Annotated in this window: 52 protein-coding genes (1 of these 52 only partly in view); 35 read left to right on the top strand and 17 right to left on the bottom strand. The window is 73.4% G+C overall.

Features of this window, described 5'->3' with window-relative positions:
- Positions 1-132: 132 nt before the first annotated feature.
- Together C4U44_RS02350 and C4U44_RS02345 are read left to right on the top strand one after the other, a co-directional pair.
- Positions 133-348, top strand: coding sequence for a hypothetical protein (locus tag C4U44_RS02350; RefSeq protein WP_103883852.1), 216 nt, complete (start codon positions 133-135; stop codon positions 346-348).
- Positions 349-456: 108 nt separating this feature from the next.
- Positions 457-1,989 (top strand): hypothetical protein, encoded by a 1,533-nt coding sequence (locus C4U44_RS02345; RefSeq protein WP_103883851.1) that lies wholly within the window; start codon positions 457-459, stop codon positions 1,987-1,989.
- Between the two features lie 157 nt (positions 1,990-2,146).
- Here C4U44_RS02345 and C4U44_RS02340 read toward each other — a convergent pair whose 3' ends face one another.
- Positions 2,147-2,500: a HesB/IscA family protein gene (locus tag C4U44_RS02340; protein WP_103883850.1), complete on the bottom strand. Its 354-nt coding sequence runs from the start codon at positions 2,498-2,500 to the stop codon at positions 2,147-2,149.
- Between the two features lie 250 nt (positions 2,501-2,750).
- On the opposite strand from C4U44_RS02340, the gene nadA reads away from it, so the two are divergent.
- Complete coding sequence (nadA, locus tag C4U44_RS02335; protein WP_103883849.1) at positions 2,751-3,944, top strand: quinolinate synthase NadA; 1,194 nt, start codon at positions 2,751-2,753, stop codon at positions 3,942-3,944.
- Between the two features lie 41 nt (positions 3,945-3,985).
- On the top strand, positions 3,986-4,858 hold the full coding sequence (locus tag C4U44_RS02330) for a GNAT family N-acetyltransferase (RefSeq protein ID WP_103883848.1): 873 nt from the start codon (positions 3,986-3,988) through the stop codon (positions 4,856-4,858).
- Positions 4,859-5,123: 265 nt separating this feature from the next.
- Here C4U44_RS02330 and C4U44_RS02325 read toward each other — a convergent pair whose 3' ends face one another.
- A complete protein-coding gene (locus C4U44_RS02325; protein WP_407642769.1) occupies positions 5,124-6,143 on the bottom strand; it encodes a nicotinate-nucleotide--dimethylbenzimidazole phosphoribosyltransferase in 1,020 nt (339 codons plus the stop codon).
- A gap of 242 nt (positions 6,144-6,385) precedes the next feature.
- Positions 6,386-7,609, bottom strand: coding sequence for a bifunctional adenosylcobinamide kinase/adenosylcobinamide-phosphate guanylyltransferase (locus C4U44_RS02320; RefSeq protein ID WP_103883846.1), 1,224 nt, complete (start codon positions 7,607-7,609; stop codon positions 6,386-6,388).
- Positions 7,610-7,859: 250 nt separating this feature from the next.
- Here C4U44_RS02320 and C4U44_RS02315 point away from each other — a divergent pair, with 250 nt between their 5' ends.
- On the top strand, positions 7,860-8,090 hold the full coding sequence (locus C4U44_RS02315; RefSeq protein ID WP_103883845.1) for a hypothetical protein: 231 nt from the start codon (positions 7,860-7,862) through the stop codon (positions 8,088-8,090).
- Between the two features lie 100 nt (positions 8,091-8,190).
- Here C4U44_RS02315 and C4U44_RS02310 read toward each other — a convergent pair whose 3' ends face one another.
- The 3 genes from C4U44_RS02310 to C4U44_RS02300 form a co-directional block, all read right to left on the bottom strand.
- Entirely contained in the window at positions 8,191-9,297 is a 1,107-nt protein-coding gene (locus C4U44_RS02310) for a S1C family serine protease (protein ID WP_103883844.1), read from the bottom strand.
- Between the two features lie 167 nt (positions 9,298-9,464).
- On the bottom strand, positions 9,465-10,238 hold the full coding sequence (locus C4U44_RS02305; RefSeq protein ID WP_200823130.1) for a class I SAM-dependent methyltransferase: 774 nt from the start codon (positions 10,236-10,238) through the stop codon (positions 9,465-9,467).
- Between the two features lie 122 nt (positions 10,239-10,360).
- Positions 10,361-10,951, bottom strand: a complete 591-nt coding sequence (locus tag C4U44_RS02300; protein ID WP_103883843.1) for a DUF3043 domain-containing protein — start codon at positions 10,949-10,951, stop codon at positions 10,361-10,363.
- 195 nt (positions 10,952-11,146) lie between these two features.
- Between C4U44_RS02300 and C4U44_RS02295 the strand changes: the two genes are divergently transcribed.
- The 18 genes from C4U44_RS02295 to C4U44_RS02210 all read left to right on the top strand — a co-directional run bounded on the left by C4U44_RS02295 (position 11,147) and on the right by C4U44_RS02210 (position 32,755).
- The gene (locus C4U44_RS02295; protein WP_103883842.1) at positions 11,147-11,953 is read left to right on the top strand and encodes a PspA/IM30 family protein; all 807 of its coding nucleotides are present in this window, start codon (positions 11,147-11,149) and stop codon (positions 11,951-11,953) included.
- 39 nt (positions 11,954-11,992) lie between these two features.
- Positions 11,993-12,271, top strand: coding sequence for a PspA-associated protein PspAA (pspAA, locus tag C4U44_RS02290; protein ID WP_103883841.1), 279 nt, complete (start codon positions 11,993-11,995; stop codon positions 12,269-12,271).
- A gap of 124 nt (positions 12,272-12,395) precedes the next feature.
- Positions 12,396-13,883: a sensor histidine kinase gene (locus tag C4U44_RS02285; protein WP_235031744.1), complete on the top strand. Its 1,488-nt coding sequence runs from the start codon at positions 12,396-12,398 to the stop codon at positions 13,881-13,883.
- 10 nt (positions 13,884-13,893) lie between these two features.
- Positions 13,894-14,610, top strand: coding sequence for a response regulator transcription factor (locus C4U44_RS02280; protein WP_103883840.1), 717 nt, complete (start codon positions 13,894-13,896; stop codon positions 14,608-14,610).
- Between the two features lie 245 nt (positions 14,611-14,855).
- On the top strand, positions 14,856-16,346 hold the full coding sequence (locus C4U44_RS02275; protein WP_235031743.1) for an arabinofuranosidase catalytic domain-containing protein: 1,491 nt from the start codon (positions 14,856-14,858) through the stop codon (positions 16,344-16,346).
- A 96-nt stretch (positions 16,347-16,442) separates the two neighbouring features.
- Positions 16,443-16,814, top strand: coding sequence for a hypothetical protein (locus C4U44_RS02270; protein WP_103883839.1), 372 nt, complete (start codon positions 16,443-16,445; stop codon positions 16,812-16,814).
- Between the two features lie 104 nt (positions 16,815-16,918).
- The gene (locus C4U44_RS02265) at positions 16,919-17,551 is read left to right on the top strand and encodes a DUF1707 SHOCT-like domain-containing protein (protein WP_103883838.1); all 633 of its coding nucleotides are present in this window, start codon (positions 16,919-16,921) and stop codon (positions 17,549-17,551) included.
- A 63-nt stretch (positions 17,552-17,614) separates the two neighbouring features.
- Positions 17,615-18,205: a 3'-5' exonuclease gene (locus C4U44_RS02260; protein ID WP_103883837.1), complete on the top strand. Its 591-nt coding sequence runs from the start codon at positions 17,615-17,617 to the stop codon at positions 18,203-18,205.
- A 44-nt stretch (positions 18,206-18,249) separates the two neighbouring features.
- Positions 18,250-19,050, top strand: coding sequence for an adenosylcobinamide-GDP ribazoletransferase (locus C4U44_RS02255; RefSeq protein WP_103883836.1), 801 nt, complete (start codon positions 18,250-18,252; stop codon positions 19,048-19,050).
- Between the two features lie 159 nt (positions 19,051-19,209).
- Positions 19,210-20,724, top strand: coding sequence for a leucyl aminopeptidase (locus C4U44_RS02250; protein WP_103883835.1), 1,515 nt, complete (start codon positions 19,210-19,212; stop codon positions 20,722-20,724).
- 417 nt (positions 20,725-21,141) lie between these two features.
- Positions 21,142-22,530 carry a dihydrolipoyl dehydrogenase gene (lpdA, locus tag C4U44_RS02245; protein ID WP_103883834.1) on the top strand — a complete coding sequence of 463 codons (1,389 nt, stop codon included), beginning with the start codon at positions 21,142-21,144 and terminating at the stop codon, positions 22,528-22,530.
- 51 nt (positions 22,531-22,581) lie between these two features.
- Positions 22,582-24,363, top strand: a complete 1,782-nt coding sequence (sucB, locus tag C4U44_RS02240) for a 2-oxoglutarate dehydrogenase, E2 component, dihydrolipoamide succinyltransferase (RefSeq protein ID WP_103883833.1) — start codon at positions 22,582-22,584, stop codon at positions 24,361-24,363.
- A gap of 161 nt (positions 24,364-24,524) precedes the next feature.
- The gene (locus C4U44_RS02235) at positions 24,525-25,163 is read left to right on the top strand and encodes a GntR family transcriptional regulator (RefSeq protein ID WP_103883832.1); all 639 of its coding nucleotides are present in this window, start codon (positions 24,525-24,527) and stop codon (positions 25,161-25,163) included.
- Positions 25,164-25,384: 221 nt separating this feature from the next.
- Positions 25,385-28,069, top strand: a complete 2,685-nt coding sequence (aceE, locus tag C4U44_RS02230) for a pyruvate dehydrogenase (acetyl-transferring), homodimeric type (RefSeq protein ID WP_103883831.1) — start codon at positions 25,385-25,387, stop codon at positions 28,067-28,069.
- Between the two features lie 121 nt (positions 28,070-28,190).
- Positions 28,191-29,204 (top strand): GNAT family N-acetyltransferase, encoded by a 1,014-nt coding sequence (locus C4U44_RS43180; RefSeq protein WP_103883830.1) that lies wholly within the window; start codon positions 28,191-28,193, stop codon positions 29,202-29,204.
- Between the two features lie 559 nt (positions 29,205-29,763).
- Entirely contained in the window at positions 29,764-30,276 is a 513-nt protein-coding gene (locus C4U44_RS02220; protein ID WP_103883829.1) for a DUF4240 domain-containing protein, read from the top strand.
- A gap of 31 nt (positions 30,277-30,307) precedes the next feature.
- On the top strand, positions 30,308-31,213 hold the full coding sequence (locus C4U44_RS02215; protein ID WP_103884166.1) for a TIGR01777 family oxidoreductase: 906 nt from the start codon (positions 30,308-30,310) through the stop codon (positions 31,211-31,213).
- Between the two features lie 303 nt (positions 31,214-31,516).
- Positions 31,517-32,755 (top strand): NAD(P)/FAD-dependent oxidoreductase, encoded by a 1,239-nt coding sequence (locus tag C4U44_RS02210; RefSeq protein ID WP_103883828.1) that lies wholly within the window; start codon positions 31,517-31,519, stop codon positions 32,753-32,755.
- A gap of 106 nt (positions 32,756-32,861) precedes the next feature.
- On the opposite strand, the gene C4U44_RS02205 is transcribed toward C4U44_RS02210, so the two are convergent.
- Positions 32,862-34,499 carry a regulator gene (locus C4U44_RS02205; protein ID WP_235031742.1) on the bottom strand — a complete coding sequence of 546 codons (1,638 nt, stop codon included), beginning with the start codon at positions 34,497-34,499 and terminating at the stop codon, positions 32,862-32,864.
- Between the two features lie 339 nt (positions 34,500-34,838).
- Here C4U44_RS02205 and lipB point away from each other — a divergent pair, with 339 nt between their 5' ends.
- The 4 genes from lipB (at position 34,839) to C4U44_RS02185 (ending at position 38,129) form a co-directional block, all read left to right on the top strand.
- The gene (gene lipB, locus C4U44_RS02200; RefSeq protein WP_103883827.1) at positions 34,839-35,639 is read left to right on the top strand and encodes a lipoyl(octanoyl) transferase LipB; all 801 of its coding nucleotides are present in this window, start codon (positions 34,839-34,841) and stop codon (positions 35,637-35,639) included.
- A 140-nt stretch (positions 35,640-35,779) separates the two neighbouring features.
- Positions 35,780-36,793: a lipoyl synthase gene (gene lipA / locus C4U44_RS02195; RefSeq protein ID WP_235031741.1), complete on the top strand. Its 1,014-nt coding sequence runs from the start codon at positions 35,780-35,782 to the stop codon at positions 36,791-36,793.
- A gap of 358 nt (positions 36,794-37,151) precedes the next feature.
- The gene (locus C4U44_RS02190; RefSeq protein WP_235031740.1) at positions 37,152-37,415 is read left to right on the top strand and encodes a hypothetical protein; all 264 of its coding nucleotides are present in this window, start codon (positions 37,152-37,154) and stop codon (positions 37,413-37,415) included.
- A 33-nt stretch (positions 37,416-37,448) separates the two neighbouring features.
- Complete coding sequence (locus C4U44_RS02185; RefSeq protein WP_103883826.1) at positions 37,449-38,129, top strand: DUF4191 domain-containing protein; 681 nt, start codon at positions 37,449-37,451, stop codon at positions 38,127-38,129.
- 126 nt (positions 38,130-38,255) lie between these two features.
- On the opposite strand, the gene C4U44_RS02180 is transcribed toward C4U44_RS02185, so the two are convergent.
- Positions 38,256-38,723: an RDD family protein gene (locus C4U44_RS02180; protein WP_103883825.1), complete on the bottom strand. Its 468-nt coding sequence runs from the start codon at positions 38,721-38,723 to the stop codon at positions 38,256-38,258.
- 252 nt (positions 38,724-38,975) lie between these two features.
- On the opposite strand from C4U44_RS02180, the gene glnA reads away from it, so the two are divergent.
- The gene (glnA, locus tag C4U44_RS02175) at positions 38,976-40,385 is read left to right on the top strand and encodes a type I glutamate--ammonia ligase (RefSeq protein ID WP_103883824.1); all 1,410 of its coding nucleotides are present in this window, start codon (positions 38,976-38,978) and stop codon (positions 40,383-40,385) included.
- Positions 40,386-40,496: 111 nt separating this feature from the next.
- Here the strand turns inward: glnA and C4U44_RS02170 are convergent, their stop codons facing one another.
- Entirely contained in the window at positions 40,497-40,961 is a 465-nt protein-coding gene (locus C4U44_RS02170) for a PaaI family thioesterase (RefSeq protein ID WP_103883823.1), read from the bottom strand.
- Between the two features lie 291 nt (positions 40,962-41,252).
- Here C4U44_RS02170 and C4U44_RS02165 point away from each other — a divergent pair, with 291 nt between their 5' ends.
- Entirely contained in the window at positions 41,253-42,116 is an 864-nt protein-coding gene (locus C4U44_RS02165; protein ID WP_103883822.1) for a PhzF family phenazine biosynthesis protein, read from the top strand.
- Here the strand turns inward: C4U44_RS02165 and C4U44_RS02160 are convergent.
- Both C4U44_RS02160 and C4U44_RS02155 read right to left on the bottom strand, forming a co-directional pair.
- Complete coding sequence (locus C4U44_RS02160; RefSeq protein WP_235031739.1) at positions 42,091-42,546, bottom strand: VOC family protein; 456 nt, start codon at positions 42,544-42,546, stop codon at positions 42,091-42,093. The two genes, C4U44_RS02165 and C4U44_RS02160, sit on opposite strands and share 26 nt — an antisense overlap.
- A gap of 175 nt (positions 42,547-42,721) precedes the next feature.
- Positions 42,722-43,294: a CGNR zinc finger domain-containing protein gene (locus C4U44_RS02155; protein ID WP_235031738.1), complete on the bottom strand. Its 573-nt coding sequence runs from the start codon at positions 43,292-43,294 to the stop codon at positions 42,722-42,724.
- A 74-nt stretch (positions 43,295-43,368) separates the two neighbouring features.
- On the opposite strand from C4U44_RS02155, the gene C4U44_RS02150 reads away from it, so the two are divergent.
- Both C4U44_RS02150 and C4U44_RS02145 read left to right on the top strand, forming a co-directional pair.
- Positions 43,369-44,691: an MFS transporter gene (locus C4U44_RS02150; protein WP_235031737.1), complete on the top strand. Its 1,323-nt coding sequence runs from the start codon at positions 43,369-43,371 to the stop codon at positions 44,689-44,691.
- Positions 44,598-45,464 (top strand): Fpg/Nei family DNA glycosylase, encoded by an 867-nt coding sequence (locus C4U44_RS02145; protein ID WP_103883820.1) that lies wholly within the window; start codon positions 44,598-44,600, stop codon positions 45,462-45,464. Before C4U44_RS02150 ends, C4U44_RS02145 begins: the two co-directional genes overlap by 94 nt.
- 96 nt (positions 45,465-45,560) lie before the next feature.
- On the opposite strand, the gene C4U44_RS02140 is transcribed toward C4U44_RS02145, so the two are convergent.
- The 4 genes from C4U44_RS02140 to C4U44_RS02125 form a co-directional block, all read right to left on the bottom strand.
- Positions 45,561-46,418, bottom strand: coding sequence for an NAD-dependent epimerase/dehydratase family protein (locus C4U44_RS02140; protein WP_103883819.1), 858 nt, complete (start codon positions 46,416-46,418; stop codon positions 45,561-45,563).
- 82 nt (positions 46,419-46,500) lie between these two features.
- Positions 46,501-49,188 carry a hypothetical protein gene (locus C4U44_RS02135; protein WP_146088185.1) on the bottom strand — a complete coding sequence of 896 codons (2,688 nt, stop codon included), beginning with the start codon at positions 49,186-49,188 and terminating at the stop codon, positions 46,501-46,503.
- 153 nt (positions 49,189-49,341) lie between these two features.
- A complete protein-coding gene (locus C4U44_RS02130; RefSeq protein WP_103883817.1) occupies positions 49,342-50,016 on the bottom strand; it encodes a response regulator in 675 nt (224 codons plus the stop codon).
- Positions 50,013-51,446 carry a sensor histidine kinase gene (locus tag C4U44_RS02125; RefSeq protein ID WP_103884161.1) on the bottom strand — a complete coding sequence of 478 codons (1,434 nt, stop codon included), beginning with the start codon at positions 51,444-51,446 and terminating at the stop codon, positions 50,013-50,015. Before C4U44_RS02125 ends, C4U44_RS02130 begins: the two co-directional genes overlap by 4 nt.
- 133 nt (positions 51,447-51,579) lie before the next feature.
- Between C4U44_RS02125 and C4U44_RS02120 the strand changes: the two genes are divergently transcribed.
- Both C4U44_RS02120 and C4U44_RS02115 read left to right on the top strand, forming a co-directional pair.
- Positions 51,580-52,506 carry an ABC transporter ATP-binding protein gene (locus C4U44_RS02120; protein WP_103883816.1) on the top strand — a complete coding sequence of 309 codons (927 nt, stop codon included), beginning with the start codon at positions 51,580-51,582 and terminating at the stop codon, positions 52,504-52,506.
- Positions 52,503-53,369, top strand: coding sequence for an ABC transporter permease (locus C4U44_RS02115; protein WP_103883815.1), 867 nt, complete (start codon positions 52,503-52,505; stop codon positions 53,367-53,369). The genes C4U44_RS02120 and C4U44_RS02115 overlap by 4 nt, the downstream gene beginning before the upstream one ends.
- 74 nt (positions 53,370-53,443) lie before the next feature.
- Here the strand turns inward: C4U44_RS02115 and C4U44_RS02110 are convergent, their stop codons facing one another.
- Both C4U44_RS02110 and rpmG read right to left on the bottom strand, forming a co-directional pair.
- Positions 53,444-53,704 carry a type B 50S ribosomal protein L31 gene (locus tag C4U44_RS02110; RefSeq protein ID WP_103883814.1) on the bottom strand — a complete coding sequence of 87 codons (261 nt, stop codon included), beginning with the start codon at positions 53,702-53,704 and terminating at the stop codon, positions 53,444-53,446.
- A 2-nt stretch (positions 53,705-53,706) separates the two neighbouring features.
- Positions 53,707-53,871: a 50S ribosomal protein L33 gene (rpmG, locus tag C4U44_RS02105; protein WP_103883813.1), complete on the bottom strand. Its 165-nt coding sequence runs from the start codon at positions 53,869-53,871 to the stop codon at positions 53,707-53,709.
- Positions 53,872-54,029: 158 nt separating this feature from the next.
- Between rpmG and C4U44_RS02100 the strand changes: the two genes are divergently transcribed.
- Both C4U44_RS02100 and C4U44_RS02095 read left to right on the top strand, forming a co-directional pair.
- The gene (locus tag C4U44_RS02100; RefSeq protein ID WP_103883812.1) at positions 54,030-55,952 is read left to right on the top strand and encodes an ATP-binding cassette domain-containing protein; all 1,923 of its coding nucleotides are present in this window, start codon (positions 54,030-54,032) and stop codon (positions 55,950-55,952) included.
- Positions 55,949-57,106, top strand: partial view of an ABC transporter ATP-binding protein gene (locus tag C4U44_RS02095; RefSeq protein ID WP_103883811.1) — the 5' portion only. It continues 651 nt past the right edge of the window; 1,158 of the gene's 1,809 nt are visible here — the first part of the coding sequence; the start codon lies at positions 55,949-55,951; the stop codon falls past the right edge of the window. The genes C4U44_RS02100 and C4U44_RS02095 overlap by 4 nt, the downstream gene beginning before the upstream one ends.

Here is a 57,106-nt window from a genome sequence, read left to right as displayed (position 1 = left end):
GCCCTGCGCGCCGCCTGGTTACCGCCCGGTGGGTGACGGCCCGGAACGCCTCGGCGTCCGGGACGACATACGGCAGAAATTACCGGTTGGTAGCCCTTTGTCCCGCGTGCCGTCCCTGCCTAGGGTCGAGGTATGAGCACTCCTCGCACCGCCCCGTACACGGAGAACCCGGAGAGCATGGCAGAGCTGCTCGGCGACTGCCATCGGATGGCCGCACACTGGAAGCACGCGGGCACGGCGAAGCAGCAGGGGCAGCCCGACGCCCCCGCCGCGCCGCGTACCCATGGCATCCACGTCCCCCCGAAATCCGCGGCCGCGGTCCGCGACATGACGGAGTACGGCGCCTGACCGCTCCCCCGCGCCGCCCGGCTGCTGCTCACCCGTTCGGTGGAACCACTTCGCGCGTCGCCGCGTCACAGGTGCACCTGACGGTCGACACAGCCGAAGGAGCACGCGGTGAGCAAGGAACGCGACGACGGCGTCGATGAAGGCGGTACCCGCAGCGCCCACGACGCGGAGCACACGGACCACACGCAGCACCCCGAAGGCGGTGAGCGCCCCGCCGGCAGGCCGCGGTGGGCGATCGCGGCGGTCGTGGCCGCCGTGCTGGTGGCGGGGGGCGGTGGCGCCTGGTGGGCGTCCGCGACGGGCGGCAGCAGCGGATCGGCGGGCAGCGGTGACGACGCCGGCCCTCCGCTGCGAATGGACGGCCCCGCGCCGGTGGCCGGCACGTCGAGCCCGACCGACGGCGGCGGCTCCGCCTTCCACCTGACCGGCTCGCTGCCCAAGGGCCCGGAGAAGGCCGCGGTGTACGCCGCCGCAGGCGCGGTGTCGGCGTCGGACGTCCGGCACCTGGCGACCCTGCTGGGCATGCCCGGCAGCGTGCGCACGGAGGACGGATCCTGGCGGGTCGGCGCCGAAGCGGGCTCCTCGGGCCCGTCGCTCCTGGTGAGCAAGGCCGCGCCCGGCACCTGGTCGTACTCCGCCGACGGGACGCCGGCGACGGGTGCGCGCGGCGGCGGTGCCGGTACGGCCCCGGTCTCCCCCGCGGCGGCGGAGTCGGTGGCCGCGCCGCTGATCAAGGGCCTCGGGCTGTCCGGCGCGAAGGTGGACGCCTCGGTCGCCGCCGGCTCGGTCCGCACGGTGAGCGTGGATCCGCGGATCGGCGGGATGCCCACGCACGGCTGGACCCTGTCGCTGCAGATCGGGGCGGACGGCCGGACCAGCACCGGCTACGGCCGGCTGTCGGACCTCGCCAAGGGCGCGACGTACCCGGTGGTGAGCGCGGCCACCGCGCTGAAGGAGCTGAACTCCACCCCGGTGATGCACCCGGGCGAGGGAGTCGTGTCCTGCCTGAAGCCGGTGCCGAGCCCGTCGCTGCGCACGTCGCAGGGGGTCGGCCCGAAGGACATCGCGCCGCCCTGCGTGCCGGGCAGCGGGACCCGGCAGCCGACCGAGGTGCGCGGTGCCACGTTCGGGCTGGCGATGGAGTACGTCGCGGGCGTCCAGACGCTGGTGCCCGCCTGGCTGTTCGAGACGGCGCAGCCCGGGACGGCGCGGACGTCGGTGGTCGCCGAGACCGCGGTCGACCCGCACTACATCACGAGTGGCTCCGGCAGCGTGCCGCCCACCACGTCGACCGCGCCGCCGCCCTCGGTGAACCCCGGCGGGCCGATCCGGCCGAGCGCGCCGGCGAGCCCGCCGAGCGGGCAGACGACGCGCCGCGTGCCCGTCGACTCGTACACCGCGTCGGGCAGCACGCTGACCCTCGCCTACGAGGGCGGGGCGTGCGACACCTACCAGGCGTCGGCGAGCGCGAGCGGCAGCCAGGTGACGGTGTCCGTGGTGGCGACGCCGAAGCCGAAGGGGACGGTCTGCCCGATGATCATCCGCACGCTCACCCAGAAGGTGACGCTGGCGGCGCCGCTCGGCGACCGCAAGGTGGTCGACGCGTCGAACGGCCGGCCGGTCGCGGGCACCGAGCGCTGAGCGGCGCGCCGTCGTAGCCCCGCAAGGGGTCACGGAGCCGGTGGAGTTCGGGGAGCGGAGGAGCGGAAGAGCTGGGCGGTGCGGGTGCGCGGCGGCGCATGCACCGGGCACGACGAAGCGGCGGCACCCGTGGGGGGTGCCGCCGCTTCACCCGGACTCAGTGGAAGGAGTCGCCGCAGGCGCAGGAACCCGTCGCGTTCGGGTTGTCGATCGTGAAGCCCTGCTTCTCGATGGTGTCGACGAAGTCGACGGAGGCGCCGCCCAGGTACGGGGCGCTCATCCGGTCGGTGACGACCTTGACGCCGCCGAAGTCCTTGACCACGTCGCCGTCGAGCGAGCGCTCGTCGAAGAAGAGCTGGTAGCGCAGGCCCGAGCAACCGCCGGGCTGGACGGCGACCCGCAGCGCAAGGTCCTCGCGGCCTTCCTGCTCGAGCAGGCTCTTCACCTTGGCGGCGGCAGCGTCGGACAGGAGGATGCCGTCCGTCGTGGTGGTCTCGTCCTGAACCGTCATGTGCTTCACTCCCGGGTTGTACGGACTTCTGGCTATCGATGGGCAACCGATGCCTCTTCGGATTCATTCCGGGTCCGTGGCGACTTATTCCTCACTCGTGCCTCCCATGTTCGCACACGCCCCGGAGGCGCTCAGCGGTATGCGTCACACTGACGAAACCCCCATCGTCAATCTGACACGAACGGGTTATGATAGATAGCGTCAAGTAGACGAGAAGGTCTGCGCGCTGCGAAGAAAGGGCTACGGGCCCGTGACCACCACACAAACGCCGACTGACCCGACGGAGCCGCTGGACGTCCGGCCCACGCCGCTGGCCCTGCTGCTCCTCGGCCGCGAGTCCGACCCGCGCAGCGAGCGCGGCGTGGACTGCCCTGGCGACCTGCCCGCGCCGTCCGACCCCGATCTCGTCGCGCGGGCCCGGGCCGCCAAGGCCCGGCTCGGCGAGAAGGTCTTCATCCTCGGCCACCACTACCAGCGGGACGAGGTGATCGAGTTCGCGGACGTCACCGGCGACTCCTTCAAGCTGGCCCGCGACGCCGCGGCGCGGCCCGACGCCGAGTACATCGTCTTCTGCGGCGTGCACTTCATGGCCGAGTCGGCGGACATCCTCACCTCCGATGCCCAGCAGGTGATCCTCCCCGACCTCGCCGCCGGCTGCTCGATGGCCGACATGGCGAGCGCCGAGCAGGTCGCCGAGTGCTGGGACGTCCTCACCGACGCCGGCGTCGCCGGCGTCACGGTCCCGGTGTCGTACATGAACTCCTCGGCGGACATCAAGGCGTTCACCGGCCGGCACGGCGGCACCATCTGCACCTCGTCCAACGCCCGGCGCGCCCTGGAGTGGGCCTTCGAGCAGGGCGAGAAGGTGCTCTTCCTGCCCGACCAGCACCTCGGCCGCAACACCGCGGTCCGCGAGATGGGTCTGTCGCTCGACGACTGCGTGGTCTACAACCCGCACAAGCCCGGCGGCGGCCTCACCGCCGAGCAGCTGCGCGACGCGAAGATGATCCTGTGGCGCGGGCACTGCTCGGTGCACGGCCGCTTCTCGCTGGAGTCGGTCGAGGACGTCCGCGCCCGCATCCCCGGCATCAACGTCCTGGTGCACCCGGAGTGCAAGCACGAGGTCGTCAGCGCCGCCGACCACGTCGGCTCCACCGAGCACATCATCAAGATGCTCGACGAGGCCCCCGCGGGCTCCGCCTGGGCGCTCGGCACCGAGCTCAACCTCGTCCGCCGCCTGGCCAAGGCGCACCCCGACAAGCAGATCGTCTTCCTCGACAAGACCGTCTGCTTCTGCTCCACCATGAACCGGATCGACCTGCCCCACCTGGTCTGGACGCTGGAGAACCTGGCCGACGGCAAGTCCGTCAACCGCATCCAGGTCGACGCCGACACCGAGCACTTCGCCAAGCTCGCCCTGGAACAGATGCTCGCGCTGCCGTAGTCGGCACCACCGGCGCCCGCCCGCCGTCGCATCATGGAACGGTGATTCTTCGCCCCGTACGCGACGACGAGCGGGACGCCGAGGTCGTACGGGAGATCGCGGCGGCCGCGTTCGGCGCGCCGCGGTCCCTGGACGGCGGGCACCCCACGGCCGGCACGGCGTGGGCCGCTCGGCAGGACAGCCGGACCCGGCACCTGGCCAGAACCGACCCCGGCGGGTGCTGGATCGTCGAGGACGAGACCGCCGGGCCGGTCGGGGCGGTGCTGTCCGCCCGGCGGGAGGGCACCTGGTCGCTGTCGCTGCTGGCGGTCGTACCGGGTGCGCAGGGCAAGGAGGTCGGCAAGGCGCTGCTGGCCCGCGCGCTGCACTACGGACGCGCCTGCCTGCGCGGGATCGCCTGCGCGCCCGGCGATCCGGTGGCCGCCAGGACGCTGCGCCGTGCGGGCCTGACCCTGCATCCGACCATCCGGCTGTCCGGGCCGGTGGACACCACCGGGCTCGACCCGCTGGACGGCGCGGTCCACCAGGGCACGTCCCGGCACCAGGACCTGATGGACTCCGTGGACCGACGCACCCGGGGCGGCGCCCACGGCCCGGACCACGAGGAACTCCTGCGGCACCACGCCCTGTTCGTGGTGGACGACCTCGCGGGCAGCGGGTACTGCTACGCCCGTGAGGGCCACATCGAGGCGCTCGCGGCGACCTCCCGCCGCCTCGCCACCCGCCTGCTCACCGCCGCTCTCGTCGCCACCCCGCCCGGCCGCTCCGCCCGCGTCACCCACGTCTGCGCGGAGTCCCAATGGGCCCTCGACGTCGCCGTCGCGGCCGGGCTCTCCCTCACCAACGACGGTTTCCTCTGCCTACGGGGACTTCGTCCCCCCGAGCTGGCGATCTACTCCCGTACGGTGCCCTGACCCAACGGGGTGCCCCTGACCCAACGGGGCGCCCCGTCCTGCGAGTTGAGGGACCACCTGCCGGTGGTGGGTTGGGGGTACCTCCCAGGCGGAGCTCTGGGGGAGCGCAGTTCCCCGCGCCCCTGGTTGGTGCGGGTCCCTCCGCGAAAAGAGGGTCACCGCCAAGGGGCGCGGGGAACTGCTCCCCCAGAGCTCCGCTGGGGGGACCCCACACCACGTCCGGACCGCAAGGTCCCGTGTCAACAGGACGGGGCAGCCGGGTGGGTCAGGCGAGCCCGGCGGAAAGCGCGGCCGCTGCCTGGAGCAAGGGCAACGCGAGAACCGCTCCGGCGCCGCCGCCGACGGCGACGCCGCGGTCGACGAGTGGCTCCAGGGAGACCCGGTCGAGCGCCTTGGCCTGCCCCGCCTCGCCGGTGGCGACCCCGGCCACCCACCAGTCGGGCGCGCGGAAGGCGACGCGCTGGGCGACCAGCGCGCAGGCCGCGCTGACCACTCCGTCGAGGACGACGGGCAGCTTCCGTACCGCGGCCTGGAGCAGGAACCCGGTGATCGCGGCGAAGTCGGCCCCGCCGACCGCGCCGAGCAGCGCCAGCTGATCGCCGAGGACGGGACGCGCCCGGCGCAACCCGTCCCGGATCGCCGCGCACTTCCGCATCCAGGCGAGGTCGTCGATGCCGGAGCCGCGCCCGGTCACGACGGAGGCGTCGGTGCCGCACAGCGCGGCGATGAGGACGCCCGCGACCGTGGTGCCGCCGACGCTGAGGTCGCCCAGGAGCACCAGGTCCGTGCCGGAGTCGGCTTCCTCGTCGGCCAGCGCCAGCCCGCTGCGGAAGGCCTTCTCGGTCTCCTCGGGGCTCAGCGCGTCCTCGATGTCGAGGCGGCCGCTGCCGCGGCGCACCCGGTGCGCGGTGACGGGTGCGGGGAGTTCGGCCGGGTCGCAGTCGACCGCCATGTCCACAAGGCGGAGTTCCGCGCCGTACTGCTGGGCCAGGATCGCGGCGGGCGCGGTGCCGTCGAGGGCGGCGCGCACCAAGTCCAGCGTCGTGCCCGCGGGGCGGGCCGACACGTCGAGGGCCGCCACTCCGTGGTCCGCGGCGAACACCAGCACGCGCGGCCTCGCGATCGGCCGCGCGACCACCTGGCCCTGCACCGCGGCGAGCCAGTCCGCGAGTTCCGCGACCCGTCCCAACCCGCCGGAAGGCCGCACCAACTCGCCCCAGCGCTCCTGGGAGTCCCGGCGCACACCCGCGTCCGGCCGCTCCACCAGCGCTCCGAAGTCGTCCATCTCGATCCCACTCACCCGCCGAACAGTACCGGTCCGCTGCGCGGGCTTGCGCGGACCCTCCACGGTGCCCCGTCCTGCCGTCACGGGACCTTGCGGTCGCGCCCCTTGGTGGTTGCCCCCTTTTCGCGGAAGCACCCGCACAAACCCAGGGGCGCGGGGAACTGCGCGGCGAACCCCCACCGGCAGGTGGTCCCTCAACCGGCAGGACGGGGCACCCCGGGGGGTCAGGGGCACCCCAGGGATCAGCGGAGGCGGACGGGGAGGCCCGCCGTCATGAGGAGAACCTCTTCCGACTGTTCGGCGAGGGTCGCGTTGAGGTGGCCGAGCACATCACGGAACCGCCGCCCGGAGGACGTCGCGGGGACGACGCCGGAGCCGACCTCGTTCGAGACGGCGACGACAGTGCGCCGGGTGCCCCGCCAAGCGGAGCGCAACGCGTCGATGTCGGCCCGGACCGTCGCGGACCCACTGCGGTGCCAGGTCGCATCGTCCCAGGCGCCGGCCTCGTCCATCGCGTGGGTGAGCCACAGCGAGAGGCAGTCGATCAGCAGCGGCGGCCCGTCGGCATCGGCGAGCAGCGGCAGCAGGTCGCAGGTCTCGGCGGTGCGCCAGGAGGCGGGACGCCGTTCGCGGTGGGCGGTGACGCGCTCGGCCCACTCGGCATCTCCGTCGCGGGTGCCGCCGGTCGCGACGTAGAGGACGTCGGGGAAGGCGGCGAGCCGACGTTCGGCCTCCGCGGACTTGCCGGAGCGGGCCCCGCCGAGGACCAGGGTGCGGCGGGGGACGTCGGGCACCTCCTGGTAGTCGCCGGCGGCCAGCGTCGTGCCGTCGGGCACCGCGCGGGCGCCCAACGCGGCGAGCCGGCGGGCGAGTTCGGGCCCGGGCGGCGCGTCATGGCCGACGTGCACCGCCACCACGTCGGTCGTCCCCGCGACGGCTCCGGCCGCGCGCAGCCGGGCGAGCGCGTCGGGCCGGCCGACCACGTCGAGCAGCACGAGGTCGTACGGCGCCGGGACCGCCTCCGTGGGAGGCCCGCCGTTGGGCGCGATTCCGGCGGGCGCGCCGCCCGGCGGCAGGTACAGCACGCGCAGCCCGTCGGGCGACTCGACCTCGTACCCGGTACCGGGGGCGTCGACCGCGACGGCGCGGACGCGGTGCCCGCCCAGCACGGACAGCGACTGCCCGTCCGGCACCCGGGCCGGCGCGGGCAGCCCGGCGGGGATCTCCACCGGCGGGCCGTCGTGCGGATGGGAGAGCAGGACCAGGCGCAGCCCGCCGAGGGTCTGGCCCGCCCGGGCCGCCGCGAGGGCGATGCCGGGGGTCAGATCGAGCAGCACGACACCGTCGACGAGCACCGAGGTGGCGCCGCGTGCCGCCTCCCCGGTGGCGAGGGCGCAGACGGCACACGGGCAGTCGGGCACCGGCAGGCCTTCGGGGGCGCCGGTACCGAGGAGAGTCAGTTCCACGCCACGATCGTCTCGCGTCGGACGGGTCGGTGCGCGCGGGCGGGGCCGCCCGTCTGCGGGGGACGGCCACGGCGACATGCCGCGCGGCGAGTGCTCGGCGACGGTGCGCAGACTGGGCGGAGACTTCGGGGTGCCCTCTCGACGGCTCCGGGACGCGCTGGAAGGATCATCGATGCCCCGGCGAATCGTGGTTATACGCTTCCCGGGCACGGTCATCCATTCCCGGCATTCCCGGACCGAGGAGAAGCACATGGCGTGGACGTGGCGGTTCGAGACGGCTGACGGCACCGAGGTGGAGCCGTCGGTGCAGCCGGAGGAGTTCCCCACCCAGGGCGACGCCGAGTCCTGGGTCGGCGAGGTCTGGAAGGACCTGGCCGCCGGCGGCACCGACCAGGTCACCCTCTTCGACGGCGACACCCGCATCTACGGCCCCATGAGCCTCGCCGCCGCCGACCCCGAGCCGGCCCCCGAGGAGTCGTAGGCATCCGTCCGCGGCCGCGCGCCGTCACTTCGGCATGCTCCCGCCGGTCGCCGGTGGGGAGCATGCCGCACGGGGACCCGTACGCCGGAACCGGCCCGGCTCAGAGGGACCCGAGGGTGACCTCGGCGGACTTGGTGGCGGTGCCGCGCACGTAGGTGACCTTCACCTTGGCCCCGGGCGCCAGTGCGGCCAGCGCCTCGGTGAGCGACTGCACCGTGGTGATCGGCGTCGAGCCGATCTTGGTGATGACGTCCCCGGCCTTCAGGCCCGCCTTCGCGGCGGCGCCGCCCTTCGTCACGCTGACGATCGCCACACCGGCCGGCTGGAAGTCCGACCCGACCACCCCGCGCACGGTGATGTCGAGCGCGGCCCGGCCGGAGTCGTTGACCTTGCCGTTCTTGATGATCTGGTCGGCGATGCGCGTGACCGTCGAGGAGGGGATGGCGAACCCGATGCCGGGTGCGGATCCGCTGCCGAACTGAGGGTCGGTGGCGGCGAGGGTGGGAATGCCGATGACCTGGTTGTCGAGGTCGACGAGCGCGCCGCCGCTGTTGCCGGGGTTGATGGCGGCGGAGGTCTGCACCATGTCGGCGATGGTGGCGCCGGTGCCGCCGCCGGAGGCGCTCTCGCTGACGGTGCGCCCGGTCGCCGAGACGATGCCCTCCGTGACGCTGCTGGACAGGCCGAGCGGGTTGCCCATGGCGAGCACGATCTGCCCGACGGCCGCCGTGCCCGCGGGTGCCAGGGAGGCGGGCCTGAGCCCCTTGGGCACCGAGTCGAGCCGGATCACCGCGAGGTCGCCGGCGGGGAAGGCGGCCACGAGTCTGGCGGCCAGCGGGCTGCCGCCGGTGGCCAGCGACACCTGGAAGGACGTGGCGTTGCCGACCACGTGCGCGTTGGTGACGATGTCGCCCTTGCTGTCGTAGACCACACCCGAGCCGAGGTCCTGCTTCGTGGTGATCTGGACGACCGAGGGCAGCACGTTCTTGACGGTGCTCTGGTAGGCGCTCTGGAGGGCGTCCGCGGAGGTGGCCTCCGGGACCGCGGCCTTGGCGGGGGCGACGGCGCCGGCAGCGCCGGGGCCGGAGTCGGAGCCGGTGCCGGACGTGGGGCTGCACCCGGAGGCGAGCAGCACAGCGGTGCACGCCACGGCGGTGCCGGTGGCGGGCAGCAGGGAGCGGTGGCGGGCGTTGCGCGATCGACTCATGCCCGAATTGTCGCTTTCGCGATGTCGCGCGGCGATGCCCGGGCCGCCAATCGGGTCGCCGTCCCGCGGCCCGCCGCACGGCCCGGCCGCACGCCGTCCGCGGCGCGACAGCGCGCCGGGGACCTACCGGCGCGCGTCCCCCGCCCTGCCGCGGCGACGTAGGCCGTTCAGCCCCGTACCCCGCACAGGTGGAGCAGCGCCGCCACCGCGCGGTACGGGTCGAGCCGGCCGGCCTGCTCCTCGGCCGCCAGCAGCCCCTCCAGCTCGTGCGGGTCGGCCGGGGCAGGGGTGCCGTCCCGGGCGGTGTCGGTGAAGACGCGGACGCCGTACCAGGAGCGCAGCGGCACCCCGATGCCCTCCAGCACCGCGGTCAGCGTCGCGCGGTGATCGGCGCGGGTGGAGAGGCCCAGCCGGTTGGTGTAGGCGTCGGTGCCGAAGGCGCCGAGCGCGGCCGCCCAGTCGCCGAGCAGGCCGGCCCGCATGGCGAGCGCGTCGCCGTTGCGTACCAGCAGGGACAGCAGGCCGCCAGGGGTGAGCACCCGGGCCAGCGCCGCGAGCAGCGGCTCGGGATCGGGCACGTACATCAGCACGCCGTGGCAGAGCACCACGTCGAAGCAGGCCGGGCCGAAATGCCGGCCGGTCTCGCGGCCGTCGCCGCGCAGCACCACGAACCGCTCGCGCACGTCGGGCGGCTCGGCCGCCACCGCCTGGCGCAGCGCGACCAGCATCACCGGGTCGGACTCCAGACCGGTGACGAGGTGGCCGAGCCGGGCCAGCCGCAGCGACTGGGTGCCCTGGCCCGGACCGATGTCCAGGACGCGCAGCCGGCGCCGCGCGTGCGCGCCCGCGGACTGCGGGAAGCAGGCGTCGAGCTGCTCGTCGAGCTGGCGGGCGACGAGTTCCTGGCGGACGGTGTTCCGCAGTCCACCGAGACCGGCCAGCCAGGTGCCGGCGCCGCCGGTGAAACCGCCTCCGCCCGGCCCGCCCGGCACCGCGGGCAGGTGCCCGGAGCCGGTGCCCTCGTGGTCGAACGCGTATCCCGCTGGGCCCCCGTGCCCCCCGGTCAGAGTTTGGTGCCGCGGCTGACCTGCGGCTTCGGCAGCCGCAGCCGCCGCATCTGGAGCGTACGCATCAGGGCGTAGGCCGTCGCACCCTTGAGGTCCTTGCCCTCGAAGCGCTGCCGCAGCTGGCGCTTGAGCAGGATGGTGGTCACCACGGAGTCGATCACGATCGCCACGATGACGACCAGCCACAGCAGCAGCGACAGGTCCTGCAGCGAGCCGGCGATGCTCAGCACCAGGATGACGACCGCCAGCGGCAGGAAGAACTCGGCGACGCGGTAGCGGGAGTCGACGTAGTCCCGCACGTACTTGCGCACCGGGCCCTTGTCGCGCGGCGGCAGATAGCGCTCGTCACCGCCGGCCAGCGCCTCGCGCTGCTTGGCCATGTCGACCCGGCGGGCATCCCTGGCCGACTTGGCGGCGGACTTGCGGTCCTTCGGGGTGCTCACCGCCTTGCGGCGCTGGCTCTGCGCATCGCTGCGCTTGGGCGTGGGGCGACCCTTGGGAGCCTGCGGGTCGCGCGGCTGGTCCTCCAGCAGCACCGAGTTACTGGCGCTCTGGGCCTGCTCATCTTGGGAACGACGTCGGAACACATCTCCCAGGTTACGTGCTTCCGGCCCCGCACCCCAGCCCCTCACCTACTCCTTGGGCCCTAGGTCACCGAACCGTGATCGTCCCTACGGATGACCGTATCCGCTCCCGAACAGTGCGGTAATGGAACCAGGGCCCGTAGGCTGGGGTCTGTAGAGGTGCTGGAGCAGTTGCCGAGAAGGGGGCGCGCGAGGCCCATGAGCGGTGTCATGAAGCGGATGGGAATGATCTTCCGCGCGAAGGCCAACAAGGCCCTGGACCGGGCCGAGGACCCGCGCGAGACCCTCGACTACTCGTACCAGAAGCAGCTGGAGCTGCTGCAGAAGGTGCGACGAGGGGTGGCCGACGTGGCCACGTCCCGCAAGCGGCTGGAACTGCAGCTCAACGAGCTGCAGAAGAAGTCATCGACCTACGAGGACCAGGGCCGCAAGGCGCTCGCGCTCGGCCGGGAGGACCTGGCCCGCGAGGCGCTGTCCCGCCGGGCCGCGCTCCAGCAGCAGGTGACCGACCTGGAGACGCAGCACACGCAGCTCCAGGGCGAGGAGGAGAAGCTCACGCTCGCCTCCCAGCGGCTGCAGGCCAAGGTGGACGCCTTCCGCACGAAGAAGGAGACCATCAAGGCCACCTACACCGCGGCGCAGGCGCAGACGCAGATCGGCGAGGCGTTCTCCGGCATCTCCGAGGAGATGGGCGACGTCGGCATGGCGATCCAGCGTGCCGAGGACAAGACCGAGCAGCTGCGCGCGCGGGCCGGCGCCCTCGACGAGCTGATGGCCTCCGGCGCCCTGGACGACCCGAGCGGGCTCGCCAAGGACGACCTCCAGGCGGAGCTGGACCGGCTCTCCGGCGGCAGCGACGTCGAGCTGGAGCTGCAGCGGATGAAGGCGGAGCTGGCCGGTGGCAGCAGTGGCAGCACCCCGGCGATCGAAGGCGGCCAGTCCGGCCAGAGCGGCCAGGGCGCACAGGGGCAGCCGCAGGACCGGCCCCGGTTCGACAAGCAGTGAGCTGACCTGACCTTACGCATCCTTACCGAGGAGGCCGTCATGATCGTACGGATCATGGGGGAGGGCCAGGTGCAGGTGGACGACTCCCACCTGGCCGAGCTCAACGCGCACGACACCGAGCTGCTGCACGCCGTCGAGTCGGGTGACGAGGCCGCTTTCCGGCGGACCCTCGGCGCCCTGCTCGACGCCGTCCGCGGCTTCGGGGAACCGCTCGCGGAGGACGCTCTCGCGCCGTCCCAGCTCATCCTGCCCTCCCCGGACGCCACCCTCGAGGAGGTCCGGGAGATGCTCAACGACGACGGGTTGATCCCGGGCTAGTCCGCTGCGTGGCGCCGGGGGCACCTCCCGGCGCCTCTGCACGGCCCGCTCACCCCGCCTGCCCGCCCGGGTGCCCCGTCCGCGGGGGTGGGGTCCGGCCCCGAATGTCGTTTACCGTTCTACCGTGCAGTACCCACCGGGAATCCTCGGGCCGTGGCAGTGGCTGCGGGCCCACCAGAGCACCGCCGACGCCGGGCTGGCGTCGGCCGTGTTCGTGCTGATCCTGCTGGGTACCGTGCTGGGCTCCGACACCTACCGGCTGACCGGGATGGACCTGGCCCTGACCGCCCTGGCGTGCGCGTCGCTGTCCGTGCGCCGCCGCATCCCGTGGGCGGTGCTCGCCTTCACCTGCGCGCTGTCCGCGGCGTTCATCGCGCTGCGCCCGGTCGACGGCCGCGTCCCGGTGATCCTGGCGGCCGCGATGGCCCTCTACACGGTCGCGGCCCGCACCGACCGGCACACCACCTGGCTGACCGGCCTGGCGGTCTGCGTCGGCCTCACCGCGCTCGCCATGTGCTTCGGCAAGGGCCCCTGGTACGGCCAGGCGAACTTCGCCGTCTTCGCCTGGACCGGGATGGCGGCCGCCGCCGGTGACGCGGTCCGCAGCCGCCGCGCCTACATCACCGCGATCGAGGAACGCGCCGAGCGGGCGGAGCGCAGCCGCGAGCAGGAGGCGAGGCGCCGCGTCGCCGAGGAGCGGATGCGGATCGCCCGCGAGCTGCACGACGTCGTCGCCCACCACATCGCGCTGGTCAACGTCCAGGCGGGAGTGGCCGCGCACGTCATGGACGCCCGCCCCGACCAGGCCAAGCAGGCCCTCGCGCACGTCCGCGAGGCGAGCCGGTCCGCGCTTGCCGAGCTGCGCACCACGGTCGGGCTGCTGCGGCAGTCCGGGGAGCCCGAGGCTCCGATGGAGCCCGCGCCCGGGCTGGCCGTGCTGGACCAGCTGCTGGACGGGTTCCGCCGGGCCGGGCTGCGGGTCACCGTCGAGTGCGACGGGGAGGGCTGCGGGTGCGACGAGGAGCACCCCGGCGGGCCCGCGCTGCCCGCCTCCGTGGACCTGACCGCGTACCGGGTGATCCAGGAGTCGCTGACCAACGTGCAGAAGCACGCCGGGCCGCAGGCGGACGCGGTGGTGCGGATCAGCCGGGCCGGCGGGGAGCTGCGGGTGGTGGTGGACGACGACGGGGCGGCGGGGTTCGCCGCGGAGGTGGGCCGCGTGCCCGAGGGGGCCGGCGTGGCCGGCAGGACCGACGGGGTCACGGCGCCGCTGTTCTCCCGGCCCGCGCCGGCGGCGTCCGAGGGATCGGCATCCAAGCGTCCGGCGCCGGAACGTACGGACCCGGCCGCCACGGCGGAGGAGCACCACAACCGGGCCACCGCCGAGCACGCGACCGGCGCGCGCGACGCCGACCCGGGCGTGCTCTCCGGCGAGCCGGCCGGCGCCGCGGCGGGGACCGGTGGCGGCCACGGCCTGCTCGGCATGCACGAACGCGCCTCCGCGCTCGGCGGTGTGTGCCGCACCGGCGCCCGCCCCGGCGGCGGCTTCCGTGTCTCGGTCCGCCTCCCGCTGCAGGTGCCCCCGCACGGCGCGGCCGCACCGTCCCCGTAACCTGGCCCGTATGGCGACGACCCCTGGCAACGGTGAGCTCTCCCCCGGCGGCGTCGTGAAGGTCCTGCTGGCCGACGACCAGGCGTTGTTGCGCGGGGCGTTGCGGGTCCTGGTGGAGTCCGAGCCGGACATGGCGGTGGTGGGCGAGGCGGCGGACGGCGCCGAGGCGGTCCGGCTGGCGCGGGAGCTGCGGCCGGACGTGGTGCTGATGGACATCCGGATGCCCGGGACGGACGGGATCGAGGCGACCCGGGAGATCGTCGCGGATCCCGGACTGGCCGGAACCGCCATCCTGGTGCTGACCACCTTCGAGGCGGACGAGTACGTGGTGCGGGCGATCCTCGCCGGGGCCTCCGGGTTCCTCGGGAAGGGCGCCGAGCCGGACGAACTGCTCTGCGCGATCAGGACCGTGGCGGGTGGCGAGGCGCTGCTGTCCCCCGCCGCCACCAAGAGCCTGATCTCGCGTTTCGTCGCCCAGCAGCACGGCGCCGACGACACCCCGCGCACCGTCCCAGGCGTGGACACCCTCACCACCCGCGAGCGCGAGGTGCTCGTCGAGGTCGCGGGCGGACTGTCCAACGACGCGATCGCCGCGCGCCTCGGGGTCAGCCCGCTCACCGTGAAGACGCACATCAACCACACGATGGCGAAGCTCGCGGCCCACGACCGCGCCCAACTCGTGGTGGCCGCCTACGAGTCCGGCCTGGTCCGTCCCCAACGGCCCTGAACCGTACGGGTTCCCACCCACCCCGGTGTGCGCGCCGCCGCCGCGCCATCTCGTCATGGGCGACAAAAAAACCACAGATTCGGACAGGTGAGCGCGCTCTCAGAAAAAAGAAAGCAACAAATATTGACGCGACCCACCATCACGCATACCTTCCCAGCGATACGCGGGATGGTCGAGCGGCGCGTGAACCCGGCCCTCCTGGCGTCATGTTGAAGCTCCCTCACCCCCCACCACAGGAGCGCACCATGGACACTGACACAGCCGTCGCCATGACACGGGGACCGGCGGACCGACTCCGCAGAGCCCTGCTGTCGGCCGTCGCGGCACTCGGGCTCGTACTGGGCGTCCTGCTCAGCCTGCCCAGCACCGAGGCGCACGCCGCGTCCTCGCTGCCGTGCGACATCTACGCCTCCGCGGGTACCCCGTGCGTGGCCGCGCACAGCACCACCCGCGCCCTCTTCGCCTCGTACAACGGCCCGCTGTACCAGGTGACACGGGCCTCGGACGGCGCCAAGTCCGACATCGGACTGCTCTCGCAGGGCGGTTACGCCAACGCCGCGGCGCAGGACTCCTTCTGCGCGAACACCACCTGCAGCATCAGTAAGGTGTACGACCAGACCTCGCGGCACAACGACCTGACCCCGGGTCCGGCCGGCACCGCCGGCGGCGTCGACCGCGGGGCCGACGCGGCCGAACTCTCGGTCACCGCCGGCGGCCACAAGGTGTACGGCATCTGGATCTCACCCGGCGTCGGCTACCGGTACGTCGGTGCGGCCTCCGGTGCGGCCGTCAACGGCCAGGCCGAGGGCGCGTACATGGTCGCCAGCGGTACGCACGTCGGTTCGGACTGCTGCTTCGACTACGGCAACGCGGAGTCCACGCCGTCCGACACGGGCAACGGCCACATGGACGCGGTGAGCATCGCGACCACGTGCTACTTCGCGCCGTGCACGGGTTCCGGTCCCTGGATCGAGGCCGACATGGAGAACGGCATGTTCCAGGGGAACAACGGTTCCAACACCGCGAACGCCGGGAACAGCAGCGCCTTCGTGACAGCCGTGCTGAAGAACAACGGGCAGACGACCTACGCCCTCAAGGGGGGCAACTCCCAATCCGGCGGCCTGTCGACCTGGTGGAACGGCTCACTACCCACACGGGGCGGCTACATGCCGATGCACCAGGAGGGCGGCATCATCCTGGGCACCGGCGGCGACAACAGCAACCGCAACCGGGGCACCTTCTTCGAGGGCGTGATGGTGTCCGGCTACCCGACCGACGCGGCCGAGAACGCCGTCCAGGCGAACGTCGTCTCCGTCGGCTACTCCGGTGAGACCAACGTCCCCAACGGCCCCCAGGGCACGATCACCGGTCCCGGCGGCCAGTGCGTGGACGTGGCGGCCGACGACACGGGTGGCGACGGCTCGGCCGTCCAGCTCTGGAACTGCCAGAACTACGCCGAGGACCAGTTCTGGACCCACCACACCAACGGTTCCCTCAGCACCATCGGCCGCTGCCTCGACATCAACGGCAACGGCACGGCCAACGGCACCGACGTCGAACTCTGGGACTGCAACGGCGTAGGCGGCCAGGTCTGGCAGCAGCAGTCCGACGGTTCCCTGCTCAACCCCCAGTCCGGCCGCTGCCTCGACTCCCCCAACGGCGCGACAGCGAACGGCACCCGCCTCCGCATCTGGGACTGCAACGGCTCCGCCGCCCAGAAGTTCACCCTTCACTAGCCCCCACCCCCACCAGGAAGGGGCGCGGAGCCTTCGGCCCCGCGCCCCGCTCCCTGCTGAATCGCGCTGACCTTTCGTCATCGATAGTCCGTTCGGGTGTGGCGTTCCCTCACCGTCCGCCCCCTCGTCCTCGGCCCCGCCAACGTCCCGATCATCACCGACCAGGAAGCGGCCACGCACGACATCCCGCTGGCCGTGTTCTCCGCGATCACTCACGGTAGCCACCCCCAGGCGGATACCGTGTTGAAAGCACTGCACTCCGCGCTCAAGACGGTCGACGAGCTCACCGCATCGATCTTCACGGAACTCACCGAACTCGGCCTGGGCACCAGCCCGGCGGCAACCATCTGGAGGGACCTCATGGCAGTCGACCTCACGTCCCTGGACCTGCTCACCACGTGGTTCCGGCGAGCCCTCAACGCAGAGTCTCCCGACGACGTCTTCACCGCGGCCGACGCGACCGGTTGAGTCCGGTCCCACTCGTCGGCCGCCCGCCGTGACGTGGGGGCGGCCGGCGTGTGGTGGGTGCATGGCTGTGCGGGTGGTGGGGGTGCTGTCATAAGGTGCCGGGCATGAGTCAGGAGCCGGTGCCGTGGGTGGGCAAGGATCAGCTGTCGCAGCGGGTTTCGCATGACGACCGGGAGCGGGTCGCGGAGGTGCTGCGGGTTGCCGCGGGGGACGGCCGGTTGAGCCTGGAGGAGCTGGAGGAACGGCTGGAGGGCTGCTTCGCGGCGCGGACGTACGGCGACCTGGCACCCCTGGTGGTGGATCTGCCCGGGCAGTTGGCGGCGGAGCCGGTCCGGGCGAAGGACGTCGTACGGGTGCGCCGGATCGGCGGGAACGTCCGGTACGAGGGCGCGTGGGTGGCGCCCCGCCGCCTGGAGGCGGAAGTGCGCGGCGGCAACGTGGTGCTGGACTTCACCGCCGCGGTCATGAGCGGGACGACGATCCACGTGGACGTGGAGATGCGCGGCGGCAACCTGCGGCTGGTCGTCCCGGACGGCTACGCCGTGGACACCGACGAGGTGAACATCCGCGGCGGCAACGTGGTCCACCGGGGCGCGAAGGACCGCCCGCAGGGCCTCCCGATCACCCATCGGGTCATCGTGACCGGCGAGATCACCGGCGGCAACGTGCATGTCCGCCCGCCGCGCTCCCCGCGCAAACCGGGCCGCCTGCGCCGGATGCTGCGCCGCGGCGCCTGACCGACGCCTCCCGCCCCGGAAATCCGGGTGCCGGCACCGGAAGCGCGCCCCTGACCTCGCCACATGGGATCCGACTCCGCCCTGCTGAACGTGATCGACGTCGAAGCCACCTGCTGGGAAGGGCAGCCGCCACCCGGCTCGGTGCACGAGATCATCGAGATCGGCCTCACCGTCGTGGACCTCACCGCGCGCCGCCGCGTGGCGCGGCACCGCATCCCCGTCCGCCCCGTCCGCTCGGCGGTCAGCGCGTTCTGCACCGCCCTGACCGGTCTGACGCAGGCCGAGGTCACGCGGGGCGTCCCGTTCGCGGAGGCGTGCCGGCTGCTGGTCGAGGAGCACGCCGCCAAGCAGCGCCCGTGGGCGAGTTGGGGCGCTTACGACCGCAAGCAGTTCGCCCGGCAGAGCGAGGCCGGCGGGCTGCCGTACCCGTTCGGCCACCCCACCGAAGGCCCCAACAGCACCCACACCAACGCCAAGGCGGTCTTCACGGCGGCCCACGGGCTCCGCCGGAGACCCGGCATGAGCGACGCCCTGCGGATCGCCGGGCTGCCGCTCGCAGGGCGCCCTCACAGCGGCGCGGACGACGCGCGGAACATCGCCGCACTCGTCCTGGACCTGGTCGACCGGGGGGCGTGGCCGGCCGCGGCCGGCTGAGTCCCGGCTCGGGCGGGACGGAAGCGGGGGGATAGCCTCGCGCGGTGGATGAGGGAACGGGTGGGGCGAGGGTGGGCGCGGGGGACGCGGTGCGGTTCGCGTTCGGGACGTTGAGCGTCGTGCCGGTGCGCGTGGAGCGGTGGGATCGCGCTGCCGCGGCCGGGGGGATGGCGGTGGCGCCCCTGGTCGGGGTGATCGTGGGGGCGGTAGCGGGCGGGGTCGGGGCGGGACTTCACGCGCTGGGAGCGAGTGCGCTGCTCGCGGCGGTCGCGGCGGTCGCGGTGCCGGCCGTACTCACCCGGGGGCTGCACCTGGACGGACTGGCCGACACCGCGGACGGGTTGGGCAGCGGGAAGCCGGCCGCACAGGCGCTGGACATCATGAAGCGCTCGGACATCGGGCCGTTCGGCGTGGTGACCCTGCTGCTCGTGCTTCTCGCGCAGGTCGCCGCGCTGACCGCATGCTACGGGCACGGGTGGGTCTACGCTCTCGCGTCGGCGGTGGCCGCGGCGGTGTCGGGGCGGGCCGTGATGACACTCGCGGCCCGGCGCGGTGTGCCGGCGGCCCGGCCGGGCGGGCTCGGTGCGGCCGTGGCCGGCGTCCTGGCTCCGCGGGTGGCGTGGGCGGTCGCCGCCGGATGCGCCGGGCTCGCCGCGGCCGCCGGCGTGGGTTTCCACGGTCTGACGTGGCTGCGCTTCCTCGTCGCCGCGGCCGCCGCGGTGGTCTGCGCCGAACTGCTGCTGCGCAGGTGCCGTACCCGCTTCGGCGGGGTGACGGGCGACGTGTTCGGGGCGCTGTGCGAGACCGCGGCCACCGCGGCCGTCGTCGTCCTGTCCCTGCGCTGACCGCCCCATCCCGCCGCCCCCGCACGGCCGTTGCACCCCTGGGGCGGACACGTCCGCCCGCCGGGCCCCTGAGCCACAACATGGCAGCGTAGGCTCCTTGGAGGGCCGCTCCGCCGGCGTGGTGGCCCGCACCCCTTCGACGTTAGGACCCCACCCACCGTGACTGCTCTGACACTAAGCGCCTCCTCCGCCGCAGCGTTGCGCGCGGATGCCGTCGTCGTAGGCGTGACCAAGGGCCCAAAAGGCCCGCGCCTGGCGCCGGGAGCGGACGCCGTGGACGACGCGTTCGGCGGCAAGCTGGCCGCCGTACTTGAGACCCTGGGCGCGACCGGCGCCGAGGGCGAGTCGACCAAGCTGCCCGCACCCGACGGCGTGAAGTCGGCCGTGGTGCTCGCGGTCGGCCTCGGCGAGACCCCCGAGGACGGCGCGGCGTACGACGCCGAGGCCCTGCGCAAGGCCGCGGGCGTCGCCGCCCGCACCCTCGCCGGCGCCAAGAAGGCCGTCTTCGCCCTGCCCGCGGCCACCCCCGCGGACGTGGAGGCCGTCGCGACCGGTGCGCTGCTGGGCGCGTACGCGTTCACCGCCTACCAGGCCGACGACAAGAAGGACGCGCGCAAGCCGCTCGCCGAGGTCGCCGTGGTCGGCGCGAAGTCGCGCGACAAGACGGTCAAGGCGGCGGCCGAGCGGGCCGTCGCGGTCACCGCGGAGGTCAACCGCGCCCGCGACCTGATCAACACCCCGCCGAACGACCTCACCCCGAAGGCGTTCGCCGCCGCCGCGCAGCAGGCCGGCAAGGAGTTCGGCCTGAAGGTCGAGGTGCTGGACGAGAAGGCGCTCGCCAAGGGCGGCTACGGCGGCATCCTCGGCGTCGGCCAGGGCTCGGCGACGCCGCCCCGGCTGGTCAAGGTCGCCTACACCCACCCCAAGGCGACCCGCACCCTGGCCTTCATCGGCAAGGGCATCACGTACGACTCGGGCGGCATCTCGCTGAAGCCCCCGGGGCACAACGAGACGATGAAGTGCGACATGAGCGGTGCCGCCGCCGTGTTCGGCGCCGTGATCGCGACCGCGAAGCTGGGCCTCGCGGTCAACGTCACCGGCTGGCTCGCGCTGGCCGAGAACATGCCCGGCGGCAACGCGATCCGTCCCGGCGACGTGCTCAAGATGTACAGCGGCAAGACCGTCGAGGTGCTGAACACCGACGCGGAGGGCCGCCTGGTGCTGGCCGACGCGCTGGCCCGCGCCTCCGAAGAGGCCCCGGACGCGATCGTGGACGTGGCGACGCTGACCGGGGCGATGGTGCTCGCGCTCGGCGACCAGCGGTTCGGCATCATGGCCAACGACGACGACTTCCGCTCCGCTGTGCACACCGTGGCGCTCGCGGAGGGCGAGGACTCCTGGCCGCTGCCGCTGCCGCAGCAGCTCCGCAAGACCTTCGACTCCTCGGTCGCGGACATCGCGAACATGGGCGTGCGGCCCGGCGGCGGCCTGATCGCCGGCCTGTTCCTCCGGGAGTTCGTCGGCGAGGGCATCACCTGGGCGCACCTGGACATCGCCGGCCCGGCCTTCTACGAGGGAGCCCCCTTCGGGTACACCCCCAAGGGCGGCACCGGCACGGCGGTCCGCACCCTGGTCGGCCTCGCCCGCGCCACCGCAGAGGGCACCCTCCTCTAGGCCCACCCGAAAGGACCTCGTAGCCGGCGAGCCAAAGGGCCCGCCGGTGTCGAAAGGGATTACACGCGGAGAGCGCCGAGGAACGAGGCGATCGAGCATGATCGACCTCCCCCAGACCTCGTCCGGGGGTGCCCCCACACCGGGTCGAAGGGCCCGGTGGGGGTCCCCCCGTCGGAGGCAGGGGGAGAGTCGGCGGCAAGAAAACGGGTGATCTGCGTCACGTACGGCCCTGGGCGATCTGCCCGGGGCCGTACCTGCTACGTCACACCGCGCGGCCCGATGCCTCACCGCCTGCCAACAAGTGCGAAGATGTGGATCGGCACGACAGGGCCCCCTTTGAGACAAAGCGGCCGAACCAAAGCCGCCGTCCGGTCTAGGTGGACCGGCTCCGGCGAACCCATGCATGGAGGACGTGACGTGGCGAACGACGCCAGCACTGTTTTCGACCTAGTGATCCTCGGCGGTGGCAGTGGCGGTTACGCGGCTGCCCTGCGTGCCGCACAGCTTGGACTCGACGTCGCCCTGATCGAGAAGAACAAGCTCGGGGGCACCTGTCTGCACCAGGGATGCATTCCCACCAAGGCACTGCTGCACGCCGGTGAGATCGCGGACCAGGCTCGCGAGAGCGAGCAGTTCGGTGTGCGGGCCACCTTCGAGGGCATCGACATCGCGGCCGTCCACAAGTACAAGGACGACGTGATCTCCGGCCTCTACAAGGGCCTGCAGAGCCTGGTGGCCTCGCGCAAGGTGACGTACATCGAGGGTGAGGGCCGGCTGTCCTCCCCCACTTCCATCGACGTGAACGGTCAGCGGATCGAGGGCCGGCACATCGTGCTGGCGACCGGGTCCGTACCCCGCTCGCTGCCGGGCCTGACCATCGACGGCAACCGGATCATCTCCTCCGACCACGCCCTGGTTCTGGACCGGGTGCCGCAGTCGGCGATCATCCTGGGCGGCGGCGTGATCGGCGTCGAGTTCGCCTCGGCGTGGAAGTCCTTCGGCACCGACGTGACGATCGTCGAGGGCCTGCCCCACCTGGTGCCGGTCGAGGACGAGAACAGCTCGAAGCTGCTCGAGCGGGCCTTCCGCAAGCGCGGCATCAAGTTCAACCTGGGCACCTTCTTCCAGGGCGCCGAGTACACCGACAACGGCGTCCGGGTCACCCTCGCCGACGGCAAGACCTTCGAGGCGGAGGTGCTGCTGGTCGCGATCGGCCGCGGCCCGGTCTCGCAGAACCTCGGCTACGAGGAGCAGGGCGTCGCCATGGACCGCGGCTACGTCCTGGTCGACGAGTACATGCGCACCAACGTGCCGACCATCTCCGCGGTGGGCGACCTGGTGCCGACCCTCCAACTCGCGCACGTCGGCTTCGCCGAGGGGATCCTGGTCGCCGAGCGGGTGGCCGGCCTCAAGCCGGTGCCGATCGACTACGACGGCGTGCCGCGCGTGACGTACTGCCACCCCGAGGTCGCCTCGATGGGCATCAGCGAGGCGAAGGCCAAGGAGGTGTACGGCGCGGACAAGGTCGTCACGCTCAAGTACAACCTGGCCGGGAACGGCAAGAGCAAGATCCTCAAGACCGCGGGCGAGGTCAAGCTCGTCCAGGTGCGGGACGGGGCCGTCGTCGGCGTCCACATGGTCGGTGACCGGATGGGCGAGCAGGTCGGCGAGGCGCAGCTCATCTACAACTGGGAGGCGCTGCCCTCCGAGGTCGCGCAGCTCATCCACGCCCACCCGACCCAGAGCGAGGCGCTCGGCGAGGCCCACATGGCCCTCGCCGGCAAGCCGTTGCACTCGCACGACTGATCCCTCGAACACGCCACCCATCCGCACAGATCGTTAGGAGCAACCGCAACCATGGCGGTTTCCGTAACCCTGCCGGCGCTCGGCGAGAGCGTGACCGAGGGCACCGTCACCCGCTGGCTGAAGGCCGAGGGCGAACGTGTCGAGGCCGACGAGCCGTTGCTCGAGGTCTCGACCGACAAGGTCGACACCGAGATCCCCTCCCCCGCCTCCGGCACTCTGGCGTCCATCAAGGTCGCCGAGGACGAGACGGTCGAGGTCGGCGCCGAGCTGGCCGTGATCGACGACGGTTCCGGCGCCCCGGCCGCGCCCGCCGCCCCGGCGGCCCAGCCGCAGTCCGCACCCGAGCCGGCGCCCGCGCCGGCCGCCGCCGCGCCCTCCACCGAGGCCGCGGCTCCCGCCCCCGCCCCGACCGCCCAGGCCGCCGCGGGTGGTTCCGGCGCGTCCGGCACCGATGTGGTGCTGCCCGCGCTGGGCGAGTCCGTGACCGAGGGCACCGTCACCCGCTGGCTGAAGTCGGTCGGCGACAGCGTGGAGGCCGACGAGCCGCTGCTCGAGGTGTCCACGGACAAGGTCGACACCGAGATCCCGTCGCCCGCGTCGGGCACCCTGCTGGAGATCCTGGTCCAGGAGGACGGTACGGCCGAGGTCGGCGCGAAGCTGGCGGTCATCGGCGCGGCCGGTGCCGCTCCGGCGGCGGCTCCCGCGCCTGCCGCGCCCGCCCCGGCCCCGGCGGCCCCGGCACCCGCCCCGGCGGCTCCGGCACCCGCTGCTCCGGCCCCGCAGGCCGCGGCTCCGGCTCCTGCTCCGGCCGCTCCGGCGCCCGCCCCGCAGGCACCGGCCCCGGCCCCGGCACCCGCCCCGGCCCCGGTCGCCCGGCCCGCCGCCCCGGCGGTCAACGGCTCCGGTGCCGCCGACGGCGCCTACGTCACCCCGCTGGTCCGCAAGCTCGCCGCCGAGAGCGGCGTGGACCTCGGCGCGGTGCAGGGCACCGGCGTCGGCGGCCGTATCCGCAAGCAGGACGTGCTCGCCGCCGCCGAGGCCGCCAAGGCCGCCGCAGCGGCCCCGGCCGCCGCTCCGGCGAAGGCCCCCGCCAAGGCCGTCGAGGTCTCGCCGCTGCGCGGCCAGACGGTCAAGATGACCCGGATGCGCAAGGTCATCGGCGAGAACATGATGCGGGCGCTGCACTCGCAGGCGCAGCTGACCACCGTGGTCGAGGTGGACGTCACCCGGATCATGCGGCTGCGCGGGCTGGCCAAGGAGTCGTTCGCGGCCCGCGAGGGCGTGAAGCTCTCGCCGATGCCGTTCTTCGTCAAGGCCGCCGCCCAGGCGCTCAAGGCCCACCCGGTGGTCAACGCCCGGATCAACGAGGACGAGGGCACGATCACCTACTTCGACACCGAGAACATCGGTATCGCGGTGGACTCCGAGAAGGGCCTGATGACCCCGGTCATCAAGGGCGCCGGCGACCTGAACATCGCCGGCATCGCCAAGAAGACCGCCGAACTGGCGGGCAACGTCCGGGCCAGCAGGATCACCCCGGACGACCTGGCGGGCGCGACCTTCACGATCAGCAACACCGGTTCGCGCGGTGCGCTGTTCGACACGGTCATCGTGCCGCCGGCCCAGGCCGCGATCCTCGGCATCGGGGCGACCGTCAAGCGCCCGGTGGTCGTGGAGACCGCCGAGGGCACGGTCATCGGCGTCCGGGACATGACCTACCTGGCGCTGTCCTACGACCACCGGCTGGTGGACGGTGCCGACGCGGCCCGTTACCTGACGGCGGTCAAGGAGATCCTGGAGGCGGGCGAGTTCGAGGTCGAGCTCGGCCTGTGACCTCCGCCGCCTGAGCACGGCAGCAAGCGGCGCCCCCGCCCCGTTCACCGGGTGCGGGGGCGCCGCCGTACCGAGCGCGTTCCGGGCGGGTCCCGGAGGGGGGCAGGGCCGCCTCCGCGTCGTATCGTCGTAGTCACGCAACAGTGAAGGAGCGCGCTCCCATGGTCCCAGCCGCCGCCCCTCATCTGGTCGTGCACAGCCTGCGCGAGCAGATCCGCGAGCACATCCTCGAGGGCATCGTCAGCGGCCGCTGGAAGCCGGGCGAGCGGATCGTGGAACGCCGGATCGCGGTCGAACTCCAGGTCAGCCAGACGCCGGTACGCGAGGCACTGCGCGAGCTGGAGACGCTGCGGCTGATCGAGTCCGCGCCGAACAAGGGCGTGCGGGTGCGCGGGCTGACGGCGGCGGACGTCAAGGAGAGCTATCCGGTGCGCGCCGGGCTCGAACAGGTCGCGGCCGAACTCGCCGCGGACACCCTCGCGGAGGACCCCGGTCCCCTGGAGCGCGAGGTGGCCGCCCTGCGCGCGGCCGACAGCGCCCTCGACGACGAGTCCCAGGTGCGGCACACGGTCGCCTTCCACCACGAACTCGTCCGGGCGGCGGGCAACGGCGTGCTGCTGCACGCGTGGGAGTCGCTCGGCATCGAGGTGTGGACCACGCTGTCCATGCGCTGGCTCAGCCCGGCCCCGCGGGCGTACGCCGACGAGCACCAGGACCTCGTCGACGCGTTCGTGCGGCGGGACGCGGCGATCAGCCAGCTGATCAAGGCCCACGTCCTGAGCTGCGCGCCGCAGGTGTGACGGGCGCTCGTCCCGTCTCCGAGGCGAATTCCAAGGCGAAGCCGCACTGTCACTGCGTGCCCCCAAGGCTGGCACGCCGTGCCGACTTCGAAAAAGGCGTCTCGGCCCATTGATCGATCATCGATCGCGGCGTACCGTCGGTCGGTGGGGAAGCAACCTGTCGTGCCCGACTCCCACTTCCCACACCCCACCCTCCGTTGTCTGGAAGGCGGCACACACCCATGCCTGACGCCGTAGGCCGTACCCGGCCGAGTCAGCTCGACCAGATCCCCGATCTCGACCCGGAGGAGACCGCGGAATGGCGCGCGTCCCTGGACGCGGTCGCCAAGGCCGCGGGTCCGCACAGGGCGGCGTACCTGATGCGCCGCACCCTGGAGAGCGGTAGCGACAGCGGACTGACGCTGCCGACCCCGCTGGAGACCGAGTACATCAACACCATCCCCACCGCCGCAGAGCCGGAGTATCCCGGCGACGAGGCGCTGGAGGCGCGGATCACCGCCTGGAACCGCTGGAACGCGGCGGCGATGGTCACCCGTGGCAGCAAGCTCGGGCTGGGCGGCCACATAGCCACCTTCGCCTCGGCCGCCTGGCTCTACGAGACCGGGTTCCAGCACTTCTTCCGCGGCAAGGAGGGTGCGGGCAGCGGTGACCAGCTCTACGTGCAGGGCCATGCCTCGCCCGGCATCTACGCCCGCGCGTTCCTCGACGGCCGGCTGACCGAGGCGCACCTGGACCGGTTCCGGCAGGAGGCCGGCGGCAACGGCCTGCCGTCCTACCCGCACCCGCGGCGGCTGCCGTGGCTGTGGGAGTTCCCGACCGTCTCGATGGGCCTCGGCCCGCTCTCGGCGGTCTACCAGGCGCGCTTCAACCGCTACCTGGAGCACCGTGGCATCAAGGACACCTCCGACTCGCACGTGTGGGCGTTCCTCGGCGACGGCGAGATGGACGAGCCGGAGTCGACCGCCGCCCTGGCGCTGGCGGCCCGCGAGGGCCTGGACAACCTGACCTACGTCATCAACTGCAACCTCCAGCGGCTGGACGGCCCGGTCCGCCCGAACTTCAAGATCGTGCAGGAGCTGGAGGCGCAGTTCCGCGCGGCCGGCTGGCACGTGGTGAAGGCGCTGTGGGGCGCGGCCTGGGACGAGGTGCTGGCGCAGGACACCGACGGCGCGCTGATCCGGCGGCTGCGGGACACCCCCGACGCGCAGTTCCAGACGTACGCCACCCGCGACGCGGCCTACCTGCGCGAGCACTTCTTCGGCGCGGACGCCTCGCTGCGCGCGATCGGCGCGCGGCTCACCGACGCGAAGCTGTTGGAGCTGTTCCAGACCTCCCGCGCCGGCCACGAGCCGCGCAAGGTGTACGCGGCCTACCGTGCCGCGGTCGAGCACAAGGGCGCCCCGACGGTGATCCTCGCGCAGACCGTGAAGGGCTACACCCTCGGCGCGGGCTTCGAGTCCCGCAACGCCAACCACCAGATGAAGAAGCTCACCGGGGCGCAGTTCCGCACCATGCGCGACCTGCTGGAGCTGCCCATCCCGGACAGCGCGCTCGACTCGGACCTCGTGCCCTACTGGCACCCGGGCGAGAACTCCCCGGAGATCCGGTACCTGCGCGAGCGCCGCGCGGCCCTGGGCGGTCCGGCGCCGGCCCGCAAGGTCGTCGCGACGCCGCTGCCGCTGCCGCCGGAGAAGGCGTACAAGGCGCTGGAGCAGGGCTCGGGCAGCCAGGAGATCGCCACCACCATGGCGTTCGTCCGGCTGGTGAAGGACCTGATGCGGGAGAAGGAGACCGGGCGCCGCTGGGTCCCGGTGGTGCCCGACGAGGCCCGGACCTTCGGCATGGAGTCGCTGTTCCCGTCCGCCGGGCTGTACTCGCCCAAGGGCCAGACGTACGACCCGGTCGACCGCGACCAACTGCTGTACTACAAGGAGGCGAAGGACGGCCAGATCCTCAACGAGGGGATCACCGAGGCCGGTTCGCTCGCCGACTTCACCGCGGCGGCCACGTCGTACGCCACCCACGGCGAGCCGATGATCCCGTTCTACATCTTCTACTCGATGTTCGGGTTCCAGCGCACCGCCGACCAGTTCTGGGCGCTCGCCGACCAGCTGGGCCGCGGCTTCGTGGTCGGGGCCACCGCCGGCCGCACCACCATGACCGGCGAGGGGCTGCAGCACGCCGACGGCCACTCGCACCTGCTCGCCTCCACCAACCCGGCGGCGCTGTCCTACGACCCGGCGTTCGCGTACGAGGTCGCGGTCATCGTCCGCGAGGGCCTGCGACGGATGTACGGGCCGCCGGTCGAGGGCGAGGACCAGGACGTCTTCTACTACCTCACGGTGTACAACGAGCCGAAGGTGCAGCCCGCCATGCCCGAGGGCGTGGAGGAGGGCATCATCAAGGGCCTGTACCGGTACCAGGAGGCGGCGCAGGCCGCGGCCGACGCGCCGCGGGCGCAGCTGCTGGCGTCGGGCACCGCGATCCACTGGGCCCTGGAGGCGCAGCGGCTGCTGGCCGAGGACTGGGGTGTGGCCGCCGACGTGTGGTCGGCGCCGTCCTGGACGCAGTTGCGGCGCGAGGCGCTGGAGTGCGACGCGGCGCGGCTGCACGGCGAGGACCGGGTGCCGTACGTGACGCGGGCGCTGGAGGGCGCGCCGGGTCCCGTGGTGGCGGTCAGCGACTGGATGCGGGCCGTGCCCGACCAGATCGCGCCCTGGGTCGAGCAGGACTGGACGTCGGTGGGCACCGACGGGTTCGGTCTGTCCGACACCCGGGAGGCGGCCCGCCGTCACTTCGGTGTCGACCCGCAGTCGCTCACCGTGCAGGCGCTGGCCGCGCTCGCCCGGCGCGGCGAGGTCAAGCCGGAGACGGTGAAGGAGGCCGCGGAGCGCTACGGGCTCTGACGCGGCGACGGCCGGCGGCCCCGTGGAACGCACTGTTCCACGGGGCCGCCGCCGTGACGTGCGGAATCTACCGGCGGGAAAGGATTGCGGGCGGCTTCACCAACCGGTTAAGTTCCAGCGGATGCCTACCAAACACCGGCGGCTGACCTCCCCCACCGCCGACGACGTCCGCGCGTGGCACCGGGTGCACTCCGCGGCTCTCGCGCACGACCGCCCGGGAGACCCGCTGCCGACGCTGGCCGCGGTCCGGACCTCGCTGACCACCGTCGGCCGGGACAGCCGCTTAGCCCTGTGGCTGGTGCACGGCAGCAACGACGAGGGCGTGGCCACCGCGCGGCTGCGATTGTCGGACAGCGCCGGCCGTGACCACCTCGCGACGGTGGAGCTGACCGTCCATCCCGCGCACCGCAGGATGGGCACGGGATCGCGGCTGCTGGGCACGGTCGTGGCGGCGGCAGCCGAGGAGGGGCGCCGCCGGCTGTCGACGGAGGTGCTGGCCGGCACCCCGGGCGAGAGTTTCCTCGCCACCCGGGACTTCGTGCCCGCGCTCCGGTTGACCTGGCAGAAGCTGTCGCTGGCGGACATCCCGGAGCGGATCGTGAAGCTGCCGGACGTACCGCACCCCGGCTTCCGGCTGACCGCGTGGGAGGGCGCGCCGCCGGACGCGCTCGCGGAGTCCTTCGCGGCGGCCCGGGTGGGCATGGCGGACATGCCGACCGGCAACCTGGCGGTGGGCGCGACCCGCTGGGACGCGGAGCGGGTGCGGATGATCGCGGAGCTGGTCGCCCGGCGCGGCGAGCGGCTGCTGAACCAGGCGGCGATCTGCGAGGCCGACGGGACGGTGGCCGGCTACACGAAGCTGACGCTGCCGGCTCCTGCGGAGACCGAGGACGGCACCGGGGCCGGGGCCCGCGCGAACCAGCTCGACACCGCGGTGGTGCCCGCGCACCGCGGCCACGGACTCGGGCTCTGGCTGAAGTCGGCGATGCTGCGGCATCTCACCGACGCGCACCCGGAGGTCACCGAGGTCGTCACCAGCACCGCGGACGACAATCGGCACATGCTCGCGGTCAACGCCGCGCTGGGCTTTCGCCCGCTCCGCCGCACCGTCGCCTACCAGCTCACGCTGCCCTGACCCTCCAGGGTGCCCCCTCCTGTCTCCACGGGACCTCACGGTCCGGCCGTGGTTGCTCGCGCAGTTCCTCCCCCAGCCTGGCGGCTGGGAGGTGCCTCCCAGCGCCCCTTGGTGGTTGCCCTCCTTTCGCGGAGGGAGCCGCACATACCCAGGGGCGCGGGGAACCGCGCGAGCAACCAGCCACCGGCCGGTGGGTCCCTCAACTGACCGAACCCACCACCCCGGAGGGTCAGGCCACGCCGCCGGCGGAAAGAGCCGCACACACCAGGGGGCGCGGGGAACTGCGCGAGCAACCGGCCACCGGCCGATGGTCCCTCAACTGACCGAACCCACCACCCCGGAGGGTCAGGCCACCCCCCAGCGGAGGGACCCGCACAAACCAGGGGGCGCGGGGAACTGCGCGAGCAACCGGCCACCGGCCGGTGGTCCCTCAACTGACCGAACCCACCACCCCGAAGGGTCAGGCCACCCCCCGGAGGGTGGGAGCACGTAACAACACGGGCGCATCCGGGGCACTGGGCGTGCGGTGGGGGGTGGGGGGCGGGAAGCTGTACGCGTGATGGACGAGACGGAGTTCTGGGAGATCGTCGACAGCACGCGCGACGCCGCGGACGGCGATCCGGAGGAGCACGCCGACCTGATGGTCGAACGGCTGGCCGGGCTCGACCCGGAGGCCGTGCTGGACTTCGCCCGCCACTTCGAGACCCGCTTCAACCGGGCCTTCACCTGGGAGCTGTGGGGCGCCGCCGACATCATGCTGGGCGGCGCCGACGAGGACGCGTTCGACTTCTTCCGCTGCTGGCTGATCGGCGAGGGCCGGCACGTCTTCGAGGGCGCCCTGCACGCGCCGGACGACCTGGCCTTCCTGGTCCCGGAGTTCGACCCCGAGGCGGACGGCGACGCCGAGGACCTGGGGTACGCCGCGGACGAGGCGTACGAGCAGCTGACGGGTGTGCGGCTGCCGGACCTGGAACTGCCCGCGCCGGACGGACCCGAGGGCGATCGCCCGGAGTTCGACGACGAGCAGGCGATGGCGGCCCGCTTCCCGCAGTTGTGGGCGCGCTTCGGCTAGGCCACCGGGGCGACCGGGCACAATGGCCCCCATGCGTATCGCTGTCACCGGTGCCTCCGGGCTGATCGGCTCCGCCCTCACCGCCTCCCTGGCCGACGACGGCCACGAGGTGGTCGCGTTGGTGCGGCGGGCCCCGCACGGCCCGGGAGAGGCCCGCTGGGACCCCGAGAAGGGCACGGTGGAGGCCGACGCGCTGGCGGGCTGCGAAGCGGTGGTCCATCTGGCGGGTGCCCCGGTCGCCGAACGGCGGTGGACCGAGCGGCGCAAGAAGGTGCTGTGGGACAGCCGGGTGAAGGGCACCGCGACGATCGCGAAGGCGATGGCCGCGCTGGACCCGAAACCGCGGGTGCTGGTGGCGGGCAGCGCGATCGGGTTCTACGGCGAGACCGGGGACCGCGCCGTCGACGAGGACAGCCCGGCGGGCAAGGGGTTCCTGGCGGACCTGGTCCAGGCGTGGGAGGCGGCGGCAGACCCGGCGCGCGAGGCGGGCATCCGCACGGTGCACGCCCGTACCGGCCTGGTGGTCTCCCCGCGGGGTGGCGCGTGGGGCGCGCTGTTCCCGTTCTTCCGGGCCGGGCTCGGTGGACGGCTGGGCAGCGGGCGGCAGTTCTGGAGCTTCATCGCGCTGGAGGACGAGATCGCGGCGCTGCGGTTCGCCCTGGACCACGACGAGCTGTCCGGTCCGGTGAACCTCACCGCGCCCGAGCCGCGCACCAACAAGGAGGTCACCGAGGCGATGGGCCGGGTGCTGCACCGCCCGACGGTGCTGCCCGTACCGGGGTTCGCGCTGCGCGCGGTGCTCGGCGAGTTCGCCGGCGACGTGACGGGCAGTCAGCGGGTGCGGCCCAAGCGGCTGCTGGACGCCGGGTTCGCCTTCGCCCACCCGGACATCGACGGCGCGATCAAGGCCGCGCTGCCCCCGCCCAACCGGGTCTGAGCCGAACGGCGCCGCCCGCGCCGCGGCCCCTCGCGACGGCACGGCCGAAAGGGTGCCCGAAAGGGCCGGATCAGGCCGGTCCGCCCCGCATCCTTTGCCTTTGATGAGGGCATGACCTTTAGCAACGTTTCGCGCGAGCCGGGGCCACTCGCCGACCACCAGGCCGGAGAACGGAACTGACGGGGCGTCAGCGGATCAGGGACCGCCGGCGCATCCGCTCGGTACGCCGTCGCGCAGACGCCAGCGGGGATCGGACCCGACCTCGGGAGGGGCATCGTGCTCGCACCAGCACGCCCGCACGGCATGGCCGCCACCACGGATGTGATCGTCATCGGCGCGGGCCCGGCCGGGCTGTCCGCCGCGCACCACCTGACCGAAGGGGGCATGCGGGTCAGCGTGCTGGAGGCCACGGAACGCGTCGGCGGGCGGATGGCCACCGACACCGTCGAGGGCTTCCGGCTCGACCGCACCCCCCAACTCCTCAACACCGCCTACCCGGAACTGCGCCGCGCCAGCGGCCTGCGCGGCCTGCCGGTGGCCCACCTCGCCCCCGGCGCCCTCGTCCGCGCCGGCGGCCGGCCCTACCGCGTCGGTGACCCGCGCGGCGCCCGCGCGCCCTTCGGCTCCGCCCGCGACCTGGCCCGGCTCGGCACGGCGCTCGACCGGCTCGCGGCCACTCCCACCGGCCGCATCACCGCCCGCCCCGAGAGCACCACCGCACTCGCGCTCGCCGGCCGCGGCTTCGCGCCGCGCACCGTGGAGAACTTCCTGCGGCCGCTGCTGGCCGCGCTGCTGTGCGACGCCGAACTCGGCACCTCCAGCCGGGTCGCCGACCTCGTCCTGCGCGGCTTCGCCCGCGGCCGCGCCTGCCTCCCGGTGGGCGGCTCCGCCCGGCTGCCCGAGCGCCTCGCCGCCGCGCTCCCGCCCGGCACCATACGGTTCGGGGTGCGCGCCGCCCACGTCGCGGCCAACGCCGTCCACACCACCGACGGCGCCGAACTCCCCTGCCGCGGCGTGGTCGTGGCCACCGACGCCCACTCCGCGGCCGCGCTGCTGCCAGGACTGCGCGTGCCCGCCTTCCATCCCGTCACCGTCGTCCACCACGTGGCACCCACCGCGCCCCTGCGCGAACCCGTCCTCGTCCTGGACGCCGACCGCATCGGCCCGGTCTCCCACACGTACGCCACGACCTCCATCGACCCCACCCGCGCCCCCGACGGCCGCACCCTCGTCACCTCCGTCGTCCTCGGGCCGCCGCCCGACGGCCGCAGCGACAAGACCATCCGTGACCACCTCGCCGACCTCTACGACACTTCCACCGACCGCTGGGACCTGCTCTCGCTGCGCTCCACCCCGCACTGCCTGCCCGCCATGCCGCCACCCCACGACCTGCGCCGCCCGGTCCGGGTCCTCAGCGGCCTGTACGTCTGCGGCGACCACCGCGACACCTCCACCATCCAGGGCGCCCTCTTCTCCGGCCGCCGCGCCGCCTCGGCGGCCCTCCGCGACCTCACCGCGGGCCCGCACCCGCACCTCCGCTGACGCGCCGCACGCGCCCCTGACCGTCAGCCCCCTTTCCGCCCCGCCCACCCGGACCGGCGCCCACGGCACCGGTCCGGTTGCCCGGGGAAGGGCGGGAAGGGGGAGTTCAGCGCGGTAACCCGGCGATGCGGTCCAGGAACGCCCGCACGGCGACCGTGTCCCGGAAGGGCTCCAACCGCCCCCGGAAATCCCGCGCGTACTCCCCCGCCCGCACCGACCGCATCTCGCTCGCCCCGCGGAACACCTCCACGCCGTGCCCGCAGGCGGCCTCCACCTCGCCGAGCCCGAGCCGCGCGCACGCCAGCACGGTCCGGCAGAAGAGCCGGCTGCGCACGTACCCCGCCGCCCTCAGCTGGAGCGACCGCTCGGCGTACTGCGCCGCCGCGCGGTACTGGTGCAGATCCCGGTGGCAGTGCGCGAGTTCGTCGGCGAGCTGCGCCTCGTCGAAGAAGCGCGCCCAGCCGGGCACCTCGTCCCCGCCGCGGGCCGCGGACAGCGCCCGCTCCGCGCGGGCCAGCGCCCCCGCGCAGGCCCGCGCCTCGCCCATCAGGCCGTGTCCGCGCGCCTCGGCCGCGTGCAGCAGCGCGTGGACGACGGAGGGCGCCGCGGTCCCGACCCCCTGCTGGGCGACCCGGGCGAGCTGGACCGCCTCGCGGCCGTGCCCGAGGTAGACGGCCTGACGGCTCATCGTGACCAGCACGTAGCTCCCGTAGACCCGGTCACCGGCCGCCTGGGCCAGCCGCAGCGCCTGCACGAAGTAGCGCTGCGCCAGCCCGTGCGCGCCGATGTCGTAGGAGGTCCACCCGGCGAGGCGGGTGAGGTCGGCGACGGACGCGAACAGCCTGCGGCCGAGCGCCTCGCCGTAGGAGCCGCGCAGCAACGGCTCGGCCTCGTGCTCCAGGTAGCGCACGAGTGCCTGCCGGGCGTGCCCGCCGCCGTAGGCGTGGTCGAGGGAGCGGAAGAGGTCGCCGACGGCCCGGACGGCGGCGATGTCGCCCGCGCCGACCCGCCCGGGCCCGCTGCCGCCGCCCGCGCCCGCCCCCGCGACGAGCCCGGAACCGGGCGGCACCAGCGGCTCCCCGCCGCCAGGCCCGCGGCTCTGCGCCGGAACCCGTGCGCCGCGCGCCGTCCCCGGGTGCGGGACGGGTACGGCGCCGGCCGGCCGGTGCCCTTCCTCCGGCCCGCCGCCGGCCTCCGTGTCCGCCGGCGGGGCCAGCCCTCCGCGCGCGACCCCCTGGGCGACCCGCTCGTCGGCCCGCCCGATCAGCCAGTCCCGGCTCGGCACCACCAGTCCGGCCGGGGTGAACGCGATCTTGCGCAACTCGGCCTGGTTCCCGGTGTCCTTGCGCCACAGCCCGCTGACGATGTCGACCGCCTCCTCGGGGGTGGCGGCGTACTCCAGCCCCGCGTAGACCGGCGCGCACGCGTCCAGCCCGAGGTCGGGCGCGGCCAGCCGGCGGCCGAGCCGCTGGGTGAAGACCTCCGCGATGAGGGCGGGGGTGGTGCCGCGGGGTTGCTGGCCGCGCAGCCACCGCGTGATGGACGTCTTGTCGTAGCGCAGGTCGAGGCCGTGCTCGACGCCGAGCTGGTTGACCCGGCGGGCGAGCCCGGCGTGGGAGAAGCCCGCCTCGGCGATGATCTCGGCGAGCTTGGTGTTGGGTCGGTTCTGCCGGTCGGTACCCGCCTGGCCGGGCGCCGCGCTGGTCGGAAGGTTCGGAGTTCGCTGCGTGGGACGGTCCGTCATCGGCAGTACGTTCCACTTCCTCTGGGCGGTCTCGGGATCCGGCGTGAATGTAACGGTCAGTGCCGGGAAGCTCACCGTAAGAACCGGATATTCGCCCGAATGGGCTACAACGGAACGCATTCCGGACAGTTCATGCGCCCCCGCACCCCCCTGCGCCGGGAGCGGCCGCAGCGGGCCGAATTCCAGCCCCCGCTCTGCCCCGCCCGGCCCCGCCCGGCCCGCAACGGGCCCGCGGCACGCTCTCCGTGACCGCCGCCGTACAGTGGCTTGGGTGCGTCCGGTCGCACCACCAACCGCGGCCGGCAGCGCGCCTCCGTCGCGTACAGCAGAGGAGTAGCCGTGAGCGACCTGCACTTCGTCCATCTGGGGTTCGGCGCCGACGCCGTCGAGTACGGGGAGGCGTGGACGGAGCAGCGCCGGGTGCACGCGGCCCGGTTCCTCGACGAGGTGCCCGACACGTGCCTGCTGCTCGAACACCCGCCGGTCTACACCGCGGGCCGCCGCACCGCCGACAACGAGCGCCCGCTGGACGGCACCCCCGTGGTCGACGTGGACCGCGGCGGCAAGATCACCTGGCACGGCCCCGGCCAGATCGTCGGCTACCCCATCATGAAGCTGCCCCGCCCGGTCGACGTGGTCGCCCATGTCCGCCGGCTGGAGGACGCCCTGATCCGCGTCGCCGCCGACTTCGGCGTGGAGACCTCCCGGGTGGAGGGACGCAGCGGCGTGTGGGTGCTGGGCGACTCCGTGGAGCGCGGCGGCTCCGCGCCCGGCGCCGCCGGCCCCGGCGGCCTGACCCTCGACTTCGACCCCCGCCTGGTCGACGACGAGTTCGACCCGCGGATGAGCGGCCCGGAGTACGCCCCCTCCAACGCCGGCCAGCGCCGCGAGGACCGCAAGCTCGCCGCGATCGGCATCCGCGTCGCGAAGGGCGTGACCATGCACGGCTTCGCGCTCAACTGCAACCCCGACAACACCTGGTACGACCGCATCGTGCCGTGCGGCATCCGCGACGCGGGGGTCACCTCGCTCTCGGCCGAGCTGGGCCGGGACGTGCCCGTCTCCGAGGTGCTGCCGGTGGTCGAGAAGCACCTCACCGCCGTACTCACCGCCGCGGTGCCGCTGCCGCGCGCGGTGTGAGCGTGCCGGGGGCGGCCCCGGCGACCGGCGCGGACCGGAATGCCCCGCGCATGCCGCAGGTTGCACGAATGTCAGGCCGTGGGAAGTACGGGCGTACGCTGGTGTTCGCCGTAGAATCGAAGCTTTAGAGGGAGCCGGTCGTGTCCGCAGTCGCACCCGACGGACGCAAGATGCTGCGCCTTGAGGTCCGCAACAGCCAGACCCCCATCGAGCGCAAGCCCGAGTGGATCAAGACCCGGGCGAAGATGGGCCCCGAGTACACGCAGATGCAGAAACTCGTGAAGAGCGAGGGCCTGCACACCGTGTGCCAGGAGGCGGGCTGTCCCAACATCTACGAGTGCTGGGAGGACCGCGAGGCGACCTTCCTCATCGGCGGCGACCAGTGCACGCGGCGCTGCGACTTCTGCCAGATCGACACCGGCAAGCCGCAGGCGCTCGACCGCGACGAGCCGCGCCGGGTCGGCGAGTCGGTGCTCACGATGGACCTCAACTACGCCACCATCACCGGCGTGGCCCGCGACGACCTGGAGGACGGCGGCGCCTGGCTCTACGCCGAGACGGTCCGCAGGATCCACGCGATGACCGCGGACCGCGCGGCCGGCCGCACCAAGGTCGAGCTGCTCATCCCCGACTTCAACGCCGAGCCCGCGCAGCTGGCCGAGGTCTTCGGCGCCCGCCCCGAGGTGCTGGCGCACAACGTGGAGACGGTGCCGCGGATCTTCAAGCGGATCCGCCCGGGCTTCCGCTACGAGCGCTCGCTGGAGGTGATCACCCGCGCCCGCGAGGCCGGCCTGGTCACCAAGTCCAACCTGATCCTGGGCATGGGCGAGGAGCGCGAGGAGATCAGCCAGGCGCTGCACGACCTGCACGACGCGGGCTGCGAGCTGATCACCATCACGCAGTACCTGCGGCCCTCGGTCCGGCACCACCCGGTGGAGCGCTGGGTGAAGCCCGCGGAGTTCGTGGAGCTGAAGGAGGAGGCCGAGGAGATCGGCTATGCGGGTGTGATGTCCGGGCCGCTGGTCCGTTCGTCCTACCGCGCCGGGAGGCTCTTCCAGCAGGCGATCGACCGCCGCGCGGAGAAGGGCGAGCGCGGCGCGGCTCTGGGCCTCGACCTGGGCCTGGACCCGGTGGCGGGCACCGCCGCCCACTGACGTCGCGACGCGGCCGGCCCGGTCCGGAGCACCGGACCGGTCGGCATATTGCTCCACACGGCGGCGGTGCGGCTTTCATACGCGATTGACCCGATGGTCACCGACTGGTAACACGGTGTGGCGAGACTTGGACTCGCCACACCGTGTCGCGTTGCGTACCGCCGGCACCCCGCAGGTCCCGCGCCGCCGTACGTCCCGCGCTCTCGTTCGTCCCGCAGCACGGCACTTCCGTACGTCCCGCAGCACCGCAGATTCGTTCCTCCCCGCGTCACCGCGGATCCGTTCCTCCGCACCACCGCACGTCCCGCAGCACCGCACATCCCGCGCTCCGTCCACGCCTTCCTCCCGAGGGGACGCCATGTCGTCGTCGTCCGAGCAGGTGCACGCTCCCGCCCGCCTCCACCTCCGGCGCCGTTCCGGATACGTCCCGGCCGCGCCGGTGACCGGTGCGCTGCGCGCGGTGGAAACCTTTCTCCTGAGCGGTGGCCAGCAGACCGCCCGCAGAAACGCCTGGGCGGCCGTTGTCGCGGACCGGCAGCGCGCCAAGGATCGCCGGGAGGCCGAGTACGAGATGGCGGCACTCGCGGGCGGAGAGCGCGGAGGAGCGGCCCGGCCGCGGTGACGGCGTACCGACAGGCCACGTATCCTTTGCCGCATGGCGAGGAAGGAAACATCCGAGAGCAGTTCTGGACGTCTCGCGCAGATCGTCCAGACATACAAGATGACCAGGCAGGCCGACTCCAAGATCGGTCTTGTCCTTGCGGCTGTGGGACTTGTCACCTTCGGTGTCATCCTCGCCCTCGGCTTCTTGATCGACCACCCCATCTACGCGACCATCCTGGGCGTCCTGGTGGGCCTGATGGCGACCGCGGTGGTCTTCGGCCGCCGAGCCGAGCGGGCCGCCTTCGGTCAGCTGGAGGGCAAGCCGGGTGCGGCCGCCGCCGTGCTGCAGAACGTACGGGGCTGGACCGTGACCCCCGCGGTGGCGATGAACAAGAGCCAGGACGTGGTGCACCGGGCGGTCGGCAAGGCCGGCATCGTCCTGGTCGGCGAGGGCAACCCCAACCGCGTGAAGGGGCTGCTGGCCGCCGAGAAGAAGAAGGTCGCCCGGGTGGTCTTCGACGTCCCGGTGCACGACTACATCGTCGGTGACGACGAGGGCCAGCTCCCCCTGAAGAAGATCCGCACCACGCTGCTGCGGCTGCCGCGGTCGCTGAGCGGCCCGAAGACCACCGAGGTGAACGACCGGCTGCGGGCGCTCGGGGACCTGATGAGCAACATGCCGATTCCGAAGGGCCCGATGCCCAAGGGCATGCGGATGCCGCGCGGGCGCTAGCCGGACGCCGAACACGAAGCTGGACGCAGCAGGGGCGCGGGGAACATTCCCCGCGCCCCTGCTGCGTCCGCTGCGCCTGCTGTGTCTTGCTGCGCCTGCTGTGCCTGCCAGGGGTCGGGGAACCCCTCAGATCCGGACCTGGACCGCCCTGGCGGCACGGTCGTGCAGTCCGCGGGTGTCGCGGTCCCAGACCACCGCGGGGATCACCAGCAGGAGCAGGACCGTACGGATGAGCACGGCGAGCGGGTTGAGCCGGCGGCCGTCGAGGCCGATCACCCGCAGCCGGGTGATCAGCTTCCCCGGGGTGCTGCCGACCAGGCCGAGCCCGATCAGGCTGACCGCGCCGAACACGGCGAGCGCCCAGTTGTTCGCGGAGTGCACGTCACGGTGCGCGATCAGGCCGTATGCGATCACCACGCACAGCACCCAGTCGATGAAGATCGCCAGCACCCGGCGGCCGATGGACGCGACCGACCCCGGGCCGTCCTCGGGCAGGCCCAGCCGCTCGCCGCGGTAGCCGAACTCCACGCCCATCTGTTCCGCGGTCGCGCGCGGCCCGGAGAGCCACGACCCCACTACTTCCCTGTTGTCCACGGGATCCACGGTAACCCCCGCGGGGGAACCGGCCGCGGGGCGGTCACCGCGCCCCTCGCGCGCCGCCCGTACGGGGACCGGGCGAGGGGCGATCCGGGCCGATTCCAGGGCGTCGCGGTTAACCTCTGCGAAACAAATGGGTCATGCTTGAGAAATCCCTGATCCCTAAGGTCGGGGCAGTGTGTGCCACCGCACTGGCCGCGCATCTCGATCGCCAACCCGACCCGCGGGGCCGGGCCTAGGAGGAGTTGGATGTTCCAGAACGCCGACGACGTCAACAAGTTCATCAAGGACGAGGGCGTCAAGTTCGTCGACGTCCGGTTCTGTGACCTGCCCGGCGTGATGCAGCACTTCACGGTCCCGGTCTCGACGTTCGACCCGAGCGAGGAGCTGGCCTTCGACGGCTCGTCCATCCGCGGTTTCCAGGCCATCCACGAGTCGGACATGGCACTGCGCGCTGACCTCTCGACGGCCCGGGTCGACCCGTTCCGCCGGGACAAGACGCTGAACATCAACTTCTTCATCCACGACCCGATCACCGGCGAGCAGTACAGCCGTGACCCGCGGAACGTCGCGAAGAAGGCCGAGACCTACCTCGCCTCCACCGGCATCGCGGACACCGCGTACTTCGGCCCCGAGGCCGAGTTCTACGTGTTCGACAGCGCCCGCTTCCAGACCTCCGCGAACGAGTCGTTCTACCACATCGACTCCGAGGCGGCCGCGTGGAACACCGGCGCCGTCGAGGAGAACCGCGGCTACAAGGTCCGCTACAAGGGCGGCTACTTCCCTGCTCCCCCGGTCGACCACTTCGCCGACCTGCGCGCCGAGATCACCCTGGAGCTGGAGGCCTCCGGCCTGACCGTCGAGCGCCAGCACCACGAGGTCGGCACCGCGGGCCAGGCGGAGATCAACTACCGCTTCAACACGCTGCTCGCCGCCGCCGACGACCTGATGCTCTTCAAGTACATCGTGAAGAACGTCGCGTGGCGCAACAACAAGACCGCGACCTTCATGCCGAAGCCGATCTTCGGTGACAACGGCTCGGGCATGCACGTCCACCAGTCCCTGTGGCAGGGCAGCAACCCGCTCTTCTACGACGAGCAGGGCTACGCGGGCCTGTCGGACACCGCCCGCTACTACATCGGCGGCATCCTCAAGCACGCCCCCTCGCTGCTGGCCTTCACCAACCCGACGGTGAACTCCTACCACCGCCTGGTCCCGGGCTTCGAGGCCCCGGTGAACCTCGTCTACTCGCAGCGCAACCGCTCCGCCGCGATGCGCATCCCGATCACCGGGTCCAACCCGAAGGCCAAGCGGGTCGAGTTCCGCGCGCCGGACCCGTCCTCGAACCCGTACCTCGCCTTCTCGGCGCTGCTCCTCGCGGGCCTGGACGGCGTCAAGAACAAGATCGAGCCGGCCGAGCCGATCGACAAGGACCTCTACGAGCTGGCGCCCGAGGAGCACGCGAGCGTCCCGCAGGTCCCGACCTCCCTGCCGGCCGTTCTCGAGGCCCTTGAGGCCGACAACGAGTACCTGCAGGCCGGCGGCGTCTTCACCGCGGACCTGATCGAGACCTGGATCGACTACAAGCGGACGAACGAGATCGCCCCGATCCAGCTCCGCCCGCACCCGCACGAGTTCGAGCTGTACTTCGACATCTAGGAAGACCCCGGGTCGGAGCGGGTTTCCGCTCCCCTGGGCTGTGCATGGACCGTGGGCCGCACCTCTGCGCGAGGTGCGGCCCACGGTCGTGAGGGAGCGACGCGCGACCGTTCAGGGTGCGGGCCGGTTCACGCGGATCAGCGTCTGCTGCCCGTTGGCGACGAGCTTGCGGCTTCCGTCGTCGTGGACGCCGTACACCTCCAACTGGCAGACGGTCAGGGTGCGTCCGGACTTCAGGACAGAGCCGACGGCCTCGATGCGGTCGCCCACGGCGGGGGCCAGGAGGTTGATCTTGTACTCGACGGTGAGCACGTCGCTGTCCTCGGGAAAGAGGGTCAGCCCGGCGTAGCCGCCCGCGCTGTCCGCGACGGCACTGGTGGCCCCGGCGTGGAAGTAGCCGTGCTGCTGGGTGACTTCGGGGCGGCACGGAAGCGTGATGTGCACCCGGCCCGGCCCGATGTGGGTGATCCGGGCACCGAGGTGGGCCATGAGTCCCTGCCGGTCGAAGCTGTCCTGGACCCGCCGCCGCACCTCGGGGCTCGCCTGTTCCCGCCCGGAGGGCGTCTGGTCTTCCACGTGAGCGACTCTCCTTCTCCTTCGACTTCTCCTTCGACTTCTCCTTCGACCGGCTCCACGGCCGGGGCCGCGGGTGCCCGGGCCACGACCGCGCGTCCTGCGGGCCGCCCGCGCGATCGGCGAGCCCCGACAGCGATCATCCGGCCCCCGGCCACCCGTGTCACCACCCGCGCGAACGGGAAGCGGTTCGCTGGGCGTGCGTGCCGGCGGGCCTTGCCCTCCCGGCCGGGGGCGTCGCACGGTTGGCGGGACAGCGGGGGTGGGGACGCCCCCTGTGGCGAAGGGGAGTTGATGGGTGTGCGGGGGGCGGACGTGGTGATCGTTCGGGCGTGTTTGCGCGGAGGGCTGGGCGGCAGCCCTACCGCGGTGGTGGACGAGGGGGCGTGGAGCGAGGAGGAGCGGCGGCGGGTGCCGGGGCTGGCGGGGACCTCGCACGCCGTCTTCGTCTCGGTGCGGGGGGAGCGGGACGGCGTTCCCGAGGTCGCGCTGCGGTTCTTCACCTCCGAGGGCGAGTTGCCCGCCTGCGGGCACGGGACGGTGGCCGCGCTGGCGTACCTCGCGGGGCGGGCCGCGGAGTACCGGGCCACCCTCCGTACGGCGGGGCGGGTCTTCGCCGGGTGGTGCGTGCGGGAGGGGACGCGGGTCGAGGCGGCCTTCGACCCCGGTGCCGTCGACCTGCGGGAGCCGTCAGCGGTCGAGTCCGCCCTGGTCCTGCCCGCGCTCGGGCTCGCCCCGGACCCGGCCCCCGCGGGGCTGCGCGTCGCGTCGGTCGGGCGGTCGCGGTTGCTGGTCCCGGTCCCCTCCCGGGCGGTCCTCGCCGCGCTCGACCCGGACCTCGAACGCCTGCGTGCCGCGTGCGACCGCGTCGACCTCCTGGGGTGCTACGTCTATTCGACGCCCGAGCCCGACGGCCGGCTCGCCGCCCGCATGTTCGCCCCCTCGATCGGGGTCGCGGAGGACATCGCCAACGCCAACAGCACCGCGTGCCTGGCCGCCGACCTGGCCGGCCGCGGTGTCACCGGTATCGCCGTCGACATGGGCGACTCGCTCGGCAGCCCCGCCACCGTCGACGCCCGTGCTCAGCAGGGCCCGTCCGGCCTGGTGGTGCAGGTGGGCGGGAGCGCGGAGGTCACCGGCCGGGTCCGTCTGCCGTAGCCGGCCTCGGCCGGGCCGGCGGGGGCGGGGTGAGGGCGACGAGTTCGACCTCGAAGCCGTCGGCGTTCGCCAGGTACGCGGCGTAGTGGTCGGCGCCACCGGCGTACGGGTGGCGGTCGGGGAACATCAGGTGCCAGCCGTGGTCGAGGGACCGCGCGGCCAGCGTCTCGACGGTGGGCGGGTCGGCCACGTGGAACGCGAGGTGGTTCAACCCGGGCCGCAGGCGGTCGTGGTGGTCGGCGGTGAGCGCCGGTGACTCCTCCACGACGAGGTAGGTCGCGCCGAGTCGCCAGCTCCGCCCGCGTTCCCAACTCTGGTACCGGGTGTGGCCCAGGGATTCGAGCAGCCATCCGAACGACGCCACCGCGCGGTCGAGGTCGGGCACCCAGAGTTCGACATGGTGCAGCACGCCGGGGATTGGAGTCGTCACGCCGCCACCATCCTGAACACACCTTTCCCCGCCCCGTGGACGCCGCGAGTCTACGGGGCGGGGTTGCGGGGCGAGGGTGCGCGTCGACGCGTGCTTCCGCTTCCGGACGTCCCTGTTTTCGGGGCGGGTTGGCGACGAAGCGGGCTCAGCCGTTCCCCCGCTCACTCCTCCCCGCTCACTCCTCCTCGCCGCCCGCGCGTCGCGCACGGAACACCGCTGCCTTGACGCGGTTCTGGCAGGCCGTGGAGCAGAACTGGCGCCCGGCGTTGCGCGACGTGTCCACGTAGACCCGGTCGCAGCGCGGTGCCGCGCAGACTCCGAGGCGTCCGGCGTAGTCGCCGCCGAGGGCCATGGCGAGGCCGGTGGCGCAGCCGGCGCTCCACCCGACGGCGTAGGAGTCGTCGGCGCCGTGGAAGTGGACCTGCCACGGCTGGCCGGGCGCACGGTCGAGCTGGGGGCGGGCGCCGCTGTCCCGCAGCAGCGCGTTGAGGGTGGGCGCGGCGTCGTCGAGGCGGTCGGCGGCCACGGCCTCGAACACGACGCGCAGGGCGCGCGCGGTGCCGGCCAGCTGGTCGGCCGCGTCGAGCCCCAGATCCGTCCCGGCGGACAGCGCCGCGCGAACCGCCTCGACCCGGTCGGCACCCTCGGGGGCCAGGTAGCGGCGGCCGCGCGCCTCGCCGTCGGTCAGCGCGTTGACGAGCGCGACGGAGGCGGCCAGCAACGCCCGCATGTGACTGTCGAACAGCACTTGACCAGTTACCCTTCGCTTGCCTACGGTATCCGTCACTGACGATAGTCGATTCACCAGTGATGGGAGGCGCCGTGCCGCGCTCCGAACCGCTGCCCGGCGCACTCCGCCTGCTGCTGCTCGCCCGCGTCGTGAACCAGCTCGGCGCCTTCTCACTGCCCTTCCTCACCGCGCTGATCCGCGCCGACCACGCTGCGAGCCTGACCACCGCCGGACTGGTCGGCGCCGCCTTCGGGTGCGCGACGATCCCGTCGCGGCTGGCCGGGGGACGCCTGGCCGACCGGATCGGCCGACGGACGACCATCGTGGTCGGCCTGTGCGGATGCGCGCTGTCCCAGCTGGCGATCGCGGCCTCGACCTCGCTCACCTGGACCGTCACCGGGGCGGTGCTGCTCGGGCTGTCCTTCGAGCTCTACGAGCCGCCCAGCCAGGCGATCATCGGGGAGTCGGTGCCGGAACGGCAGCGGGTGCGCGCGTTCAGCCTGCTCAGCGCGGCCCTCGCGGCGGGCGGCATGGGCGCCGGGCTGCTCGCGGCCCTGCTCGGGCGGGTGGACCTGCGCTGGCTCTTCGTCACCGACGCCGCCACCTCACTGACCTGCGCGCTGCTGATCCTGCTGGCCCTCCCCCACGACCGTCCCGCGCTTCCGGAAACGAACCGGGCCCCCACCGCCGTACGGCCACTGCGCGACCGCGCGCTGCGGAGCGTCCTGGCCACCGGAACCGGCTACGCCCTGATCAACCAGCAGACCGTGATGACCCTGCCCCTGGCGCTCACCCGGCAGGGGCTGCCCGCGGCCGACGCCGGCCTGCTGTTCACCGCCGGTGCCGTCACCACGGTGCTCGCCCAGCCGGTGATCCGGCTGGCCCGGGTGAGCCGGATCACGACGCCTGCCGCGCTCGCCCTCGCCCATCTCCTGCTCGCCGCGGGCCTGACCGGCTACGCGCTCGCCCGCACCCTGCCCGCGCTGCTCGCCTCGGCCGTCGTGTGGAGCCTCGGCGACCTGCTGATCATGGGACGCGTCTACGCACTCGTCACCGACCTCGCCCCGCCCGGCGCGACCGGCCGCTACCTGGCGGTCTTCGGGACCAGTTGGGGCATCGCGGCGACGCTCGCACCCGTGCTCGGCACGCAGCTGCTCGCCCGCGCGGGGTCGGGCGCGCTGTGGTCCGGCATGGCGGCGTTCTGCCTCGTGCTCGCCGCGCTGCACCTGCGGGTGACGCCACTGTCGCCCGGCCTTCCGGTGCGGGGCGGACGGGATCGGCCGGATCTCGCGGTTCGGGGCCGGCGGGGCAGAATGGTGCTATGCCTGAATTGCCGGAGATCGAGGCGCTGCGCGGGTTTCTCGCGGACCATGTGGTGGGGAGGACGGTCGAGCGGGTGTACCCGCTCGCGGTGAACGCGCTGAAGACGTACCAGCCGGGGGTCGCGGACCTGGAGGGCCGGGCGTTCGACGCGGTGGCGCGGCACGGGAAGTTCCTGGACCTGGCGGCCGGGGACCTGCACCTGGTGATGCACCTGGCCCGGGCGGGCTGGGTCCGGTGGAACGACCACCTGCCCGACGTGCCGCCCCGGCCCGGAAAGGGACCGCTGGCGCTGCGGGTGCGGCTGGTGGAACCGGCCGGGGCCGGTTTCGACGTGACCGAGGCCGGGACGCAGAAGCGGCTGGCGGTCTACGTGGTGCGGGATCCGGCGGAGGTGCCCGGGGTGGCGCGACTGGGGCCCGATCCGCTGGCGGCGGACTTCACCCCCGAGGTGTTCGCGGGGCTGCTGGCCGGTGAGCGGCGGCAGATCAAGGGGGTGCTGCGCGACCAGAGCGTGATCGCCGGGATCGGCAACGCGTACTCCGACGAGATCCTGCACGCCGCGAAGATGTCGCCCTACAAGCTCGCCGCGAAGCTGTCGGGCCAGGAGCTGGCGCTGCTGTACGACGTGACCGGGACCACGCTGCGGGACGCGGTGGAACGCTCGCGGGGGCTGCCGCTGCGGGATCTGAAGGCCGAGAAGAAGAGCGGGCTGCGGGTGCACGGGCGCAAGGGCGAGCCGTGCCCGGTCTGCGGGGACACCATTCGCGAGGTGTCGTTCAGCGACTCGGCGCTGAACTACTGCCCGACCTGCCAGACCGGGGGGAAGCCGCTCGCCGACCGCCGCATGTCGCGGCTGCTGAAGTAGCGGGAAGACGCGGGCGGCGCGGGCCGGGCGGAAGTCGCCGAACCCGCCGACGCAGCCGCCGTGGCCGCCCGGGACAGGCGGCCACGGCGGTCCCGCTCAGTCCTTCACCACGTCCCGCCAGGAGTGCTTCGGCTCGTACCCCAGCTCCTGGCGAGCCCGCTCGATGCTGAGCAGGGTCTCGTGGGTGCCGATCCCACGGGTGAGGGCCACCTCCGGGAAGACCTCGGCGAGCACCTCCGCGGACGGGCGGTTCATCACGGTGTCGGCGGCCGCGACCACGTAGCTTTGGGCGCCGGTCACGTCGGCGGTCAGCGCGAGCCGGCACGCCTGGGCCACGTCGCGCGCGTCGACGTAACCCCACAGGTTCCACCGGCGCAGCCGCGCGTCGGACCAGAAGCCGGAGACATGGTGGTAGTCGCCCTCGGTGAAGACGTTGGACAGCCGCAGCGCCACGAAGGGAATGCCGGACCAGCCGGAGACCTGCTCCGCCGCGGTCTCGCCGAGCACCTTGGACAGGGCGTAGGTGCTGGTGGGGTACGGGTAGTGGGCCTCGTCGACGGGGGCGTACCGCGGCGGGATGTCGAAGGGCAGCCCGAGGGTGGTCTCGCTGGAGGTCCACACCACCCGGGACAGCCCGCAGCTGGCGGCGGCCAGGAAGACGTTGTTGTTCATCCCGGTGTTGGTGGTCAGGGTGTGCGCGGGCGGAAAGAGGCCGGGAGCCGGGATGTTGGCCAGGTGGACGACGCTGTCGGCGCCACTGAGCACGTCCACGGCCTGCCCGTACTCCGTGAGGTCGGTGCGCAGCAGCGTCGCCCCGAGCCCTTCGGCCCACTCGCGGTCCGCCGGGCCGACCGCGAGGTCCACCGCCCGCACCTCGTACCCGTGCTCCACCAGGTCGGCGACGACGTAGCGGCCGGCCTTGCCGGTGGCCCCTGTGACGACGACTGTGCTCATGACTGCTCCATGTTCGCGCCATAGCCGATGCGGTCTGCCGCCGCGGCTTCCTGCGGTCCATCCTCTCTCCCCCGGCCGGGCGTCACCCGGCGGCCGGGGCGAAGTGGACGGTGGTGGTGATGTCGCCACCCGGGGTGGGGTCGCACGCGCCGGCCGACCCGGCGCACGGGCCGCTCCAGGTGTCGGGCTGGTAGGACAGGGTCCCGTCACCGCCGGACCCGGCCGATCCCCCGGAGTCCTGGGAGTCGCCGGAACCGCTCGCGCCGGAACCGGAATCCCCCGGGTCGTCCCCGGTCCCGCTGTCCCCCTGCGTGCCGGAGCCGCCCGCGTCGCCGGAGCCGCCGGTGTCGCCCGAGCCCCCGGAGTCGCCGGTGCCGTCGGCCACCGGGTCGCCGTGTGCCGTGAGGGTGACGGGGCCCTTCGCGGTGAAGTAGCGGACCGTGCAGGCGGCGGGCTTGTCGCATCTGGTCGTGGCGCCGTCGGCAACGATGTCGACGTAGCCGTGCCGGACGCCCTGCGTGTCAGGGGTGACGGTGACCTGGACCGTGGCGAAGGAGCGGCCGCTGAGGTGGGCGGTGGCCTTCGCTCCGTCGCCGTAGCCGACCGTCAGACTCCCGGCGCGCAGGCCGAGCGTGCTGGGGGTGAAGCGCACGGTCACGCTGCAACTGCTGTCCGCCGCGAGCCCCTTGGCCTGGGTGGGCCCACCGCCGGACGTGTCGTCGACGAACCCCGACGACGTGCCCTTGCCGGTACGGCACGTGCCCGCGGTGACCTGGAAGTCGGACCCGGCCGACACGGATATCGCGTCCAGCGCGACCGGTCTGCTGTTGGGGTTGGTGATGGTCAGGTGGGTGACCGGGGCGGTGGCGGGTCGTGCGTGCACCTGGCCGAAGTCCCCGGCGCCCTTGATGGTGAGCGGCTTCAGCGGGCCGGCCGGGTCGGCCGGGACGCCCGGTGTGGTGGGGAGCGACCCGCCGGGGGCGGCCATCGTGTCCGAACCGCCGTGGGAGCGGTGGGCGCCCGGCGGGCCGCCCGATGCTGCCGCGTCGCCCTGCGGTCCGTCCGCCGACACCCCGTCATGGGAGCCCGAGCCGCCCACGCCGCCCAGTCCGCCCGGACCGACGGCGCCGACCGCGACGGCCACCCCTGCCGCGAGGACCGCTGTCACCGCCACCGCGCCGACCAGTGCCCGGCGCCGCCGGCGCGCCTTGGCCGCCGCCCGGTGGCTCCCGGAACGGCCCGCCCACCGGCCGCCCATGGCCCGGAGCACCCCGGAGGCGGCCGCCCCGTCCTTCCCGGTCTCGCCGCCCGCACGGCCGGTCCCTCCCATCGCCAGGGCCAGGTTGGCGCGAGTGCCCTCCTCCGCCGCGGTGTCCCCCAAACGCCGGCGCAGCCCCAGCGCGTGCGTCAGCGCGTCCTCGGCCGCCTCCCGGCGGCCTTCCAGGAGGTGGAGCGTGCCCTCCTGGTGGGCGAAGTGCGCTTCGGCTGCCAGGTCCGGCAGTTCGCGGGCCGCGATCCGCCCGATGTCGAGCACCCGCTGCCACGCCCTCCAGTGGCCCTGGAAGCACAGCACCTGCTCCACCGTGGTGGCCAACTCCAGCACCGTGTCCCACTCACCGCGTCCGGCCGCGGTGTCGAGCAACGGCACCGCCGCGGCGGCCGCCTGATGGGCCTGCGTGCCCTTCGGGTCACGCGCCTCGATCCACGAGCCGAGCACCCGCAGCGCGACACCGAAGTCGAGGTGGCGGTGGAGCAGCCGCAGGTACGCCTCGGGGCGGCCGGCCGACAGCCCGAACCGGTCGCCGTGTCTCTCGGCGAGGCCCCGGGTGCAGAGCCCGTCGAACCGCTCGGCCGCGGGCGGCACTTCGGCCATCGCGGCGACCAGCCGGGACGGCAGGTGGGCGCCGCCGAGGAGCGCGAGCACGGCCAGGGCCCGCTTGGACTCCGGGTCGAGCGCGGCGATCGCCAACTCGTCCAGCACGCCCGGGTCCGCGGTCACCGCGCCGGCCAACTCGGCGAAGCTGCGGCCTTCGTGGCGCACCAGCGCGGCCGCCTGGCGCAGGGCGAGCGGGCTGCCGCCGACCGCGGTCGCCAGCACCCGCACATCGGGGAGTTCGGACTCGGAGACGATCCGGCCGAGATCACGGGCCAGCAGCGTCACCGCGTCCAGCACGGCGAGCCCGGGCATCGGGTGCGACATCCCCAGCCGGCCGATTCCCGGGCGGGCCGCGCCCACCAGCACCGCGGAGCCGCGCAGCACGGCCCGCAGGTCGGCGATCTGCGCCGGGCCGTACGCCACGTCGTCGAGCGCGACGACGGCACCGACCCGCTCGAGCGCGCGACGGCACTCGTCGGTGGACAGCCGGGGCGCGCCCGGCGGGTACTCGTAGAATTCGCGGACCATGTCCTGGAGGAAATCCTCAAGGTCGGTGGCACCTACGCGAATATATGCATCCGGCGCGACGGCACACAGCAACGCGGTCTTTCCGATGCCGCATTCCCCGGTGAATTCCACCATCCGGCGCGACCGGACCGCGCCGCGCACCATCTGCAATTGCTCTTCGCGCCCCACGAGGATGCCCACCGCGCCGGTGAACGGCTGGTTCGCCCGTCGCCGGGGCAGGCGTGCCCCCCGGCCCGCCGCCTCCGCGTCGCCGCCCGCGCCGTCCTCGTCACGCCCGCCATTCCCGGGCGCGACGCACTCCAATCGCACGCCGCGGCCGCGACCGCCGGCCACCACGCGGAACTCTCCGAAAACGAACCCGTCCATTCCAACCCCCGGCACCCCTGGTATCCCCCGTCATCCCCGGCTTCCCGTACGGGAATGAGCACAGAGCTCCGTGCGCCCTGCGAGAACCACATTACGGGCTGCATCCACCTCCGAGCGCAAAGTTATCCACAGCCCGGGCGAGAAGTCCGATATTCAGCCGACCAGCCCGGTCTCGTACGCGATGATTACCAGATGGACCCGGTCGCGCGCGGCGAGTTTCGCGAACAGGCGGGCCACGTGGGACTTGGCGGTCGCCACGCTGATGCACAGCGCCTCGGCGATCTCCGTGTTGGACATGCCGCGCCCGACCAGCGCCAGCACCTCGCGCTCGCGTTCGGTGACCACGCGGAGCCGGGCGTCCCGGGCCGGCCCGGTGCTCGGGCGGGGCGCGGCCGCGCCGGGCGGCTGCCGCGCGAACTCCTCGATCAACCGCCGGGTGACGGTCGGCGCGATCAGCGCGTCCCCGGCCGCGACCACGCGGATGCCGTCGAGGATGGTCTCCAACGGCATGTCCTTGAGCAGGAATCCGCTCGCTCCGCCCCGCAAGGCCGCGTACACGTACGCGTCGTCGTCGAAGGTCGTCAGGACGAGCACGCGCGTCCCGCCACCGGGCGTGCCGGTGATCCGGCGGGTGGCCTCGAGGCCGTCCATGCCGGGCATGCGGATGTCCATCACCGTGACGTCCGGGCGCAGTTCGGCGGCCTGCGCCACCGCCTCGGCGCCGTCTCCCGCCTCTCCGACGACCTCGATGTCCGGGGTGTCGGCGATCAGCACCCGCAGTCCGGTCCGGATCAGAGGCTGGTCGTCGGTGAGGACGACGCGGATCATCCGCGGCTCCGGGCAGGGGCGTTGGCGTCGGCGGACGCGGAGGATTCCGATGCCGAGGCGGCGGCTGCGCGGGCCGCGGGCGGCTCCTTCCCGGGCGAGCCGTCAGATGGCCGGAAAGCGTCGGGTCTCGGCGTTGCCGTCGCACCGCCGGGCTGCGCCGGATCCCGACCCGGCTTCGAGTCCCGGACCGTCGCCGCGCCACGGGCTGCCTCCCTGGCGACCCTCCCCACGGCCTGGTCGCCCGCCGGCAGCGGGAGCCGTGCCGCCACCCGGAAACCGCCGTCGGGGCGCGGCCCCGCGCTGAACTCGCCGTGCAGCAGGCCGACCCGCTCGCGCATCCCCACGATGCCGTAGCCGGCACCGGCACCGGCCGGGTCGCCGCCGCAGCCGAGGTCGACCACCTCCAGCAGCAGGGCGTCCTCGCGGTGATCGACGGTGACCGAGCAGTCGCGGCTGCCCGAGTGCCGCACCACGTTGGTGACCGCCTCCTGGACGACGCGGAACGCCGACAGGTCGATGTCGGACGGCAGGGGGCGACGCTGCCCCTTCCAGCGGACCTCGACGCGTACGCCCACCTCGTGGGTGGTGGCGACGAGGCGGCCCAGGTCGGCGAGGCCCGGTGCCGGATCCAGCGGCGGGTCGGCGGTGCCGGCGGCCGGGCCGGTGCCCTTGCCGGTGTCGGTGTCGGTGTCGGTCCGGCGCAGCGCACCGAGCAGGCGGCGCAGGCCGGCGAGGGTCTCGCGGCTGGTGGTCTCGATGGCGTCCAGCGCCTTGCGGGTCTCGGCGGGCTGGGTCTCCATGACGCGGCGCCCGACGCCGGCCTGGATGGCGATGATGCCGATGCTGTGGGCGACCATGTCGTGCAGTTCGCGGGCGATCCGCAACCGCTCCTCGGTGACCGCCTGCTGGGTGGCGCGGACACGCAGCGCCTCGCTGTGCCTGCGGCTCTGCCGGGCGGTGTTGCCCACGAGCCAGGCGACCACGGTGATGGCGACCAGAGCGGCCCGGCTGGAGTTCACGCTCTGGCTGACCAGGACGACGGCGCAGGTGACGGCGGCGCCGACGAGCGACATGCGGCGCGAGCGCGTCGCGGTGATGTAGCCGACCACGACGCAGGCGAGCAGGAAGAGCGCGACGGGCGTCTCGAACACCCCCGTGCCGGTGGCGGCGTAGGACCCCAGGAGGGCGACCACCAGGGCCGGCAGGGGGAAGCGGAAGACCAGCAGCGCGACCAGGGTGGTGGCGAGGGCGGTGACGAGCAGTGAGCCGTCCTCCATGTTGCCGTCCATCCGGATCAGGTGCGCCGGCTCGTTCGGCCGCTGGCACCCGCGCACCAGGATGACCGTCAGCCAGAAGGCGGCCACCCACACGCCCAGCGGCAGACGCTTGAGCGGAGGCGTACGCACCGGCGTACGGGATGCGGCGGTCATGCGCCGATCGTAGGTGCCGGGGGCGGCGCGGCACATTGGCCCGCGGGTGTAGTCCCGGGGGTGGGCGGGGGCGGCCGGGGATGCCGCCCGTGGCCCGATGCGGGCGGGGCCGCGACGACGGCACCGTGAAGGCATGATCGAAGCCAGGCATGTGACGAAGCGTTACGGGGACACGGTCGCCGTCGACGACCTGTCCTTCAGCGTGCGCCCGGGACGGGTCACCGGTTTCCTCGGCCCCAACGGCGCCGGGAAGTCCACCACGTTGCGGATGATCCTGGGCCTGACCGCCCCCAGCAGCGGGACGGTCACGGTCGACGGGGTGCCCTTCGCGGAACGGCGGCGCGGGCTGCGGCACGTGGGGGCGCTGCTCGATGCCCAGGACGTGCACGGCGGGCGCACCGCGGCCGCGCACCTGTCGGCGCTGGCCCGCGGCAACCGCATCCCGCGCACCAGAGTGGCCGACGTCCTGGAGGAGGTGGGGCTCGCCAAGGCCGCGGGTCGACGCATAGGCGGCTTCTCGCTGGGCATGCGGCAGCGGCTCGGCATCGCGGCGGCCCTGCTCGGCGACCCCGGGGTGCTGCTGTTCGACGAGCCCCTCAACGGCCTGGACATGGAGGGCGTGTTGTGGGTGCGGGGGCTCTTCCGCCGGCTCGCCGCCGAGGGGCGCACCGTGCTGTTCTCCAGCCACATGATGAGCGAGATCGAGCAGAGTGCCGAGCAGGTCCTGGTGATCGGGCGCGGCCGGCTGCTCGCCGACGAGCAGTTGGCGGACCTGTCCCGGGCGGCGCGCGGCGGCTCGGTGGTCACGGTGCACGCAGCTGACCCGGCGGCGCTGGCCGCCCTGCTGACCGGGGAGGGCGCGAGCGTGCGGCCGCTGTCGGAGGAAGCCGTCGAGGTGTCCGGGCTGCCCGCCCGGCGCATCGGCGAGCTCGCCCTGCGGCACGGTCTCGCGCTGCACCAACTCACCACCAAGGCGTCGTCACTGGAGGACGCCTTCCTGGAACTGACCGCCGGCAGCGTCGAGTACGCGGCCGGCGACGGAAGGGGTGGGGCCCTGTGAGCACGCAGACACCTGCCGCGGGCGCCCGGCCGCTCCTGGCGGCGGACGAACCCCGGCCGCGGTTCGCCGACCTCGTGGCCGCCGAGTGGATCAAACTGTGGTCACTGCGCTCGACGCCCTGGGTGCTTGCCCTGACCGTGCTGGTCACCATCGGCGTCAATCTGAACGCGGTGCACTCCGACTTCGTGTACATCGACCGCGCGGCGCGCACGGGTACCGGACACCGGGCGGGGGCGTACGACCCGATCTTCCACGGGCTGAACCAGATCTCCGCGGACCTCCTGATGCTCGCCGCGGGGGCGGTCGGCGCGATCAGCGTCTTCGGGGAGTACGCGACCGGGCTGGTCCGTACGACGTTCGCGGCCGTGCCCGACCGGGGGGCGGTGGCACGGGCGAAGGTGCTGGTGGTGACCGCGCTCACCACGGCGCTGGGGGCGGTGGTGGCCACGGCGTCGTTCTTCGGCGGCAACGCGATGCTGGTCTCGCGGCACGTCGGCCTGTCGATCACCGATCCCGGCTGCGCGCGCTGTGTCGCCGCCTACGCGCTGATCGCGCCGGTGTGCGCGCTGGTCGGCATGGCGACGGGGGCGGTCTTCCGTTTCGCCGCCGCGTCGATCGTCGCCGTGGTGACGCTGCTGTTCCTGGTGCCGCTGCTCTTCGGGGGCGACCGCTACGAGCTGCTGCGGCGGATCGGCAACACGCTTCCGGGCAACGCGGAAAGCCGCCTGGTCTCCAACCCGGCGGCGCCGATCTCGTGGGGGAAGTACCCGGCCTCGGTGCACGGTTCGTGGCTGGCGCTGGCCGCATGGGCGGTCGCGTCGGCGGTCGTGGCCGTAGTGGTGGTCCGGCGCCGCGACGTCTGAAGGCGTCGCGGCGCGAGGGTGGAGCGGGCCGGCTTCCCGCGGGACGGTGTCCCCGCGGGATTCCGGCCGGCACCTCAGCGGGCGGCGGCGTCCGCCGAGCCGTAGCGGCGGCGGAATCGCTCGACGCGGCCGGTGGTGTCCAGGACGCGCTGGGTGCCCGTGTAGAACGGGTGGCTCGCCGAGGAGATCTCCACGTCGAGCACCGGGTAGGTACGGCCGTCCGTCCACTCGGTGGTGCGGTCGGTCGTGAGGGTGGAACGGGTCAGGAAAGCGTCGCCCGTGGCGCGGTCGCGGAAGACGACGGGCCCGTAGGCGGGATGGATCGTGGACTTCATGGTCAGCGCTCCTCTCGGAAGTCGACATGCCGGCCCGCGGCGGGGTCGTACTTGCGCAGGGTCAGGCGGTCGGGGTCGTTCCGGCGGTTCTTGCGGGTCACGTAGGTGTAACCGGTGCCCGCGGTGGACCGGAGCTTGACGACGGGACGCAGTTCGTTGTTCGCCATGTCCTCTACTATACGACTTTGGTTTTCATTTTCAAGAGCTGGCGGGAACCAATTTTCGGCCGCCGGGATCCGGGCCTGGTACGCCGATGGCCGGTGAGCGCTATGACGTGACCCCAGGGCGCGCCCACGCCGCCGGCCGGCCGCTTTAGGGTCGGTTGGTGACCCTTGACGCCCTCCCGCTCCCCCCGCGGCCCGCCACCGCCTCCCCCGCGGCACCGCCGCCCCCGCCGCCCGAAGCCGGCCGGCACTCCCCCCGGGCGCTGCTGTGGGGCGCGCTGCGGGCGCAGCGGAAGGACCTGGTCGCGGCGTCGGCGCTCTACAGCTCGCACCAGCTCGGCGAGTCGATGGTGCCGGTCCTGGTCGGCGCGACGGTGAGCGAGGCGATCGCGGGCGGGGGACGGTGGGCGATCGCCTGGTGGCTCAGCGTGCTGGCCGCGGACTTCGTGCTGCTGTCGCTGTCGTACCGCTACGGCGCCCGGGCCAGCATGCGGGCGAAGCAGCACACCGGGCACGTGGTGCGCATGTGGGTGACCGAGCGGGTGCTGCGCCCCGCCGGCGGCATACGCCTGGCGCCCGGCGACCTGCTCACCCGCGCGGCCAGCGACGCGGGCCGGGTCGGCGCCTTCGCCGGGGTCGTCGCGCAGACGGTGGCGGCGGTGGCGGTGCTCGCGGTCGCGACGGCGCTGCTGCTGGGCTTCTCACTCCTGCTGGGGGCGGTGATCCTGCTCGGCACGGCGCTGCTGCTGGTCGTGCAGGACCGGGTCGCGCGGCGGCTGCGGCGGCACAGCGGGGCGGAGCAGCACGAGGCGGGGAAGGCCGCGGTGCTCGCGGAGGACCTGGTCCGCGGGATGCGCGTGCTCAAGGGGATCCGGGCGGAGCGGACCGCCGCGGCGGACTACCGCACGGCCAGCCAGGCCGCGTTGGGGGCGTCACTGCGGGCGATGTCCTCGCAGTCGCTGCTGTCGGCGGTCGGAACGGCCTTCACCGGGGTGTACTTGACGGTGATCGCGGGAGTGGGCGGGTGGCTCACACTTTCGGGTCGAATCGGTTTGGGGGAGTTTGTGGCGGCTCTGGGATTGGCACGATTCGTGGTGGGACCGATGCAGGTGGTGTCGGGGGCGAGCGCGGCGTATGCGCGGGCGGTGGCGTCCGCGGGGCGGGTGCTCGAAGTGACGGGGACGCGGGAGGAGGTGCGGGACGGGCTTCGCCCGGGCGGGTTCGAGGAGGGTCGGGGTGCCCGGGTCGAGGTGGCGGGGGTCGAGGTGGACGGGTTCTCGGGGGTGTCGTTCGTCGCCGAGTGCGGGGAGTTGACGGGGGTGGTGGTCGATGCGCCCGGGTTGGCCGGGCGGATTCCGGAGCTGCTGGTGCGGGAGAGCGAGCCCGCGGCCGGACGGGTCGAGGTCGGGGGAAAGGCGGTGGGCGAGGTGCCGTTGGAGCGGCTGAGGGCCCGGGTGCTGGTGTCGCCGCATGACGCCGTGCTCTTCCCGGGCACCCTCGCGGAGAACATCGCGCTGCTCGCGCCCGACGCCAAGGCCGCAGAGCAGGGCACGTGGGCGGCGTTCGCGGATCAGGTGATCGACACGGTGCCCGGCGGCGCGGACGCCACCGTGGGCGACCGCGGGGAGAGCCTGTCGGGCGGGCAGCGGCAGCGCGTCGCCCTGGCCCGGGCCGTCGCCGCGACCCCGCCCGTCCTCGTGCTGCACGACCCGACGACGGCGGTGGACGCCGCCACCGAGGACCGGATCGCCGGGCGGCTGCGCCAGGTGCGGGCCCAGGAGGGTCTGACCTCCTTGCTGGTCACCACCAGTCCGGCCCTGCTGTCCCGGTGCGACCGGGTGTTCTTCCTGCACGGGGCCGCGGCATACGAGGCCGCGTCGCCGGGAGCCCCGACACAGGGAGCCGCGGCGAACGGACGTGCGGCGAACGGCGATCCGGTGCACCGGGAGGCTGGGGACGCCGACGGCTCCGGCGCGGACGGCGGGACCGAGCATTCCCGGCTCACCCTGCTCATCACGGACAGCGGCACCCATGCCGGGTTGATGCGGGACAACGCCGCCTACCGCGAGTTGCTGACCCGATGAACCCCACGGAATCCGCCGCCGCTTCGCCCGCCACCCGGCGGCTGCTCCCGGTCGCCGACGGCCGCCGCACCCGGGCGCACCTGCGCACCGCGCTGCGGCCCCGCCGGCTGCTGCTCGCCGCGACCACGGCCGTGATGGTCGCCGAGAGCGCCCTCGGCCTGGTCGGGCCGATCGCCATCGGCTGGGTGACACAGGCGATCGTCGACGGGCGCGGCACGTCCGCGGTGATCGGCCCGGTCGCCCTGCTCGCCGCCGCCGCGGTCCTCGGCGCACCCGCCACCTGGGCGTCGAACGTCCTGCTCGCCCGCGTCGTGCTCCCCGAAGTGGCGCGGCTGCGCGAGGACGTGGTCGGCTCCGCCCTCGCCCTGCCGGTCGACACGGTGGAGGCGGGCGGCAGCGGCGACCTGGTCTCGCGGGTCTCCGGCGACGTGGAGCGCGTCACGGAAGCCGCGCAGGGCGGCCTCGCCGGCTTCGTGTCCGCGGCCCTCGCGATCCTGGCCACCCTGGTCGGACTCGCCTCCCTGGACTGGCGGTTCGCGCTCGCCGGACTGCTCGCGGTGCCTCTCCAGGCGTACACGCTGCGCTGGTACCTGCGGGCCTCCCGCCCGGTCTATGCCGCGGGGCGCACCGCCGAGGGCCACCGCACCTCCGCCCTCCTCGGCGCCTTCGCCGCGCTGCCGACCGTGCGCGCGCTGCGGCTCGGCGGCCGCCAGTACGCCCGCGTGCAGGACGCCTCGCTCGCCGCCGCCGGGTACGAGTTCGAGGCCACCCGCACCGCCACCCGCTTCTTCGGGCGGCTCAACGTCGCGGAGTTCGTCGGCCTCGGCGCGATCCTGCTCGTCGCCTCCGTCCTGGTGCGGTCGGGCAGCGCGAGCGTCGGTGCGGCGACCACGGCGGCGCTGTTCTTCGTCGGGCTCTTCGACCCGATCAACGCGGTGCTCGGCGCCTTCGACAGCGTGCAGCAGGCCGCGGCCGGGCTGGCCCGCCTGATCGGGGTCCTCGACGCGACACCCGCATCCGCGCCCGTACCCGCGCCCGCGGGGAGCCCGGAAGCGGCTCCGCGGACCGCCCGGCAGCCCGTACTCGCCCTCGACCGCGCGGACTTCGGCTACGGCGACGGCCCCGACGTCGTGCACGACGTCAGCCTTCGGATC

Source organism: Actinacidiphila yanglinensis (assembly GCF_900107965.1).
In the GTDB taxonomy this organism is placed as follows: Bacteria; Actinomycetota; Actinomycetes; order Streptomycetales; family Streptomycetaceae; genus Actinacidiphila; species Actinacidiphila yanglinensis.
This window is presented reverse-complemented; position numbering and strand designations above follow the sequence as displayed.

Bases quoted from the DNA above. Each gene is read 5' to 3' on its own strand.
- C4U44_RS43180 (WP_103883830.1), top strand. From the start codon at position 28,191: ATGCCTACCAAACACCGGCGGCTGACCTCCCCCACCGCCGACGACGTC.
- C4U44_RS02145 (WP_103883820.1), top strand. From the start codon at position 44,598: ATGCCTGAATTGCCGGAGATCGAGGCGCTGCGCGGGTTTCTCGCGGAC.
- C4U44_RS02295 (WP_103883842.1), top strand. From the start codon at position 11,147: ATGAGCGGTGTCATGAAGCGGATGGGAATGATCTTCCGCGCGAAGGCC.
- aceE (WP_103883831.1), top strand. From the start codon at position 25,385: ATGCCTGACGCCGTAGGCCGTACCCGGCCGAGTCAGCTCGACCAGATC.
- C4U44_RS02135 (WP_146088185.1), bottom strand. From the start codon at position 49,188: ATGGACGGGTTCGTTTTCGGAGAGTTCCGCGTGGTGGCCGGCGGTCGC.
- C4U44_RS02215 (WP_103884166.1), top strand. From the start codon at position 30,308: ATGCGTATCGCTGTCACCGGTGCCTCCGGGCTGATCGGCTCCGCCCTC.
- C4U44_RS02315 (WP_103883845.1), top strand. From the start codon at position 7,860: ATGGCGTGGACGTGGCGGTTCGAGACGGCTGACGGCACCGAGGTGGAG.
- C4U44_RS02220 (WP_103883829.1), top strand. From the start codon at position 29,764: ATGGACGAGACGGAGTTCTGGGAGATCGTCGACAGCACGCGCGACGCC.
- C4U44_RS02185 (WP_103883826.1), top strand. From the start codon at position 37,449: ATGGCGAGGAAGGAAACATCCGAGAGCAGTTCTGGACGTCTCGCGCAG.
- C4U44_RS02350 (WP_103883852.1), top strand. From the start codon at position 133: ATGAGCACTCCTCGCACCGCCCCGTACACGGAGAACCCGGAGAGCATG.
- C4U44_RS02140 (WP_103883819.1), bottom strand. From the start codon at position 46,418: ATGAGCACAGTCGTCGTCACAGGGGCCACCGGCAAGGCCGGCCGCTAC.
- C4U44_RS02310 (WP_103883844.1), bottom strand. From the start codon at position 9,297: ATGAGTCGATCGCGCAACGCCCGCCACCGCTCCCTGCTGCCCGCCACC.
- rpmG (WP_103883813.1), bottom strand. From the start codon at position 53,871: ATGGCGAACAACGAACTGCGTCCCGTCGTCAAGCTCCGGTCCACCGCG.
- C4U44_RS02235 (WP_103883832.1), top strand. From the start codon at position 24,525: ATGGTCCCAGCCGCCGCCCCTCATCTGGTCGTGCACAGCCTGCGCGAG.
- C4U44_RS02325 (WP_407642769.1), bottom strand. From the start codon at position 6,143: ATGGACGACTTCGGAGCGCTGGTGGAGCGGCCGGACGCGGGTGTGCGC.
- C4U44_RS02120 (WP_103883816.1), top strand. From the start codon at position 51,580: ATGATCGAAGCCAGGCATGTGACGAAGCGTTACGGGGACACGGTCGCC.
- C4U44_RS02265 (WP_103883838.1), top strand. From the start codon at position 16,919: ATGAGTCAGGAGCCGGTGCCGTGGGTGGGCAAGGATCAGCTGTCGCAG.
- C4U44_RS02125 (WP_103884161.1), bottom strand. From the start codon at position 51,446: ATGACCGCCGCATCCCGTACGCCGGTGCGTACGCCTCCGCTCAAGCGT.
- C4U44_RS02260 (WP_103883837.1), top strand. From the start codon at position 17,615: ATGGGATCCGACTCCGCCCTGCTGAACGTGATCGACGTCGAAGCCACC.
- C4U44_RS02340 (WP_103883850.1), bottom strand. From the start codon at position 2,500: ATGACGGTTCAGGACGAGACCACCACGACGGACGGCATCCTCCTGTCC.
- pspAA (WP_103883841.1), top strand. From the start codon at position 11,993: ATGATCGTACGGATCATGGGGGAGGGCCAGGTGCAGGTGGACGACTCC.
- glnA (WP_103883824.1), top strand. From the start codon at position 38,976: ATGTTCCAGAACGCCGACGACGTCAACAAGTTCATCAAGGACGAGGGC.
- C4U44_RS02210 (WP_103883828.1), top strand. From the start codon at position 31,517: ATGGCCGCCACCACGGATGTGATCGTCATCGGCGCGGGCCCGGCCGGG.
- C4U44_RS02280 (WP_103883840.1), top strand. From the start codon at position 13,894: ATGGCGACGACCCCTGGCAACGGTGAGCTCTCCCCCGGCGGCGTCGTG.
- C4U44_RS02190 (WP_235031740.1), top strand. From the start codon at position 37,152: ATGTCGTCGTCGTCCGAGCAGGTGCACGCTCCCGCCCGCCTCCACCTC.
- C4U44_RS02110 (WP_103883814.1), bottom strand. From the start codon at position 53,704: ATGAAGTCCACGATCCATCCCGCCTACGGGCCCGTCGTCTTCCGCGAC.
- C4U44_RS02205 (WP_235031742.1), bottom strand. From the start codon at position 34,499: ATGACGGACCGTCCCACGCAGCGAACTCCGAACCTTCCGACCAGCGCG.
- sucB (WP_103883833.1), top strand. From the start codon at position 22,582: ATGGCGGTTTCCGTAACCCTGCCGGCGCTCGGCGAGAGCGTGACCGAG.
- C4U44_RS02165 (WP_103883822.1), top strand. From the start codon at position 41,253: ATGGGTGTGCGGGGGGCGGACGTGGTGATCGTTCGGGCGTGTTTGCGC.
- C4U44_RS02275 (WP_235031743.1), top strand. From the start codon at position 14,856: ATGGACACTGACACAGCCGTCGCCATGACACGGGGACCGGCGGACCGA.
- C4U44_RS02130 (WP_103883817.1), bottom strand. From the start codon at position 50,016: ATGATCCGCGTCGTCCTCACCGACGACCAGCCTCTGATCCGGACCGGA.